Raw genomic sequence first — 57,671 nt, forward strand, 5'->3', positions numbered from 1 at the left:
GAAAGATTTTGTGCAGAAGGTGATTATGGAAGAGGAGGTTTCTTTCTTGAGGACTTTAGAAAAGGGAATAAACAGATTTAATGAATACCTTTTTACTATAGTAGATGACGATATAAAAAGTGAGATTTATAATAAATATAATTTAGGCGACTTTCAGAATAAACCGGTATATCAGACCATATTTGACACAGAAAGTTATAAGATTGAACTTTTTAATAGTGTGTCTGGGAAAACTTTGCCGGGAGAATTTGCTTTTGAGTTATCGGATACATTTGGATTTCCATTAGATTTAACGGAATTGATGGCTCGTGAAAGAGGGATGTCTGTTGATATTTTAGGATATGAAAAATCTCTTGCTGATCAAAAAACTCGCTCCCGCTCCGCTGGCGCCATTGATACCGGCGACTGGGTCACGCTAAAAGACGACGAAACATCCATCTTCACCGGTTACGATGAAACCGAAACCATTGCCCATGTGGTAAAATACCGCAAGGTAACGGCCAAAGGTAAAGAGCAATACCAGATTGTATTGGATAAAACACCTTTCTATGCCGAAAGCGGTGGCCAGGTAGGTGATAAGGGCGAGCTGGTTTTCCCGGATGGTACCATCATTTTGGTAACCGATACCAAAAAAGAAAACGGTTTAACTGTTCACTATGTAGATAACCTGCCCGAGGATATTGAGGATGCTTTAACTGCCATTGTTGACCCTGCTTTGCGCGGGCAAACCAATGCCAACCACTCGGCCACGCACCTGTTGCATGCCGCCATGAAACAGGTATTGGGTAGCCACGTAAACCAAAAAGGATCATTGGTAAACAGCGATTACCTGAGGTTCGATTTTTCGCATTTTGCCAAAGTTACCGATGAGGAACTGGCGCAAATTGAAGCTATCGTAAACCAAAAAGTACGCCAGAACATCCCGCTGAAAGAAGAGCGCAGCGTACTTTATGCCGAAGCCATCACCAGCGGCGTAACCGCCCTGTTTGGCGAAAAATATGGCGAGTATGTACGCGTCATCACTTTCGAAGATGAGTTTAGTAAGGAGCTTTGCGGTGGCACCCACGTACAGGCTACCGGGCAGATTGGCTTCTTTAAAATAATTGCCGAAAGCGCCGTAGCCGCCGGCGTGCGCCGCATTGAAGCCATAACCGGCGTTGCTGCCGAGGTGTACATCACCAACCAAAGCCGTATGGTCGACCAGCTTAAAGATTTGCTTAAAAACCCTAAGGACCTGCCAAAAAGCATAGAAAGTCTGCTGGACGAAAATAGCAAACTGAAAAAAGAAATTGAAAAAGCCATCCTCGAAAAATCGTCAGGCTTAAAAAACGAACTGGCACAAAAAGCCGAGGCTATTAATGGCATCAACTTTATTGCCCAAAAAGTAGCCCTGCCCAATGCCGAAGCCATTAAAAACCTGGCCTACCAGTTAAAAGATATTGTACCCAACCTGTTCCTGGTCCTTGCAGCCGATTTTGACGGCAAACCCAGCCTGACAGTGATGATAGCCGAAAACCTGGTAAAAGAAAAAGGCCTGCACGCCGGCAACATCGTAAAAGAACTTGCCAAAGAAGTAAAAGGCGGCGGCGGCGGCCAGCCATTTTTTGCAACCGCCGGCGGCAGCGATGTGACTGGGCTGGATAATGCGTTGGCCAAGGCGAGGAGTTTTGTGGGGTAATATAAATTTACGCCATGCCAATTATAACCCCCATGTCATTATAAGGCACGAAGCAATCGCCAACTATACATAGTGGACATGTACAGTTCGCGATTGCCGCGCCATCACTCGCGATGACATGGTTGTTTGAATCCTAAAACTCAACGCGTTATTAAACAAAAAAAGACCACGCAATAGGCAGTCTTTTTATTATGTGTATATGCTTAGTGTTTATCGTGTCCTTTATGCTGACCATTATTAGCCGGGTGGTTTACAACACGGGCATGTTGTGCTTTGGCGTGTACAACCCTTGGCCTTGCGTGTACAACACGGGTATGGTTTACAACCCTTGTACGAGTAATTACTCTTGGTTTGGTATGCACAACACGGGTGCGGTTTACCACCCTGGTACGGTTTATTACCCTGGTGCGGTAATGATCGCGTACAATTACGTTGCGCACGCCCCTGTAACGTGCATAGCGGGTACGGTCTACATTGTAATAAGTGTATGCCCTGGGCCTGTTAACAGCTACTTTATAGCCGCTGCGAATATCATAACTGGCATAACGGGGTGGTAAAGCAGGCCTGAATACCCATTGGCCGCCATCAAGGTAAACATATTGGTGCGTTGGTACATAATAATAGCTTTCTACATCGGGCAGGTAGTAATAGTTTACTCCTGTATATTCTGGTGGTGGGTTCCATGCCCCGATTTGTACGCTTAAGTTAACCTGTGCTTTTGTTTCGGTTGTTGATGCTGCAATGGTAATAATACCTGCAAGTAGTCCTAAAATTATTTTTTTCATAGTACCTTCTAAATTATACAACACTATCCAATTATCGTGCCGTGTTACAGGTAGACCCCAGCTGGCACTAAAGGTTTAATGATATAGTAGATAGTCCATAGTCGATGGTCCATAGCGCCTAGTTCATGTTCCATAGTCCATAGTGCATGGTTCATGTTCCATAGTCGATGAGCCATAGTTCATAGTTCATAGTCGATGGTCCATAGCGCATAGTTCATGTTCCATAGTCCATAATTGATGGTCCATAGTGCATGGTTCATGTTCCATAGTCGATGGTCCATCGTCCATGGACTTAAGACTACCAATCACACCTGCTTTATATTTTTTAGCTCCTATTAACCCAAAACGCAACTATACTGTATTAACTTTTATATATTTGACCTTACAATCAGCAAATCACAGCTGAATTTATTTTTATGACAGTTCTCGCAAACGGGATAGGTGAAAAGTACGAATTGGTTGTAGGCCTTGAGGTACATGCCCAGCTATCCACTTTAAGTAAGGTTTTTTCGGCCGATTCTGCCGCTTTTGGTGCCGGGCCTAATCAGCACGTGAGTGCCATATCTTTGGGGCACCCCGGTACTTTGCCTTTTTTAAATAAACGCGCGGTGGAGTATGCCGTTAAAATGGGCCTGGCCTGTAACTGCACTATCAACCTGAATAACAGTTTCGCCCGTAAAAATTATTTCTACGCCGATTTGCCCAAAGGTTACCAGATAACGCAGGATCATGCCCCTATATGCCTGGGTGGTTATGTGCCTGTAAAACTGGCCGATGGCACCGAGAAAAACTTAGCCATCCACCACATCCACATGGAAGAGGATGCCGGCAAAAGTATGCACGACCAGCACCATGCTGATTCGCTTATCGACCTTAACCGTGCCGGTGTGCCCCTGCTGGAAATTGTTACCCAGCCCGATATGCGCAGCGCCGAAGAGGCTGGCCAGTTTTTGACCGAAACCCGTAAAATACTGCGTTACCTTGATATTTGTGATGGTAACATGGAAGAGGGCAGCATGCGTTGCGATGCCAATATATCCGTTCGCCTGCGTGGCGCTACCGAATATGGTAACCGTTGTGAGGTAAAAAACCTCAACTCTATCCGTAATGTGCAGCGTGCCATTGAGCACGAGTTTGCCCGCCAGGTAGCCGTGATTGAAGCCGGCGGCCATATTGACCAAAACACGCTTAACTTTAATGCCGATACCGGCGAAACATCGGTATTGCGCAGCAAGGAGATGGCTAATGATTACCGCTATTTCCCCGAGCCGGATTTAATGCCGTTGGCGCTTACCGAGCAATATGTTGATAGCATACGCAAAAGTTTGCCCGCATTGCCCAACCAGCTTTATCATAAATACCTGGAACTGGGTCTGTCGGCCTATGATGCATCGGTTATTACTGCCGATAAGGATGTGGCCCATTATTTTGAAGAACTGATAAAAGCCACCGACCATTATAAAGCAGCTGCCAACTGGGTAATGGGCGCTGTAAAATCGTACCTGAATGATCATGACGTGGTCATTGGTAACTTTGCTGTTACCCCGGCAAACCTTGCCAGCCTCATTAAACTAATTGACGCGGGCGTGATAAATAATTCTGTAGCTTCGCACAAGTTATTCCCCGCCATGATTAAAGAACCTGGCAAAAATGCCGATGAACTGGCTAAGGAGCTTAACTTGTTAATCAGCGCGGATAATGACGATGTAAACCAGTTTATAAAGGCCGCCATTGCCAAGTTTCCGGATAAGGTAAAAGAGTACCAAAAAGGAAAAAAGGGTGTGTTGGGCTTGTTTATGGGTGAGATTATGAAGCTATCGAAAGGTAAAATAGATCCGCAGAAAACAAACCAGTTATTGATCAAAGAATTAGAAGTAAAATAGTAATGAAATTAAAAAATCTGGCAGTTTACAGTTTACTGTTTTTAACTGCATTTGTTTATTCATGTAAAGATAATTCGCAGTTTACCATTAACGGTACCATTAAAAAACCCGGCAGTTTAAAGCTGGTTTATTTAATTGAAGCCGATAGCAGCCAGCTTAAAGTGGTAGACTCGACCACGTTGAGCGAAGATGGCAAATTTCAATTCAAACACGTAGCGCCTTATGCCAATTTATACAAGCTGCGGATAGGTGGCGCGGGGGGGGGCGATCAATCGGCGGCAGCAAACAACGTTTACGACCTGATTGCGAAAAACGGCGATGATATTGATTTTGAAACCGACAGTAAAGATGCCACGCATACGTATATCATCAAAGGCTCTGATGATTCGGACAAGATAAAAGAGTTTAACAAGATCAGTAATTTTTACGGCGAGAAAAATTCAAAGCTTGTGGCCGAGTACCAGGAGAAATCACAGGCCCTGGGCAAACAATCAGATTCATTGCTGAAAGTTTACATGCCTACCTTCCAAAAAAATGTGGCCGATTATGGCGCTGCCGTTTTAAAGTTTGTTAACGACAACAAATCATCGCTGGCGGCTTTTTATGGCGCAACATCTTTAGATGTGTATAAGTTTGAGCCGCAGCTGGTGGCCTATGCCGATGATATTAAAGATAATTTTAAAGATAATCCCGCGGTGCAATCGTTCGTCAAACAGATGAATAAAATTAAGCCGGTATCTATAGGCCATAAAGCACCCGATTTTACAACCACCGGTATAGATGGTAAACAGGTAAGCCTGGCCGACTATAAAGGTAAATATGTAATGATTGATTTTTGGGCATCATGGTGTGCGCCTTGCCGCCAGGAAAACCCTAACGTGGTTAAACAATATGCCGCGTTTCATTCAAAAGGCTTTAATATTTTAGGTGTATCGTTAGATAAAGACAAAGCTGCATGGCAAAAAGCCATTAACGATGATAAGCTGGAATGGGCTCACGGATCGGATTTAAATAGCTTTGAAGGGCCAACTGAAAGGTTGTACAATATTGAGGCTATCCCGTCAAATTTCATCGTCGACCCGGCCGGAAACATCGTTGCCAAAAATATTACCGGCGCCGATTTGGAAGCTTTTTTAACCAAAACGTTCAAATAGGTTCAATTTATCGTTAAGAAAAGGTAACCATTAACAATTTGTTAATATTTGGGTAACTTTGTGGTGTTGTAAAGTGTATACTTTTATACAAAAAAATTAACGCATCATGAGCAGCTCTCCAAAACAGAAAATTCTTATTGTTGATGATGAACCGGATATTTTAGAGTTGATAGAATACAACCTTAAAAAAGAAGGCTACCAGGTGTTTTTGGCCCGCAATGGCCAGGAAGCCGTAGCCGAGGCCAAGAAATCACTACCTGATCTTATTGTACTTGACATTATGATGCCTAAAATGGATGGCATCGAGGCTTGCCGCATTATGCGTACCATGCCCGAATTTAAAAATACCTTTATGGTGTTTTTAACCGCCCGCAGCGAAGAATACTCAGAAATTGCAGGCTTTAACGTAGGCGCCGATGATTATATAGCTAAACCGATAAAGCCCCGTGCCCTGGTAAGCCGTATAAACGCCATTTTGCGCCGCAACTCGCCAACCGAAGAAACACCCGACAACAAGCTTGAAATTGGCGACCTGGTTATCGACCGCGAAGCTTACCTGGTTTACCAAAAAGGTGTAAAAGTGGTTTTGGCCAAAAAAGAGTTTGAACTGCTATACCTGCTGGCCTCAAAGCCCGGCAAAGTATACACCCGCGAGGTAATCCTGAAAAACATCTGGGAAGACTCGGTAGTGGTAACCAACCGCACCATCGACGTTCACATTCGCAAACTGCGCGAAAAACTTGGTGATGAGGTAGTTGCAACCGTTAAAGGTGTAGGGTATAAGTTTGAATCGTAAGCCCCCTAACCCCCTGAAGGGGGAATTTTTGATTAGCATATTTGAAGCTTTGATTTTCTTAAAGAAAATCGAAGCTTTGTTTTTTTGGGCGTTGCCTGCGGCCGGGCCATCCGTTCATACGCGCACAGGGGCATTAGGCGCGGGCCGGTATCCACTTTTGTCACTAACGCAATTGTCTAAACTCGGATTAAGCAGATTTTTTGGATTATTTGGATTTGATTTGCGTGCGGTCATTTTGGATTAGTAAATGTCTTTATCAATCCATGCAATGAAATCCAAATAATCTGGCTAATCTGCAATCCCGGTTCAGAAATAGAGCGATGAAAGTCAACGTTCAGCTAAAACGGCGTATGCCGCAAAAATTGCCCAGCAATCAATTCATCGCCCTGCAAATCAAATCCAAAAAATCTGATAAATCCGACGAATCCCGGTTCAGAAAAATAGCGTTACAAGCCAACCGCCAAATCAAAATAAAACTAAATCGCCCGAAAGTTGTATATCAGTTAATAAAATTTCTCCCGATGAAAAAAATAGCCTGCATAACCATAGCATTTGTGCTAATACTTAGCGTTTGTTTCGCTGCAATAAACAGCCTTACAGGCAAATGGGCAGGGCCGGTTACATTGCCTGGGAACAAGCCCTTTCAGCTCGGGTACAATTTTAAAGTGGATAGCGGCAAACTTACCGGCACCGCACTAACCCCGGCCGGTGAGGTAAATATTACCGATGGCATGATAAACGGCGACGATTTTTCGTTTAACGTGCCTGTGCCTAATGGCAACGCCCCGCATACCGGAAAACTGTATGCCGATAGCATTGCCCTGCATTTTGTGTACGAGGGGCAGCATTTGGCGGCTACTTTAAAAAGGGTTAACTAAAAAGGCCCGCAAGTTACCCCGCGGACCTTCACCCCCCTCTGATCAAAAAAAAACTATTGTTGTACTACCTGTGCTTTTAAGCTCACAATAATTTTGCCCAGTGAGCCTATTAAGTTTGATGGCAGTTTATTTTTATTAGCGCCTTTAACAACATCGTCAACAAAGGCGTCAAAATCGGCAGCAGTGGCTTTGCCGTTCATACGTGGATTTTTTGCCGGGTCGTGGGCATCAACCATATTGTCGCCTGTGTAAGTGAAGTTTTTTGCGCCTGTGGCAACAGCTACAAAAGTAGTCAGGTTGCCGCTCAATTCGGTAAAGCCCGATAGGTTGCCTTTGGTTACTTCGGATAGCAGCACGGTAAAATGGCCGTTTATCCTGCTATCGCCGGCAATAACAAATATGGTGCTATCTATAACCGAGCGGATACCTAAGCGCCCTTTTTCGATGGTGGTACCTGGTTTTGCCGGATCGGATACCATTACCGATCCGCCTAACGAATCATATAAAGTAGCTTTTACCGGTGTTACCGACGAATTACTGCTGCAAGCCTGCAGAGCGAACATAGCGCTAACGGATAGCGCGATTAACGTTGAAGTGTTTAGTAGTTTTTTCATGTTTTTTAAAGATTAGATTACCTGGGTTATTAGCTTGTAAATTTTATAGGTGTATGATGATTTGGCAACCGGGCAGCCGCTTTTTAAGCTTTGGGCATCGGGCATGTAGCGATCGGCTTTTAGGTCAAGTGCTTTTTTAAGGTTATCAACTACCTGTGTGCCACTGGTTTTAACCGGGAAAAAAGTAAAGATAACGGTGTTCGATTCGGGGTTAACCATTACATGGTCAATTCCCTTTTGCTTGTACATCCAGGCGGCAATGTTATTGGCATCCCTGGTTGTTATGGGCTGCTTAATATCAATGCGGGCCATTACTTTGGTATAGGCATCGGGTGCCGGCCGATAAACAAAATAAATGTGAATGGCCAATACAAAAAACAAGAACACGAAAGTTGATAAACCATAAAGGACGATTTTTTTTACTGTACTTTTTTTCATGAGGATAGGCTTTTGATTTTAATATCTTAATTATGTTTGTTGCGAAATTTTACATTTCTATTATGAAATACGGTGCTTTAATTCTCCCGGTTTTTACATGTCGATAAATAACCTACTTTAAATTAGAGTACTCCTAATGGGTGTAAAAAGATGTTGGGAAAGTGGCTTAAAAAGGGAGAATGGTAGCTGCGTATTTTTACAGGGGCCAATTAGGTAGCTGTGAAGATTAGTTTTTAGCAATAAATTTATTAATCGCTTCTATAATGAAGGTGAAATAAAGTGCAGAAACACCTTAATTCCAAGCTGCTGATCTGCCGCTGATAATTGCCTTTGGCCGGGCCATTTGTTCATAGGTGCTTAAGCGCGGCCAATAACCAATTTGTTCTTAATGCGCTTGTTTGAGGTGGTGTTTGTTTTCTTAAGTTAATAACGGACTTAACGGCCCGCTAATACGATCAATGGATTATTTTTCGTAATCTTATTTTTGCATTATCCGTTACCGTCAACATTTTATTAGTGTTGCTCATATCCAGGTTGTTGCAGCCTAAACAAAAGGTTATGAAACCCGTTATTACATGTTTCTCATTAAATATAACTACGCCAAATTCTGATGCAAAGCAATCTTCAAAGCGGGTCTTTTGATAGGAGTGCTTGCTCAGCAAAATTTCCGTCAGCGTATTTATGTCGGCAACGCTTAGTTTTTTGATCTTATGAAAACAGGAATCAACCTTATTGTTGGCAATAATTGGTGGGCTTTTTGAATCGAGGCAATCATGCGTATTGCGCTGCATTTTATATAAATCAATAAACCTGGCTTGTTTTAAGGTGTTTTCGGCCTTTGTACCCAATTGCTGGCCAGCACAAAAGTTGGCAAAAGAGGAGACGAAGAATATCGCTAATAGATATTTCATTAAACTTTAATGGTTAAGATCGTTGGTTCTTATACGTTAAGGTAGTTTATTTCCTTACGGTCAGCGATGTTAAAATCGCCCTCATTTCTACCGAATCGGCGCTACTGCAGGCTACTTTTGACAGGTGTACATTTACAAACAGATCTTTACCTAACATGGCATAGCCATACATATTTTTTTGTGCAAAGTTGGCACCATCCATCACCACATTATTTTGCCGGTACATGAAATCGTCGGTTGGGGCACCCCAGTCCTCATTATTGCGCTCCATGGGTTTTAGTTTGGAGTAGTTTGAAAAATAAGCAAATGGATAGGCCGGGCTGATATCGGGGCCGCTAATGGCCACTTTTAGCGCATCAACCAGTTGCAATTTTTCATCGTCATTAAGTTTGTAATATAAAACAGAACAAATAAAACCGTCCTGTTCTGCGTAATAGTAGTAATCGGTACCACGCCATTCTTTTTTGAATTTTTTAAACCGGCTGCTTGTCAGTGTAAACGTGGTGCCGTTTCTTTTGGGGTAAGCAAATTCAAACAGGGTACTGTCGGCTATTTTAAAAGCAAGTAACCCGATAATAAGAGCGGTTGCTAAATAAAAAGTATTTTTTTGTTTCATGGTGTTAAGGCTATAAGTACAGTGCTGCAGCCAAATATAGGTTTTATGTTGGATTATGAAATATAGTTTATGCGGGGAACCAAAGGTTAATGCTGTATTTTTTTAACTTTAATCGCCAGGGAATTTATAGCCCCGCAACTATCGCATCACCAGATAATATGAAAGAAAGCAGGATACAAACCTTACACCCCGATAAGGATAAACAAAACAAAATTATCTCGGCCGAAAAGTATGAAGTGATCAAAGCAGCCATCCTGCAAATTTTGCAGGAGCAAAGCCTCACCCATACCCAGCTGATGCAGGCCCTTCATGATAAGGTGCATGTCACCTTCGCCGGCAATGCCCACTGGTACGGCGAAACCGTGAAGCTGGATCTTGAAGCACGCGATATCATAAAACGAAATACGGCCAAGCCCCCGGTTTATAGTATTAATAAACATTGAACCCTGCGCCGCGCTGCAAATTAATATGTTAACTTTAAGCATTTTGCTTTTAGCTTCTCCCTATCGATACTATTTTACCAAAATGTGCTCAGATAATTTCATCGGAGCTTTTTTTTTAGATAGCTGTGTTTTTAACATTTATTTTTAGGGGCATATTATAAACCGAATTCAAAAAGTGCTTATCCAAAATATATGAAAACGTTGCGCCTTTTGCTGTTGCTATCTGTTTGCCCTTTAGTCGTATCAGCACAAACAGCTGGCAGCGACCAGAAATCAAGGGCGCATATTTGTATAGATACCGGTTGGCGGTTTGCCTATGGGCATCCGTTTGATGCCGCTAAGGATTTTAACAACGGCACCGGCTATTTCTCTTATTTTGCCAAAGCTGGCTATGGCGATGGTGCCGCCGCCGCTGATTTTGACGACAGGCCCTGGCGCAAGCTCGATTTGCCGCACGATTGGGCGGCCGAACTTGGCTTTAGCGAAAAGGCAAGTTTTAGCCATGGTTTTAAAGCCCTGGGCCGCAATTTTCCGGAAAGCAGCGTAGGCTGGTACCGCAAAAAGTTTACTATGCCACAGCAGGATTTTGGCCGCCATATCACCATTGCATTTGATGGTGTTTTTCGCAACTCCACCATTTGGGTAAACGGGCATTACCTGGGTACCGAGTTAAGCGGCTACAACGGTTTTGAATATGATATTACCCAGCTTTTAAACTACGGCGGCGATAATACCATCGCCGTAAGGGTAGATGCCACTATGGAAGAGGGCTGGTTTTATGAAGGGGCCGGCATTTACAGGCATGTATGGCTCAATAAAACGTCGCCGCTGCATATTGCCGCCAACGGTACATTTGTGAGCAGCACTGTTGGTAACGGCAAGGCGCAAATAACCGTTAAAACTAATATAAGCAATTACGATACCGGGGCAGACAATTTTGCCATCGTACAAAAAGTTTATGACCGTCAAGGCCGTTTGCTGACTACCAAACAAACTGACGGCAATAGCCTGCAACCTTTTAAAACGGGAGAGTATAGCAGCCAGTTGGAGATAGCACACCCTAAATTATGGTCGGTTGATACGCCGTACCTGCACCGTTTGGTTACCACCATTTTGGTAAATAATGTGCCCGTTGATGAATATGTAACACGCTTTGGCATACGTACCCTGCGTTTTGACGCCAACAGCGGCTTTTACCTGAACGGTAAACGGCTGGAAATAAAAGGCACCAATAACCACCAGGAGCATGCGGGAGTGGGTACAGCCATACCCGACGAACTGCAGTACTATAGAATTGCCCGTTTAAAAGAAATGGGTAGTAACGCTTATCGCTGTTCGCACAACCCGCCTACGCCCCAATTGCTGGATGCCTGCGATAGCTTGGGTATGCTGGTGATTGACGAAAATCGCTTGATGGGTATAGATGAGTACCACCTGGGTAACCTGAAAAAAATGATTGACCGCGATCGCAACCATCCAAGCGTGATCAGTTGGTCGGTGGGTAACGAGGAGTGGGGGATAGAAAACTCGGAGACAGGTGCACGCATTGCAACCACCATGCAGGCCTTTGTAAAAAGCCTGGATACCACCCGTGCGGTTACCGCGGCGTTTAGCGGCGGCTGGGGGCAGGGCTTATCTGGTGTGATGGATTTAATAGGTTTTAACTACATAGCACAGGAAAACCCAGATGCGCAGCACCAGAAATTCCCGCAGCAAAAAGGTTGGGGCACCGAGGAAGGATCGACCTTTGCCACCCGCGGGATTTACTTCACCAATGATTCGCTTCATTATAAATCTGCTTACGATGCCAAGCCAAGGCCGAATGCCTACAGCATTGAAGAGGGCTGGCAATACTATGCCAAACGGCCATTTTTAGCAGGTATGTTTATCTGGACGGGATTTGATTACCGGGGCGAGCCTACACCCTATGGATGGCCATCTATCGGGTCGTACTTTGGGATGCTCGATCAGTGCGGTTTTGCTAAGGATGATGCCTGGTACCTGCAGGCCTGGTGGGACAGCAAGCCGGTGCTGCACCTGTTGCCGCACTGGAACTGGAAAGGCAAAGAAAACCAGTCCATAAACGTTTGGGCCTATAGCAATTGCGACGAAGTGGAACTGTTTTTAAACGGTAAAACCCAGGGCAAAAAAGCCATGGCCAAAAACGGGCACCTGGAATGGGCGGTTCCTTACAGCCCCGGGATACTGAAGGCTATTGGCTATACCGGCGGCAAACAGGTATTAACCGAAACCGTGCAAACTACCGGCTCCCCGCAAGCCATCGCCCTTGAAGCGCATAAAAATACCCTGAAAGCCGATGCGCAGGATGTAGCCGTAATTAAGGTTAGCCTGCTTGACAAAAAAGGACTGGCGGTACCCGATGCCAATAATGAAATAAGTTTTAAAATTGAAGGGCCGGGCAGAATTATAGGAGTAGGCAATGGCAACCCGACCTCGCTTGAGCCCGATAAGTACCTGGAAACGATAGTAAATATGCCCATCGAGGCCTTGAAAGAATTGCCGGTACCCGATACCATCCGCAAAAGCGAAACAGTCGAAACCTTTGATGATAGCGGCTGGAAAAAGGCATTTACCAATATAAGTGATACCAGCGTAAAAGCCTGGGTTTATCGCGGCAGTATTAATTTAACCGATGATTTAACGCGACAGCCGCTCAGCTTTTTTTATAAAAGTATAGGCCGCAAGCAATCGGTATATTTTAATGGCCATTTGCTGGCTGCCAATGTCGATTATCATAAAGACCAGGATGTGTTTAACATCAGCAAAGCCTTTTTAAAGCCAGGGAAAAACAGCATAGTTATTGTTGCCTTACCTATCAAAAAACTGCACCCCTGGGATAACCCTAACCAGGATCCCGGCGTAATTCAGTTTAAGGCACCTGCCGCTGCCTGGAAAAGAAAGCTGTTCAATGGCCTGGCCCAGGTTATTATCCAATCAGACGGAAGCCATGCTGGGCCAATCACTTTAACCGCTAATTCGGCAGGGTTAAAAGAAAAGAAAATAGTTATTAATGCGGATAAGTAGAAAGATAGTCTTGAGTTGGGAGTCTTAAGTTCTGAGGAGCTGTTTGCAAGTTTCTGATTACCGATATCGAATATCCGTCATTGCGAGGTACGAAGCAATCTCGAAGTATGTGGGACTTAGCATGTAGGGGATTGCTTCGTGCCTCGCAATGACGGTAGGTTAGAACATTGGTTTAACTCAAATGCTCTTCATAACGATTTCACCTGATGGGGCACTCGCGATGACGCTCTCGCAGGGCTGTGTTACTTAAATAATGCTTTGCTCGGTCGGGTGCTCCTGGTAAAATTGTTCCAGTTGCTTCAGTACTTCAACCTGGCTTTTACGGGGGTTAATAAAGGTGCGCACTTTTTTTACCATCGCAAGGGCATCGTTAAAAGTTAAACCTGTTTTAAGCAAATAGGCAATAGTCATGGTTGGGCCGCGGCCAAGGCCCTGGCGGCAATGGATGTATACCTTGCCCCCGTTTTTTATTGCAGCATCGGCAAAGTTGGCTCCTTCTTTTAACACATCAAGCGGCGGTGGGGTATTATCGGGCGTGGGCAAATGCAGGTAACGAAAACCCTTATATTGTGCGCCGGTATAGATGGAATGCATCCGCATATTTATAATTGCTGTAACACCTAAAGATTTCAGTTTGCGCAAACCCACCAAATTATATTGGCTGCCTAAGTACAGGTTAGCAGTTATCTGGCATCGCTTAAGCTGGGGCAGCCCGGTTATTATGCGGTAAGCATTATCATAAGCCATTTGGGCCGATAAATAAACTACCTTTAAAATACTTTTAATTTTTGCAAGCATATTGTTTTGCTGTTTTTAACGCGGCACTAATATATTGATAGCTGCCGGAACAACTTTAATGGCTAACTTTTTTGCCTTTTGTTCGCAATCATCACGGATAAATGCCTGTTCGGCATCCATTTGTATAACTATATTTTTGCACCGCCAATGCTTTAAAGCTTCGGTTTGGTTTTGCAGCAAGGTGTTGCCGGCAATTTTTAACACAGATGTTAAATCGTTATCGCCCATCAGTATTACATCCAGCAAGCCATCTGTTATACTGATGCCGGGCAGCATATCTAAACCGGCAAAGCCAATATTGCCCGAATTGGTTATCGTGAGCGAAACGGCCGTTTCTTCTATCTCCTTACTATCTATCTTTAGTTTGTATTTTACCGGCGTGGCATTTACCATGGTTTTAATAGCAGTATAACCGTAAGCCAGCTGGCCAATGGTATCTTTTAGCCCGCGGCCGGCCTGTAAAATCATATCGGCCATAATACCCAGGTTAACCCGTAATAAAAAAGGATGGCCGTTTACCAGTCCCATATCAACGGCTTTTAATTTGTGGTGGCTTTTTATGAGTTCAAGAGCAGAAATGCTATCGAGGGGAATTTGCAGCTGTTTTGCCATAACGTTGGCCGTGCCGCCAGGAATGATGGCCATTGGTGTAGCCGTTCCGTGTAAGGCGCCGGCCGTATCTGTTACAGACCCATCGCCGCCATATACCACAATTAAATCAGTTTTGCCGATAAGTTTTTTTGCAATATCACCGGGGTTTTTGTGGCGCTGAGTAACAGATACATCCCATTTGATGGCGCTGTTGTCAAAAACCTGGTTAATGTAGGTGAGTATAGGCTCTTCCTTACCTGATGCCGGGTTGATAATAAAATGGATATGTTTAAATTTCATTGCTTAACCTTCGGCTTTTCAACACGGAAGATAGGTAATAGTTTGATTTATTTGGGCGGCGATAAAGCTTTTGTGTACAGCCCTAAATCCTAAACAGCTCCGACTTAAGTTTTGTCATTTGGCCTAATAACGTGGTAACCGGCACTTTAGTGCTGCCAGACAGCTGCGCTACTTTGGCTACTGCAAAATTTAATGTTTCAATCTCTGTTTCCCGTTTGTTGAGGATATCCTGGTAGGTAGATATCTTTTGCCCGTCGGACATTTTACTTATCATCAGCACGTTTTCTAATACATCGTGCTCTGTTAACTGGATGTTGTTCTGGTTGGCTATCGCAACGCATTCAGCAATTACCGTTTTGGCTATTTGTAAGGCTGCTTCATTACGGTGAAATACTCCATTATCAATCTCGAGCAACGGGCATATCGAATTAAATACGCAATTGCTGATTGCTTTTTTCCAGATCACCGTTTGGATGTTCGCCTCGGCCCTAAATGAAAATACATCGGTATTCAGTTCATCAACAATACTATCCAGGTTATCAAATGAGCTTTTAATAACCCCTATGGGTGATGATGCAACCGGCCTGAACCTTACTTTATTGGTTGAAACCGATTGACTGGTTACAAATAGTACACACCGGTATAATTCGGTAAAGCCCGCGTCGATAAAACTATCTTCAATATGAAGTCCGTTTTGAAGGAATACGATGGGCGAGTGTTTTGCTTTAAATTTGAGTTTTTCTGCTAGTTCCTGGTTGCCGAATGATTTGTTGGTTAACAAGATAAGCCCATCAAGCTGCGTATAATTATTTAGGGTGCTGATGGTTACTTCGGCCTGCAGTGTATTGTTTTCCGTTTCTATCTCCAGCAACTCGCGGCTGGCGGGCTTATCATCTACGCTGCCGCGCAGTATGATAACCTTTTTGCCTTTTAGGGTTAGGGCTACTGCCAAAGCCTTGGCAACAACGCCATTACCTATAATGTATATGTTTGTATCAACCTTTATAGTTTGCTCAGATACTGATTCCATAACGTTTTAATTTGTATAGTTTTAACAGACCACCCACATTTAGTTATTTAGCTGCAATTCCATCTGGATGTTGCAACGCTCGTAAGGCGTAAACCGGCCAACCACTTTTTTAAATCCTAATTTTTGATACAGGCTGATGGCTTGTTTAAGCATGGTATTGCTTTCAAGATAAAGTGTGTTGCCACCCCGGGCTTTGGCGCGTTCGGCAATGGCCTTGCCCAACAGCCAACCTATGCCTTTGCCATGTGCTTTGGGCGAAACCGCCATTTTTGCCAATTCATAATCATATTCGGGATCGTCCATTTTAAGCAATGCACATACGCCAACAGGTTCGCCTTTGTACAGGGCAACCAATATTTCGCCGCCCTTGTTTAAAATGTATTCCTGCGGATGGTCGAGCGATTGGTAGTCTTTTTCTTCCATTTTAAAGTAGGTGCTTATCCACTCCACGTTAAGTTCGCGGAATGCCTTACTATATTGCTCTTCAAAAGGTACAATCGTAACGTCGCGGCCCTCTCTTAATTTTTTCTCGTCCTGAACCCGCTTTAACAGCGATTTTTGTTCGAGCATAAATTCCCACTCGCCGATGGCCTCCCACAGGTTGTGCCGCGTATTATCCAAAATGCCTTCTACCGCGTTTTTAACATCAACCAACTGGTACTGCAGTTTTTCATTAACTTGTTTCCCCTTGCCAGATAGCGAGAGTACATTCCTGCGGCCGTCATTGGCGTCTTTACCTTCGGTTACCAGTCCCTTCTTCACCATCTCGGATACAATTTTGCTAACAGAAGGGTGGGAGTGCCCAATATGCTGCGCAATTTCAGTTATGGTAAAGTTGCCTTGTGATAAAGTATAAAAAACGGGAAACCACTTAGGCTGCATGTCAATTCCAAACATCCGGTAAATGTTTGCAGCGTCGTCCGTAATCTTTTCCTGGAGCATTCGCAGCCTGCTGCCAATGCCCGCTTTTCCAACTGAATTAAAAAATGAATTTTCCATTTAAACAAATTACGTAATTAGTTACGTAATTTGCAAACGGTATTTGGACGCTTAAATCACTGTTATCAAATAATGGTTTTAAAATAGAGATAGAAGCAGTAAAACCGGGCAATACATCACCTTATTGGAGTTTACCGTTAGCTGGTTATTTCCTTCTCTAACAAGCCAATAATCAGCCTAATTTCTTCCTCAATTTCGTTTACAAGGGTTTGTGTGTTTTCCAGTATAAAAACAGGCATATGCTCCAGTTCCCTGGCCAGTTTGGCCAGGTGGTTTAAGCCGGCAGTTACCGCGGTGCCGTACAGTTTATGTCCATGTAAATTTAATTTCTTCAAATCACCGGCCTTCAAGTCTAATTGTAACATTGAAATTGACTCTGTTAACTCAACTTTTGTCAGGCTAAGTAATTCTTTTAAAATCTCATCGTCATCACCAAAATAGCTCCTTACATGTTGTACGTCAAAGTGTACAGGTGTGCTAACCGGTAAATCCGGACCTGGTTCGGGCGCTTCGGAGGAGCCGAAGGAATGCAACCATTTTTGAAATACAGTCAATATGGTTTCTTCAACTACTGGCTTAACAACAAAATCGTCCATCCCTGCTTCCAGGCATTTTTCCCTTTCGCTTTTTACGTTGCCAGCCGTTAAGGCAATAATAGGTATTTGGCGGCCATGCTGTATTGCACGGATTTGCCGGGTGGCTTCGTACCCATTCATCTCCGGCATCTGGACATCCATTAAAATCAAATCGGGCCGGTGTAACCGGCAACAGGCAAGGGCTTCCAAACCATTCCCGGCTTCCAGTACCAAGGCATTCGGGGCAATCCGGCGGATGATGGTTTTGGCAAGCAACATATTCACAGCGTTATCCTCGGCAACCAGGATGGTTAGGTTGCCGGTTAATTCAGCAACAGTTGCAGCGGGTTCATCAGGCTTAGTTTCGATGGTAGTTTTCTGATGCAAACGGGATAAGGCGTTATATATATCCTCGGTTTTGATGGGTTTCACCATCCGGTGGTTCACCTTCAATTCTTCGCATGACCTGATCATCTTTTCATCGTCAGATGAACTGTGTAATAAAATAATAGGCTGGCCGGTTGGCGAATCGCTAAAGCTTTCGCGAATTTTTTTGATAGTTTCCAGCCCATCCATATAGGGCATATGGTAATCCATCACAATTACATCATAACACTCGCCGGCCGCCAGTAGCTGTAAGGCTTCGAAGCCATTTTTTGCCTCTGTGGTTAAAATTTGCCGCAACAACAGCATTTGTTTGATGATTAGCCGGTTGTTGTCGTTGTCATCAACAACAAGTACTTTTTTAATCAGACCAATGTTTTCCCAGCTAACGGGCTCGCCCTGTTCGGTTTGTACATGGATATCAAAATAAAAAGTGCTGCCTTTACCCGGTAAACTTTCCAGCTGCAGTTTGCTGTTCATTAACCCCAGGAGTTTATTAGAAATTGTGAGGCCTAAACCTGTGCCGCCATATTTTTTGGTGGTCGACCCATCTTCCTGTGAAAAGGCTTCAAATATTTTTTCCTGTTTTTCGGGTTTTATCCCAATACCGGTATCCCTTACACTAAAGCGTAACGTAGTACCGGGTACCGGTGTTGCTGGTGCTACTTCCTCTATCTTTAACTCAATCTCGCCCGTTGCTGTAAACTTCGCGGCATTGCTGAGCAGGTTAATCAGGATTTGTTTCAGCCGCACCGAATCTACCCACATAAATCTGGGGAGGTTATAAGATATGTTCAGGAGCATTTCCAACCCCTTTTTTTGAACCTGGTAGGTAATAATATCTGTTGATTGCGAACCGATATCGTACAAGTCGCATTTTTCGATGTCCAATTCCAGTTTCCCTGCTTCGATTTTTGAAAAATCCAGGATATCATTAATAATGCTTAATAAGGCATTGGCCGATTGGTTGACAATGGAAAGATACTGGTGCTGGGTTTCGTTCAGCTGCGTTTTTAAAACAAGATCGGTAAATCCAATAACACCATTTAACGGCGTCCGGATTTCATGGCTCATATTGGCCAGGAATTCCGATTTGGCAATACTGGCCTCATCTGCCAGTTGTTTGGCTTCCTTCAGTTCATCCCTTTGCTTCACAATGGAGGTGATAATCTCGGACGAGGTCATGATGCCGCCTATTGCCCCATCAAACCGGTACCAGGGCCGCATTTCAATGTTAAGGTATTGTTCTTCCGGCATCCCGGGCAATTTAACCCGCACTTCCTCGCGCCTTATTACCTCGCCGTTTAAAACCCTTTGGTGTGTTGCCCGGTTTGTTTCGCTGGCAGGGCCAAATACTTCATAGGGTGTTAAGCCGATAATGTTACGGTTTCCTAAGCCATAATCCTGCAAATATTGCCTGCTCACGGCTATAAACCGCATATTTGTATCGGCCATAGCAATAGGCGAAGGCGAATGTTCAACAAAGGCCGATAAAATGGCTTTTTCGTTCAGCAATTCCGATTCGGCCTTTTTTTGCTGTTCAATATCCTGTATGGTACCAAATAGGCGTTGGCAAATGCCATTTGCTAATTCGGCCTGGCCCAAACTCCTTACCCACAGTTCTTCGCCGCCGGGAGTAACAATTTGTATCTCCAGGTCCCAGGGGGGGCCATCGGTCATGGCAAGGTTAGCAGCGGCCGAAATTTTATCCCGGCTTTCGCCTGCTTTATAAAAATTGATGATGCCGTTCAAATCAGGTTCATAATCTGCAGGCACACCATATATCTGTTTGGTAACTGTTGTCCATTCAATTTTTTGCCGCTGCACATTATATTCCCAGCCACCTATCCGGGCTACCTTGCCGGTTTCTTCCAGCATTTGCCGGGTGCGTTCCAGGTTTCTTTCCAGGAAGTGTTTTTCGGTAATATCAATGGCATTACCTATTACGTATGGCTGGTTTCCCTGTTGTTCAAGTATGTTGCTAAACATCCAGATCCGGGGGCTGCCATCCTTGTGCCGGGTAACCATCTGGCCCCTGGCGCCCCCTTTTTCCTTTATCTCTTTTAAGTACGCGGTTAACTGTGGATGCCGATTAGCTGGTACAATATCAAACAAACTTAAAGTTAAAATTTCGGCAAGCGTATAACCCAAAAGCGAAGCCCCGGCCATATTTACCGACAGGAAACGGCCAGACAGGTCATGGGTGCACATGAGCCCCTGCGAGTTTTCAAAAAAAACGCGCAGCCTTTCCTCGCTGATGGCCAGTTGCTGCTCTTTAAATTCTTCGTCGGTTACATCGCGCCCTATGCAAAATAGGTTGCCGGTATTGGGGTCGGGCGTGGTTTCCCAGCGGATGGATTTGTATATTCCGGATTTAGTCCTGGTACGGTAGGTTACCTGTCGTACTTTTTTATCCGATATCATCCCGGTCACATCTTCTTCCGCGGCTTTCAGGTCGTCCGGGTGGATCAAATCCAGGTAGGGGGTAGCTAAAATATAGGCATCGTCCCATCCAAAAGTTGATTCAAAAGCGGGGTTAATCCTTTTAAAATATCCATCTGTCCCGGCGATGCAAATCAGGTCGACCGATAAATTAAACAACTTTTCAAAACTTTGAAGCTCTTGTTTTTTCCGGCGTTCTGTTACTAACGTGGTTGCCTCTTGCGCCAACAGGCGTAATGATTCCTGTTGTATCTCCGAAAGCTGTTTCGGTTCGTATGCTAACAGACTTAAGGCACCCAGGATATTGCCCTCGGGACTGATCAAAGGCTGCGCTGCGAAAAACCTGATTGGGTGGCTGCCGTTTGCCAGCGCGTTTGATTTAAAACATTCATCGTGCTGGGTATCCAGAACTTCAAACAGTGACTGCTCCTTTAAGATATGGTTGCAAAAGGCCAAGTAACCCAGGCGCTCAGGTGATTCGGGGAATGTTTTGGCATGTGTCCAATCGTTGTTTTCGTCGAGCAGAGAAACCAGCGCTATTGGCGTTCCGCACGTGATGGAAGCCAGGCGGGCGATAGATTCAAATCCCGGTTCGCTAAAAGAACGGAACAGCTGATCATGGGCCGGGCTGTTCAATTGTTCTTTTTTTAGTTCGGGATTCGGCATGCCGGTTATCAAGTTTAGTAGTTTTCGTCCAATAAATCTATGACAAAAATACTAAATTTAGCAGTAGGTCATTTGTTTAAATTTGAAGCCGAGCCGACTGCGGGTTAATTAAATAAATGAAAATCTGTAGTAATTTCTCTGTTTAGTAATACCCAAGTCGATACCCATCAACCCGGGGGCTATCAGAAAAAAAAGCTCGGGCTACAGATAGAAACCCGACCTGGACCGGATGTTTTTTTATTTACCTGCAATGTTATTAAATACCAGGTTTAATGACACCACAATTTCGTCGGCAATCATTTTATCTTTAACGGCCGAGAAAAAGTCCCATGCTTTGGGTTCGGGTTGAAGGTCGATATTCCACTTTAGCCGGTGTATTTCAAGGTCGGCTTTTGCAATAACAGTATTCCCTTTTTTCCGGATAGCTGCCACAAACTCAATGGGGTTGGTAATGCCTTTTATGGTAAGGCTGCCAGATACTTTATAAATGCCGGCCTTACCGGTAGCGTTAACTTGCCTGACGTTCATGATAGCGCCGGGATGTTTTTCTATATCAAAAAACCCCGGTTTTCTTAACTCCTTATCTACTTTTTGGTTTTCGGCGGCAACTGCATGGTCAACGCTGCGTATGCTGTTCATATCCATATTGAAGGAGCCGTCCGTCGGTTCGCCCGTGGGCGAATAATTGAGGTTGCCGGTATTAAAAAGCAGGTAGCCGTTGTGGCCGCCCATGGTATTACGGGTATTCCATAAAATTTTACTTTTCTTAGCGTCCAACTGGTAAGTTTGCTGCGCGTAAGCAGCAAGGTGAAACATAGTCAGGAACAGAATAATTGCGGGTTTATTGATCATAGCATTATAAATTTGATGCTGCAAACCTATTCACGTACAGTAAGTTTATGATTATAAACATTGTAAATAAAAGCGTAAACTTTGTAAATTCAACCGTTTATGGATATGGCCGGTTATAAAACAAGCTTGAATATGAAAACCAGGTATCTTTTGGGGTTTACGGTACTATTATTTACAACCGCTATTTGTGCGGCTTTTAGTTTAACCGGTAATGACGATTTTGATTTGGCCAGGCAGCAGGTAATGCTCCGCAAGATAGGGCATGAGGTACTTTTGCATTCGGGCGATAGCACGTCACGGGTGTTGCCTGTTAAAAAAATAGCCGAAAACGAATACCAGGTAAGGTTTGAAAACGAGTTTGCCTTTGAGCCCGATTCGCTTGTAAAAATAATAAGCCGCTCGCTGGCAAAAGATAAGCTGGCACATAACTACATTGTGACTGTATTAAAATGTACCGGAAAGGATGTCATATTTGGCTATATGATATCTGGTAACCGGCAGGATAATATTGTGCCCTGCCTGGGCCGCAGGCAACCCAAAAGCTGTTACCTTATTAACCTGAAATTTGAGGGCCGGCGTATTACAGCCGCACAAAAAGCTTATTTATTAGGCGGTCTGCCTTTCCTGGCCTTTATAGGGCTGATATTTTCGCAATCGTTTAAAACCCGGAAAAATAAAGTTACCACAACGTTTGCCGGTGTTGATAGTTTTAAACTTGGCAATTCCATTTTTGACCCCGGTAACCGGCAAATTATAGCTGCCGGAGTTACAACCGCACTCACCGTAAAAGAAAATAAGCTGCTGCTGATCTTCGCCCGATCGCCAAATATAATTATTGAAAGAGGCCGGCTTCAAAAAGAAATTTGGGAAGACGAGGGCGTAATTGTAGGCAGAAGCCTGGATATGTTTATTTCAAAGCTAAGAAAGAAATTGGAAAATGATTCTTCAATCCAGCTGACAAATATCCACGGCAGGGGGTATAAACTGGAAATTGGTGAGTAATTACATACTGCGGCTCCTTTCATTTTTCCCAGGTATTTATATTGAATAAAACTGCAAATTTACGCTGTGGCGGCTATTGTTTTGCCACGGCCGTCAGGAGCGCGGCGTTTTTCCGTTACCTGCCATCTCTCTTGGCGGCGACATTTATAAGCTATTTATCTGCAACCAAATAGTGCCAATGGCAACTAATTAATAAATTTAAATTATATATTTATAACTTAAAAGTCATTTAATCGTAAAAACCTAATAAGCAACTGTCTAAATAAGATAATGGTGCTTGTAATACCGCTTAAAATGGCTTTGCTGCATAACCCTGATTATATTTTTTTTTGATTGAATGAATACCAAAATATGGCTTAGTATTTTGTCGCTTTTTTTGTGCAATTTTTGCCAGGCCTATCGTCATAAAGCAAAACCGGATAGCCTGCGTAACGAATTACTCAAATCTATCGCGGCCAAAAAGCAGGTAAATGATACGGCTCTTATAAACTATTTGAATGAACTGGCTGTCGTTTATACCTCATACTATCCCGATAGTACCATTTATTACGGGCAAAAGGCAACCCAAATTTCGCGTCGTATAAACTATAGCACCGGCATTGCCGATGGGCTGCTGGCTGTTACTGCAGTATACATCAGTCAATCAAAATACAAAACGGTAATAAAAAACCTTGAGGAGAGTATGGCCCTTTATACCAGGGTTAATAACCAGTTGGGCATTAGTAACTGTTACCGGCTTTACGGCGATTTGTATTACCAGTTAAGCGATTATCAAAAGGCGTTAACTTATTACAAAAAGGCACTTCCAATTAAACTTGCTGCCAATGATTTACCCGGCTTATCGCGCTTATATTTAAGCATGGGCAATAATTATGATAACCTTGGGCACCCGTCTACCGCGCTTGATTATTATTTTAAGGCCCTTAATATCGATACAAAGCTTCACAATAAAAAGAAAATATCGGCCGATTATAATAACATCGGTGTTATCCTGCAAAGTATGGAGATATACCCGCAGGCCTTATCCTATTTTACCGAGGCGCTGAAGACGTGGACACAAATGAAATCAGACGGCGGGATTGCCGTAGCCAAACAAAACATTGGCGAAGTATTAATGGCCCAGGGAAAGTATGACAAGGCTATTCAATACCTTACAGATGCCCTTGCTATTAATCAAAAGCAGGATGATAAAGATGGTATAAGTACATGTTATAGTGATTTGGCGGTATGTTATATTTATAAAAAGCAAAACCCAAAGGCTTTAAGTTACCTGCAGCAAGCTTTAAAAGTAGCTACAGATAATCAAATGGATTACGATAAAACTATCGCTTTAATTAATACTGCCCTGTTTTACAATGTAAACCATGATTACTCCAAAGCATACGGTTTTGCGTTGCAGGCCAAAACGCTTGCCGACCGTTTTGGCAGCGTTTTGCTGCGTACAAACGCCGCTGTTCAATTGATTGAAACGCTTGGCGGCTTAAAATTATACAAGGAAGCATTTGTTGCCCAAAAGGATTTCGACAAAATGAAGCGCACCTTCCGGAAGGATGAAAGCGTTCAAAAATTTACCCTGTATATTACCCAATATAACTATGCCGAAAAGCAGCGGCAACAAATGCTGCAGCAAAAAGCAAGCGCCTTACTGTATCAGCAAAAGCTGCACGATAAGGACTTGTTAAACCTCATATTTTTTATCATTATAGCCGCAGTATTGTTAATAGCATACCAGTATTACCGGCAAAAGCAGCAGCAGTTAAAAATAAATACCCAGCTTAAACACAAAAACCAGGAAGTTGTAGAGCAAAAAGTTAGTATAGATGAACAGGCCGAAAAGCTGAATGACCTTAATAAATTAAAAGACAAGCTGATATCCATATTGGCGCATGACCTTCGGTCGCCACTAAGCACGTTGCGCGGCCTGTTCGATCTGCTGTCAGACGAATCTATAAGCCACGAGGAAATGCTCCGGATGATCCCCTCTGTAATACAAAAGCTTGAATATACATCCGATTTTCTGGATACGCTCCTGTTCTGGATCAACAGCCAGCTGGAAAACTTCAACACCTCGGGCCAAAGTTTTTTAATTTACGATATTGTAAAATCAGAATCTGAAAACCATACCGAACAGGCTTCAAGAAAGGGTATTACCATGGTTTGCAGCGGCAATAAAGAACTATTGGCCCTTGCCGATCCTAACTCGGTAAGGATAGTTGTAAGGAATTTAATTACCAATGCTATTAAGTTTTCGGGCGGGGGGGATGTTATCGAAGTATCGGCCGTTAAGGATGGCGACAACGTACTGGTAACCGTAAGCGACACAGGTATGGGCATGCCGCCTGCGCGGGTAAACCAACTTTTTAAAAGCCAGATGACCAGTAAAACCGGTACGCTCAATGAATCGGGCACAGGCATGGGCCTGCTATTTTGTAAAGACCTGGTAGAGAAATGTAACGGCCGCATCTGGGTAGCCAGCGAAGAAGGCGTTGGCACTAAATTCTTTTTTGTTATCCCGCTGCAACCGGCGGCTACCCTTGAAACAACCGAGGCCGGTTAGCAAATTTCACACTTGCCCGGCACTACAAGCTATAGCTCTTACCTGGATCTATTTTCCTCAAAATGTAATTACATTTGTTAAATAGCATCCCTTCGCATTGGTATCATCAAAATGGACAGAATTCCGGTAAGACAAATCAGTACCACACAAAAAAAATCCGGTACTCCCGCTTTATTCAATGTATGGGAGCTTGATAATTTGCTTGCCGGCACAGATATGATACAAGAACTTCACCGGCATGATTTTTTTTACGTTCTTGCTCTAAAAAATGGAAGTGGCCAGCATTATATTGATTTTACCGATTATGAAATCTGCGACAAATCCGTTTTTTTTATGCGGCCGGGGCAGGTGCATAAACTGGTTTTAAAGGCCGGCAGCACGGGGTACCTAATGCAATTCAGCGGCGAGTTTTACTTCGCGAATGGTAAGGCAGCTGACCTTATGTTGCAAAGCGCCGGCAGTATATACCATTATCAACCCGGCGACAAAGGTTTTCAAAAATTGTACAATAGCCTGGGTTGCATTCTGCAGGAGTATACCGATAAACAGCCGCGCTACCAGGAGGCAATCCGCGCCAACATGGATATCTTTTTTATACAATTGGTAAGGCAGCAGCCAGCCGATGCTGCCAGTGGTGCCAGCTTGTACACGCAGCAACAGCTTGAAAAATTATTAGCGCTTTTAGATACCCATGTTTTTACCCACAAACAGGTAGCCTATTATGCTGATTTACTCAATTTATCCGCCTATCAGCTTAACACCATTACCACAATTACATTGGGTAAAACCTGTTCGCAAGTAATTAATGAACACATCGTGCTCGAGGCTAAGCGGTACCTGTTGGCCACTGCCAACCAGGTAAATCAAATAGCCGGCCTGCTTGGATATGATGATGTTTCCTATTTTATCAGGTTTTTTAAAAAACATACCGGGCAATCGCCCGAGGCTTTCAGGTGTAATTTTAGTTAAGTACCGCATAACTGAGTTTTTGTCCTATCTCTTCCGCTATCGCACAAATTATATTTGTACTGCGCAATAAAATAATTGGATAACAAAATAAAAAACGATGGAACCAACCTGGGACGAACAATACAAACAACTATGGGACGACCGCTATAAAAAAGAAGAGTATGCTTACGGAAAAGCACCCGATGCTTTTTTTGAGCAATGGCTTAAAAAATTTGAACCCGGGCTGATACTCATGCCTGCCGATGGCGAAGGCCGAAACGGGGTTTTTGCTGCTACCCTGAACTGGCAGGTAACTGCCTTTGACCTGAGTGCCGAAGGCAAAGCCAAGGCCCTACAATTGGCACAGCAACGCGGTGTAAGCCTGGTCTACCTTGTGGGCGATTTGGAGCAATTAGCCTTTGATGAGCAATGTTTTGATGCCATCGGGTTAATATTTGCGCACTTTGCTGCCGAAAAAAAATCGCAGTTTCACCAAAAACTGGATAGATGCCTAAAACCCGGCGGGGTAGTTATATTTGAGGCTTTTAGCAAAAATCACCTTCAACTTACGTTAAACAATCCCCATATTGGCGGCCCAAAGGACATCAATATGCTGTTTTCAAAAGAAGATCTTATAGCCGATTTTAAAGATTACGAGATACTGTTACTGGAAGAAGAAGAGTATATTTTAAACGAAAGTATTTACCACAACGGCAAAGGATTAGTGATAAGATTTGTCGGCCGGAAGCCTTTAACGTCAAAATAGTAAAGCCAACTTATCAAACAGCAGATTAACCTGTTTGGCCAGGGCGTCTGTTTTGTTAAGGTAAACACCCATGGGCTTTTATCATTCCTTTGTTACAATTAATCAAAAAAGTAAAAAAGATAAATTTCAAAATGTAGCTTAGTAAAAACTAATGTGTACCGATGATACAAATCCCTAAAGACCTGCTTGATCATCATGCGCATATCAAGCTTCGATTGTCTGATATGTACGGAATTATCATTGATAAAAAGCGCCCTTTCAGATGCGATGATACCCTGCAAACTGCGCATTGCCTGGAGGTAATTTTAACGGGTACCATTGATGTTAGGTATGGCAGCTATGTACAGCACTTAATGGCCGGCGATATCCAGTTTAGGCGGCGGGGCAATTACCAGCTGTTCCCATCTGATGATTATACCAGCCTGCTTATTTTTATGGAAAATGAGTTTGTTGATTACTTTTTAGAAAGCCATGTGCCCGAATTTAAACAGGAAAAATTGAGTGCCGATTTGCCGCCGTTTACCTTTAAAACTTCCGATTTTATAAAGGCAAATGTAGCCCAGGTTATGCAGCATATTGTACAACCACAAAACTACTCCAGGTGCATTGTTAAGTTTGCGGCCCACCAGGTGCTGTTGCAAATCCTGTCGGGCGATCAATCAAAAACCTTTGCCTCGTTTTTGAAAGACCTGGTAAGTAATAAAAAGGTTGATCTGGCTTACTTTATGGAAACCAACTTTAACAGGCAACTATCCATAGCCGATATGGCCAAACTCACCGGCAGGAGTGTAAGCGCGTTTAAAAAAGAGTTTACCGATCGTTTTAATACCACGCCCGTAAAATGGCAGTTTAACCGCCGGCTGGAGTATGCCGAGTACCAGTTAAAACACTCTAACGATCCGGTATCGCTGGTAGCTTATAGCAGCGGGTTCGAAAATATCTCGCATTTTTCAAAGGTTTATAAGCAAAAATTCGGCGCTTCGCCTAAAAGTGCGCGTAACGAACTGGTGTAGTGTTATCCATAAATTTAACTGATAGTTTTTAGCCCAAAGTCTTAAGTTCTAAGTCAAAAAAATAACTTCAGACTTACGACTTTGTACTTTAGACTTAACCGGCCTTATAAAAACAAACAAATAAAGCCTCACAGCAAAATTGCAGCCCTTGCAAAGCTGCAATTTTGGGGTATGAAAACACTCAGCAACACCACCCCTGCATTAATACTCGTTGATATACAGCAGGGTTTTGATAATATCCCTTACTGGGGCGGCCAGCGCAATAACCCGGGTGCCGAAGTTAATGCCCGCAAACTGCTTGATTACTGGCGGGCAAATAACCTGCCGCTGTTCCACATTCAGCACTGCTCAGCCAACCCCAACTCGCTGCTGGCCGAGGGTAACCCGGGCAATGCGCACAAAGAGATTGTGAAACCTTTGCCGGGCGAGGCTGTGATCAAAAAATCGGTAAACAGCTCCTTTATTGGCACCAATCTGCAGCAACAGCTGGATGCTGCGGGCATCGATACCGTGGTTATAGTGGGGCTTACCACCGAACATTGCGTATCTACCACGGCCCGTATGGCCGGCAATCTTGGCTACCACACCTTTGTAGTGGCCGATGCTACCGCTGCCTTTGCCAAAACCGGCATAAAAGGCGAACACTACGATGCCGAAACCATCCATTTAACCGCCCTGGCACAAATTAACAACGAGTTTGCCACCGTTTTAAATACCGACGAGGTGCTTCAGGCTTTAAAAAAAAATGATGATTTTCTTTAGCAATTTAATCCATAAGCTGTTTGCCAGCTATTTACCCGTATCGCAGGTGCTGTCGGTGATGAAGTAAATCGTTCGTGTGGCTATAATAGGGGCAGCACTGCCTTTGTCTTGATTCTTGACTCTAATTTCTTGACTCTCCTCCCGGGCGTTCCCGCCGCTGGTAGAAGCGGTGGTCAGGCTTTTCGTTACAAGTCCTCGCCTTGCCTTTGCCGCCCCGGCCTGCCCTCGCTGTGGGCTTTTCACTGCAATCCTTAACGCTAACTGCGGGTATACAAAAACACCCGGATGAGATTAACCATCCGGGTGTTGCATATTTATTACTTAGCATGGCGTTTGCCTATATTTCTTCATTTGATTAACTGACCATAGGATAGTACCTTAGATTCTTAAACCACACCGCATGCAGCTATTTAAAGATTTTGAAACCCTGATTGCCCCTGGTAATGTTGGTTTCTTTTACAGTTGCGAGGTCACTCAATTATTTATCCAGCATAAAAAGAATAAAACAGTTACCAATTTGTTTATTCTCGCCTCGTTTGAAGAAAAGCAGTTTGAAGGCACTGCCCATCGATATTTGACCAAATTGCTCCCGGTTAATAAAGAACTTGCTGTTGGAATACAGCGTTATTGGCTTTCTCCGAATGAGGCGCAGGCTGTTTTTGGAAAATTGGTAAACAAACACAAATGGGACTTCAGCGAAAATGATCAATTAGTTATGGGCAAATTGAGCGGTTTAGCTAAACAATTTATCCCGGCGAGTGAGGGCAACAGACTGAACCACGTCCTTAAAAATAATTTCCATAACGGCTCTTATATATTGGAGTTTTTTGACGAATCAAAACAACACCTTGAATTTTTGCTGGATGTTAAAGCCGTAAAATCACTTAATAAACTCACCGAACAAATCAAAGAGATTGTCCCCATCGACCTGTCGCTGGTCAGGGACCGGTTAGGAAATGTTATTTTTCAATTCCCGGTCACCATCCTAAAAACCACATCGCAATCATTAACCGATCATACCGGGGTTGTGGCACAATTCAAATGGCACCTCGATTTAGTCGAACCAAAAGCATGCACCATAATGGTCGATTCTATTTTAGATGGCAATTACTTAGGCAGTGTAAATGTTCCCTATAATCTTTCACAACTTCAGCTGATTACCACCGGCCATGTTGACCAGGTAACAAATATCAGGATATGGAGTAATGAGCCGAATCTCTTGCTTTCCAATTTTCGCGGAACATATTTTAGGGGTATGAGCCTCAACACCAGTATAGGAAGTCACGAACCTCGTGTTTTTACAATTGGTGGAGTGACGCATAAAGTAGAGATTGTAAGTAAAGGCATGCGCAGCGGAGATTCGGACGTGCAGGATTACGCCACTTTTATACATAACACACTTTATGACGCCGAAAAAGTGAGACTGGAATCCTCTCTTTCTTTTAAACAGTATTTTAGTGGCAGTTCACTGACGGCATTACAAGATCTAAGAAAATTGATCAACCAGCATGACCAAAACGGGGTTTGCTTATGGGATCCTTACTTAAGGTCAGGTGATATCTTGAACACCTTATTCTTTTCTCCAACTGCCGGGGTCGAGATAAAGGCCATAGGTGCGATTGAAAAGAGTTCGAAAAAGATATTGTCAAAAACAGGTTATACCACAGATCAGATTATCCGGCAGGAATCCGCTATTCTCGAAGATCCGGGGAATAACAATTATGGACTGAAGCTTGAATTTCGTTTACAACATAGTAATCATGGCTGGTCATTCCATGATCGATTTCTGATTTTCCCTGGGAGCAAGCGCACGAAACCAAAGGTTTATTCCATCGGTACTTCCATTAATTCCATTGGTCTAAGTCATCATATTTTATTGGAAGTATCTCATCCCCAGAGGGTCATCGACGCTTTTGATGAATTGTGGGAAAAGTTAGACCATAAAGACTGTTTGGTATGGAGATCGAAGTAACGCTAATTAAAAAGGCCTTTAGCCTCGTTGGCATATTCGTTAATAATGATCTGGATAAATTGCTACTGGAGTTGAGTAACTACGATGTAGAACAACTGCTCTTCAATCGGGAGAATAATCCTGCATTGGGGAGACTCGCGCAACAACTGAGTTCTACAACAATGAACGCGATGTCAGGCCATGAATACCATAAGTTGGCTTCTGTAATTGTTACGATCAAGCCTTTTCTCGACCGTTTTATTTTAGGTGGCGACATAAGCGCCCTTGTCATTTTTGTAATGGTCAATAGTTATTTTAAGATCGATCTTAAATATTTTCTACAAGACATGTCCTTTCCAAAAACAACAAAGGATCAACGAATCACACAAGTGCAAAAAATCCTGAGCGCTGTCAATATGAGTGTGAGTGTTCGCGCGAATGGATCTTACTATGAAAAAGAACTTGAAAGGGTAGCCAACCAGGGAACAAAAGAAAATTCAGTAAAAAAAATCTACGATTTCGTCTTGGCAATTGAGCGTGGCGGGCAAGGCTTTCATTTTAATTTTTACTTAGAAAACCTGGTCTTTTTTTTATTTCAACTCAATGTAAAGGCATTCATCTTCCGATTAAACAACCTGAAGCTTATTGAGGAGTATATCTTCTACCTCCAAAGTTTCCCGGAGCGTGCTTTGGTCATCCTGGCTAAAAAATCAGAACAGCTATCAAACCCATGGGTAATATTCGAATTGACCAGGCAGTTACTAAAGAAATACAGAATGGACGATGAGCCAGCAATTAAAGGTCGCCAGGCAATAGCGTTACTGCTGCAGCAACTTTATCTTCGAGATGAAAAAATTTATCATCAAGCTATCCCGTTTTTCCATAGCAACAGCGTTTTCAATGTTGCATTGGGAGAACAGATGCAATTTCTATCTGAAGAAGATTTGATTAAAGTTATGAAACATTCGCTTCCGATAGACAGGTATAATTCTTTGTTGGAGACGCGAACAAAATTACTAACCTCAATTAGCCTGCACACTTCAGATGACCAATATCAATTAGTACTGAACACCGCACGTCTGAGATGGCAAGCGGAATTTGACCGCTTGTTCAAATCCGAAGAATTTCTAAATGATTTATTTATGACAAGTTACGGCAATTTCATAATCCATTACTATTCTGAAGAAAAGGATGTGTCAAAAATCAAGGAGCTATTAAATCTGACATTGAAAAAACTTGTCTGGATCGATAGCGAGTGGGTTAAGAACGAATCGGAGCAGATAACTAGATTCTACCTTTATTTTTCCCTGTTATTTCTGTTAAGCCATGCTTATAAAAATAAGAAGCTGATCGATGAAGAAGCGTTAAAACTATTTGACAAGCTTAAAGGTAACCCGCCGCTATCCGAATATATTACGAATGAAAAGTACTTTAAGTATTTGAATGAGATCGCTGAGAATTTTAACCATCATCTTTAGGTAGTATGTGTCTACTACCTTTCGCTGTCGCAAGGTCCGGCCTCGCGGCAGCGAAAACTCTTGCGGCAGCTGGAGGAAGGCGTAGCACCCAGTACCAGGGTGTTTCACTATTAAACATCCGGGATTTGCACAACCAATACATAGTAACCCTCCCTACTCGCTCCTCAAAGTCTTCACCGGGTTGGCCAGCGCTGCTTTGATAGATTGAAAACTGATAGTAACAAACGCGACGACGATGGCGATAAAAGCTGCCAGTACAAAAACGGTCCAGTGGATGGGGATGCGGTAGGCAAAGCCATTGAGCCAGTTGCTCATGGCATACCAGGCCAGCGGGAAGGCTATTACGATGGCTATAAGTACCAGTTTGATGAAATCTTTAGCCAGCAAACCAATTACGCCGGTAACCGACGCGCCTAATACTTTGCGTACACCAATTTCGCGGGTACGAACCTGGGCGGTGTAGGCGGCAAGGCCCAGCAGACCCAGGCAGGATATCAATATGGCCATGCCGGCAAAGTAGTTAAACAGTGTGCCCTCGCGTTGTTCGCCCTGGTAAAGGTCGTTGAATATATCGTCCAGGAAGTTATAGCTAAAAGGGAACTCGCCGTTGTATTGTTTAAACTGGTCGCCCGCCGCGGCTATAGCTGCAGCGGCGTTTTTGGTGTTGGTTTTTATGTATAGGGTTTGGTAAACGGCGGGTCTGTAAAAAAAGATGGCTGGTGCAATTTTTTCGCGCATGCTGGCAAAATGGAAATCTTTTACTACGCCAATGATGGTGCCGTTGGTCTTTTGAAAACGGAAACGCCTGCCGATGGGGTCTTTAAGGCCTATCTCTTTTACGGCGGCCTCGTTAAGGATAAAATGGGTCGAATCGGCTACAGCACCGCTAAAGGTGTTACCCTGCTGCATTTTTAGCTTAAAAAACGAGATGAAATCCTTATCTATCCCCATGGGGTGCAGGATAAAGGTTTGGCCCGGCGCTTTGCCATCCCAGGAGTTGTCGCCCGAGATATTGCCGCCGCTGTTGATGATGTTGCCGGTTGCACGGGTTACGTCTTCTACACCGGGTTGCTTTAAAAGCTCGGCCCGCACGGCATCATAATGTTTTGATGCATCACGCATCCAAACACCAAAAACATGGCTTTTATCGTACCCCAGGTTTTTTGATTGGATGTATTTTAGTTGCCGGGTAATAACCAGCGTGCTCACAATAAGCACTACCGAAAACGTAAACTGCACCACCACCAGTATTTTGCGGAAAAGGGCATCGCCAATGCTACCGCTTATTTTGCCCTTCAGGGCTTTCAACGGCTCGAAAGACGATAGCAGCATGGCCGGGTAAATACTTGATAGGGCCAGGGTTGCTACCACGGTTATACTTATGATAAGCCAGATATGCGGATCGAACAGATTAAACACCAACTGCTTGCCGGCCAGCTGGTTAAATACCGGCATCAGCAGGTATATTGTAAACAAGGCAAATACCGTTGCTATAAGGAACAGCAACCCCGTCTCGGCCAGGAATTGCATAAACAGCTGTATTTTGCCAGCCCCTATAATTTTGCGCATACTGATCTCTTTGGCACGTAAAAGCGCGCGGGCGGTAGAAAGGTTTACATAATTGATGCAGGCTATCAGTAAAATAACCAAGGCTATAATAATAAAAATGCGTACCGTTTGGATGCCGTGATCGGTTAAGTCGGCGTTGTACAGGTGCATTTTATTGATGGGCAGCAGCAGGTAGTCGGCATCGGTATCTTCGGCGCGGTGCTTAATGTGGATCCTGAACAAATCGGCCGAGAGTTTTTTTAACGATGTGCCGGGCTTTAATTTAAAATAGGTTTGATAAGAATAATTATTAAAATCGGTGTTAGCATCCTGCTTACCATGTTCCAATATATATTTAATGTGGTAACTCATGGGCATAATCATATCATAATTGATGCTGGAGTTAAGCGGAAAATCGTTGATAACCCCGCTCACGGTAAAGTTCTCCTTACCTTCTGCCACAATCACTTTGCCTAAAGCACTCTCGTTGCCAAAATATTTTTGGGCCGTTTTTTTGGTGATGATAACCGAGTTATCATTCAAAAAAGGCTTAGTAGTGTTGCCCTCAATCAGCGGGAAATCGAAGATGCTGAACAGGGAAGGATCGGCGAAGCCTACATTTTGTTCGCCAAAAACTTTTTCCTTATATTTATATAACGAGTAGAACCAGTTGGGGATAAGGCGGACCTGGTCTTGCACGTCGGTGAGTTCCTGTTTAGCCAATGGGCCGATAGGCGCTACAGTGGTTTGCCATATCTGTTTACTGGCGCCGGTACCGCCAAAAAGTTCTACGCGGTAAATGTTTTCGGCGTTTTTATGGAAGCTATCAAAACTTAACTCGTCCTGTACCCAAAGCAATATCAAAATGCCAATCGCCAGCCCGGCAGTAAGGCCGGCAATATTGATTAACGAATAGAACTTGTTGCGAAACAAATTTCGCCAGGCGGTTTTAAAATAGTTTTTCAGCATAGCCACAATGAAATTGAATTTGTAAAGCAGTAAAATCATGCCATTTTTATAACTTGCTGAATAGTAGTTATTTGTGTGTGTTTAATTTCAGCCTAAACGTTCATAAGCGTACAGCTGCGTACGCTTATGAAACAAAGTGTAATTATAAATGCCAGGGTGCAGAATTCCGGATAGGCTTAATGTATCGGCTTAAAAGATGGTTTAGCAAACGGCACCGGAACGCGCATCGTATGACGGCGAAGACTAACCCCGGAAAGAGGTTTTTTAAATTGCTATTGAATAAATAGTTAATTGTCAAATTATTAACTATAAAAACCCTCTTTCCTGGCGCTTTCGTCGTTGAAGGCATTTTTGTACCCACAGGGACCTGCGGGTACAAAAATGCCTTGAAGTTCCGCTTGTTTTTTACCGGTCTGAACCGCGAAATTGTTTAATCTCTATATTCCTGAAATCAACCGGCTGACCCTCACTTTGCAGGGCAATAAAGCCGCTGCTTAATAATTTTCCATCTTGTTTGTACTTTGGATCGTAACCATTGGCTACGCCGCCTCCAATGGAGGGTTTTGAATATTGTAATACAGTATCGCCGTTGATGATATGAGTAACTAATTTGTTGCCATCAACTATGAGTTCGCCTTTTACCCATTGCTCGCCATCAAAAGTTTTTGAGGTCGAACTGATGCAATGGTCGGGCCAAACCCTCCCTTTGTAAACTACATCAGTACCTGGCGAGCACATATTGCCCGTCGGTCTCGGTTTTCCGTCGCCAAGGCCGCCTAATAACTGCATTTCTATTGATATTGGCCAATCCTGGTCTTTTAGCATGGTCCTGGGGTCCTGCGAATGAAACATAACGCCGCTGTTAAGCAGGGTATAGTCGGGTGCCCCTTTTTGCTGTTTACCAACAAAACGGTATTCAAACCGCAGGCGAAAGTGCGAAAATGGGGTTTTGTAATACAAGTGGCCAAATTGATTGTCAAAATCGCCATACTGATCATACCTGATCTTGATTATGCCATCTTCTACCCTAAATGTATTGCCATAGTTTTCGCCAACCAGGTGATGATTGATCTTCACAAACCAATCCTTAATGTCGGTCCCGTTAAACAGCTTTTTCCAGCCTTTATCGTCGTTACCGGCGTCGGCCAGTTTTTTTGCCCCGGTACAGCCAAGTACCAGGAAGCAGGAAAATATTAAAAAATAGCGTGTTTTTTTCATGGCAGGTATGTGTTGTGGTTTGTTAACAGGTTGCTGTAAGGGCACCAAAATAGTATTAAATTTAATAGCTACTTGTCGCCGGTTATGTTTTGATTTGCCTAAAGATAGTATAAAAGGTTTTAATGTTTTGGTTCTCCAGGGCATCTGTTGAAATATCCCGGGCTTGGCTGTTAAAAAGTAAACGCCCGGGTATTATTAAACCGTTGTAAAGAGTTCGTTTTTTTTGTTGATGTTTGACATTTCTTAACACTACAGACCATGAAAACTTTCCAATTTAAAATCCAGCTCACTGGCACCTAAAACCCTGTAGTTTGGCGGCGGCTGCTGGTACCCGAAGACATTAGTTTTGATGAATTTCATATGGCGATACAGGCTGTATTTGGCTGGGATAGCAGTCATATGTACCAGTTTTCGGCAAAAGGATGGGGATCGAAGCCATATTATCAATTGCTTGACCATTACAGCGATAGCGGTGATGAGCGCGACAGTGAAGATTACCTGATTGGCGAGGTGTTTAAGCGGGCCGGGCAAAAGTATACCTACATTTACGATTTCGGCGACGATTGGAAACACGAGATTTTGTTAGAAAAAACTACCGGAGAACAAGTGTTTGCACCGCATTGCATCGGCGGCGAGGGTGCCTGCCCGCCCGAAGACTGCGGTGGGGTGCACGGTTACTATCGCATGGTAGATATTGTGAACGACCCCAGCCACCACGAACATAAAGAAATGCGCGGATGGATGGGCATCCCCAAAGGTGGCAAATGGGATGTAAACACCTTTGACCTTGAAGAAGCTAATAAGCGTTGCGCCCGCCTGGTGGGCGATGATGACGACGAAGAATAATTTTTGGTGTCGAAATTACAATTGATCCTAACACTTAAGTTGTTGTTATTTAAATGGTTAATGGTGTTCGCCTCCGAACACCATTGCATTCCCACAAAAAACCGAACACTCTGGTTGCTTCTTAACCATACAGCGGTTACCTTTGCGGCATTATGCTGCAACGTGTAACAGCCTATTTATTGATCTTTTCGCTGGCTGCGGTCAATTTTTCGCGTTTTTTTGTATACGCAGGATTTGAACTGAACAAGAACTATATTGCCACCACCCTTTGCGAAAACCGGGACAAGCCCGCCGTGCATTGCGATGGCAAATGTTACTTCGCCAAAAAGATTAAACAGGCTGATGATAAGCAGGCCAGCGACGAAAGGCAGTCGCAAAAAAGCCTCTTCCTGGAAGTGTTTGTGATCAGTACCACTGACATGAAATTCCACTCCAGCCTGTTGCAAGTAATTGACACCCCGTATGATGACTGCCTGCCACCAACCCCGGCCGCAGTGATCTTCCAGCCCCCGCAGTTAGGATAAATTCCACTCTTTTTTCCCGGATGTTTTTTTGATTGATATGGCTTTGCTGTGAGCATGTGATAGCGGTATGTATCATTTTATCTAACTGCTGTCATCCTGAGGTACGAAGGATCTATTAGCAAACTGGTCTGGCGGTCATGTTAGGCGTATAATAAGGAAACATGTCAAGTGTAGGAGTAAAGGATCTGTTTGCCATCTTGTATGGTTCAAAATAGCTTGCCGCGCTACGCTCGCGATTACATCATTAAAATTACTCATCCGGATACAATTTATTTATCCACCCGGAGGTAACTCCCCATACTTAATACATGAAGAAATTTTTCATTCTATTTATACTGTTTTTAATACTCAAAACCCTGGCTTACAGCCAGGCTAAAATACAGGTCATGGTAACCGATGCCAATACCCACGAGGCCATTCCCGGCGCTATCATTGCCTACGCCGGCGGCGAAAAGCTGGGTTTAACCGATGCCAAGGGGCGATATAATATTGCAGGCTCAGGCATCAGTCAAATTAAGGTAACAATGGTAGGCTATAGTACACTCGTAGTTAGCGTTACCGGTGGTAAGGCAGATGTCGCTTTGGTACCTTCCACTTTAGATCTGCAACCTGTAGTAGTAACCGCCAGCCGCGAGGGCCAGGCCAGGCAGGATGCGCCAATCGCTATCAGCAAAATAAACTCTACCCAGATAAAAGATACCAAAGCAACTGCCCTATACCAATTGCTCAACAAAGTAGCCGGCGTTTATATGGTCGACCTGGGGAACGAGCAGCATACAATGGCCGTCCGCCAGCCCATTACCTATAATGCACTTTATTTGTACATGGAAGATGGTTTGCCGATACGCCCAACAGGGATTTTTAACCATAATTCGCTTTATGAGATCAACATGTCGGGCGTAAAGGATATCGAGGTGATCAAGGGGCCGGCATCATCGCTTTACGGCAGTAACTCCATTGGTGGCGCGGTAAACTTTATTACCCAGGGGCCGCCATCGGGCTATGCAGGCAACGTTTCTATCCGTGGCGATAACTATCACTACCGTAGGGTTGATGCGGATGGCGGATTTACACAAGGAAAATTCGGCCTGTATGTTGGCGGTTATATCGGGCATCAAAAAGATAGCTGGCAGGATTATTCTGATTTTGATAAGTACTCGGCCAATTTTAAAACCACGTATGATTTTAATGCGGGTACACGGTTAACAACATCTGCGGCATACAATTACCTAAATACCCAAACGCCGGGCAGCCTGGATAGCAACCACTTTTACAACAGGAGCTACAGCGCTAACCAGCGTTTTACCTATCGTAAGGTGGAGTCGTTCAGGGCCAGCACCAGGCTGGATCATCAGTGGAATGAAAAGAATGCGACGTTTGTTACTTTATTCTTTCGCCACAACTCAACCGCGCAGCTGCCAAGCTATTTTATATCCGACGTGAGGGATAATGCAGGCAACTACCTGAGCAGTAACGGGCAGGTGAATGATCAGCGTTTTCAAAGCTATGGATTGCTGGCGCAGCATAGGGTTAATTTTGATTTTCTGCATTCCAGGCTGATAGGAGGGGTTTACGTAGATGATAGCCCAAGTTCGTACTATGCTCAATACCTGGATATTGATAAGGATGTACAGAATAACTACTACACCGGTTTTACAAACACCGGCAAATACATCGATGATTATCGTATCAAACTGTTTAACACAGCTGCTTACATGCAATATGAAATAAAGCCCACCGAGGCGCTGCGCATAGTGGCCGGTTTGCGGTACGATAGGGTGCATTACGATTTTACCAATGGCCTGCCTGCCGGCAGCACAAAATACAAACAGCGGGAAACCAATAACTTTAACATTGTGGCACCTAAACTGGGCCTGACATACGATTTAGGCCGTAACAAAGGGTTTTACGCCAATTACAGTGTAGGCTTCCAGCCCCCAGAGACCGGCGACTTGTATAGTTCAAGGCAGCTAACTCCCTTAAAGCAAGCTACTTTTGATAACTACGAGGTAGGTGGCTGGTTCTCGGCCTTTAACAAAATGCTGTACTTTGAAATGAGTTTGTTTGACCTGGAAGGCCGTAACGAAATCATCAGCCAGCTTTTGCCAGATAACACTACGCAGAACCAGAATGCGGGTGCTACCCACCATCGTGGCATTGAGTACTCGTTAACACTGGCACCAGTTAATGAGCTAACCTTCAGGTTTAGCGGCACCAATGCCAGGCATACGTATGTGCATTATAGCGAGGTGGTTGCAAACTATAGCACAGGCAGCAACACTGTGATTAAATACGATGGCAATCGCATGAGTAACGCGCCTGCCTGGATTGCCAATTCCGAACTTACCTACAAGCCGGCCTATCTGCAGAGCGTCAGGATAGCAGGCGAGTGGCAACACATTAACCAGTACTATACCAACCCGGCAAATACCAAAACTTATAGCGGTTATAATATTTGTAACCTGCGTTTAGGTTACGATGTTAAAAGCAGTGTGCTAAAAGGGGCGGGCATCTGGTTTAATGTATTAAATTTAACCAATAAACTGTACGCCACCACGGTAACCAGCAACCGGTATGGCGATACCTATAATGCCGCGGCACCGCGTACTTATACCCTGGGTATCAGTTATTCATTTTCAAAATATTGACTCATGGCATCATCATCAGTAAAAAGCAACTTTTATAAATGGCACCGGGTGCTGGGTTTAACTTCCCTTATCCCGGTTATCTTCTGGACGTTGAGCGGGCTATCGCATCCGTTCATGTCCAACTGGTTCAGACCGTCGATTGCGCGTGAGATCTTTAAACCTTTGCCACAAAGCAAAATGAAGCCGGTACTTACCATTCAGCAGGTAATGGACCGCAATCATATCACCGCGTTGAGGAACTTTGGCCTCATCAACTTTAAAAAAGGCACCTTTTACCAGGTACTTGGGGTAGATAGTACATATAATTACTATTCGGCAACCGATGGCGTATTATTACCGCATGGCGATGCCGACTATGCCGAATACCTGGCCCGCTATTTTGTGCAGGATAGCATATCTGCCATCCAAATTAGCCTTCAGCGTAGTTTTGATAGCGAGTATCAGCCTATTAACCATTTGTTACCTGTATTCAAAGTGTCTTTCGACAGGCCCGATGGTATGGACGTTTATGTAGAGACCGGGCAAAGCCGCATGGGTACATTTAATAACAACACCCGCAAGGCATTTTTATCCTTGTTTGAGGAGTTTCATACCTGGCAGTTTTTGGCCCGCTGGGGTGGCGATACTTTCCGTAACGTGGTTTTGCTCGTTATCATGAGTATCATGCTGTTTGCACTTATCAGCGGGTTAACGGTTTATGGGTTGATGTGGAAGAAGTTTAAAACCATCGCCCAAAACCGAAAAACCAGGGGAGATGACGACAAGCGATTCCTGCACCGGTTTCACAGGCAGATAGGGCTTATCGTATCCTTTGTGATGTTCACCTTCGTGATTAGCGGTGCGTTTCACCTGGCCGTAAAGCTTCACAACAGTGGGCCGGTTAAGCCTGATTACGGGCAGGTGATTCAACGCGGACAATTGGGCATATCCAACTTAACACTACCCCTGGCCGATAGCCTTATCCGCAAAGTGGGGGTGGTTAGTTTCGGCGGCAATACCTATTACCAGGCGACCGATGACCAAAAGGAGATAGTCTATTTTAACACCATCACTGGTAAAGAGCAGCTTAATGCCGATGAGGATTATGCCCGGTTCCTGAGTACCTACTATCAGCCCCGGTTAGAAGCTGGGAAGTATTATGGTCGGGTTACGGTGCACCAGGTGACGCAATTTGATAACGAATATGGTTTTATCAATAAACGCCTGCCCGTTGAGCGGGTGAGCTATCCTAATGGCGATAACTGGTACATCGAGACCTCCACATCTAAACTAGCCACCAAAGTAACGGGTGTAGATAGGGCAGAGGGACTTTCCTTTATCTTTCTGCATAAATACTTCGGGATGACCTGGGCCGGCAAAAATATCCGCGACATCGTGAGTATGCTTGCCGCTTTAGGGGTGCTGGTGGTATCTTTGTTTGGCTTTGCTTCATTTATAAACAATAAATAACCATGAAAAAATTAATCATCATATTGGCACTGTCCGCATTTGGTTTAAGCAGCATTACGTCGTGCAGCAGCCCGGATACTAAAACCGGAGTAAAAACGAAGAGTAAATATACCTGCACCATGCACCCCGATTTAGCTTTTGATAAACCTGGCACGTGCACCAAATGCGGTATGGAGTTGGTGGAGCGGGATACAACGGCGGGGAAGTAAGTTTATCTTTTTGTATAATAAGATACTGTCATGCTGAGGTACGAAGCATCTACTCTAAGCCAAGCGTAACACCAGAAATGTTCGCGAATAGATGCTTCGTACCTCAGCATGACAGTCTTTTACCTTTTTGTCATTCCCATTCATAGTTTGGCGAAATTTTACAACTCAGCAAGACAAGTTTATTTTAAAGGAGGGTAGGCCTGTCCTCCTGAGCCTGTCGAAGGACGCGTGGAGAGGCCTTTGCCCGCAATGCTTCCGCGGAGCTCAGCATGCCAGCGCTGTTTGTTGCATCGAATATTGATCCTCCCTCCAACGCAAAAAAGCCATCCTTTTCCGGGATGGCTTTTTATTTAAAGTTTGTATTGCTTTGCTGTTTTCAATAATGCCGTGCTGTTACGTATACTTAACAACAGCGGCATTTTAATTATTAAAACACAGCAACAGCATTCAAACAATTAAGCTTGTTTGGCAAACTGAACGTTAATTAACAGTTTGATGTCTTCGCCTACTACAATTGAGCCGGCTTCGGTAACGCCATCCCAGGTAAGGCCAAAATCTTTACGGTTAATTTTACCGCTGATTTCGAAACCAGCTTTGGTGTTACCATAAAAATCAGCAGCCGAACCGCCAAATTCTACATCTAACGATACTGGTTTGGTTACGTCTTTGATGGTTAAATCGCCTTTTAAAGCATATTCATCATCACCGGTTTTGGTAAATGAAGTTGATTTGAAGCTGATTTTTGGATAGGTTGCCGCATCAAAAAACTCAGCCGATTTCAAGTGCTCGTCGCGTTGAGTTTGGTTGGTATCGATGCTGTCGATATCTAACGTAAAGTCTATCTCGGCATTTTCAAAATCGTCGTTATCTGTGATTAACTCACCGGCAAAGCTTTTGAAAAAACCGCTCACGGTTGATATAACTAAATGTTTTACTTTAAATTGTACTTCTGAATGCATTGGGTCGATAACCCATTTTGTTGCTGTTTGTGTTGACATGATATTTGTTTTTTTTGTTGATACAAAGATAATACAAAATTAGATGTTTAAACATCTATTATTACTAATTTACAATTCTCAGACATTGAATTACAATTTGCCGACGTTGAATTACCAGTTTAACCATACAATTGCGCCATTGTTTAAATTAAAATCTACTTTTATATAATATAACACCAGCTTCATACCAATTTAACCGTCCAATGAGAAAGCTCTTTATCGTTTCATTCTTCATCATATTTGCCGCCCTTGCCGGGTGGACTATCATCTGGAAACCCGCGGCCTGGTCGTTTGTGATTATGGTGCCTGTTTATGCCGTTGGTTTTTACGACCTGGTGCAAAAGAAGCACAGCATCGTGCGTAATTTTCCGGTGTTTGGCCACCTTCGGTTTTTAATGGAGGATTTGCGCCCCAAAATATACCAGTACTTTGTGGAAAGTGATACCAACGGTACCCCGTTCAACCGTCAAAACCGTAGTGTAGTTTACCAGCGTGCCAAAATGGTTGATGATACCCGCCCCTTTGGTACCGAGCTTGACGTTTACGAGAACGGCTACGAATGGCTTAACCACAGCATCGGGGCTATTGATCATCATAAACTGGATATGGCCCCGCGCGTAAAAGTTGGCGGGCCCGATTGTAAGCAGCCTTATATGGCGAGTGTATTCAACATATCAGCCATGAGTTTTGGTTCGTTGAGCGAGAACGCTATACTTGCCCTTAACGGGGGCGCCAAACTGGATAACTTTGCCCACAACACCGGCGAAGGCGGCCTGAGCGATCACCACCTGCAGCCCGGCGGCGATATTATCTGGCAGATAGGCACCGGTTATTTTAGCTGCCGCCATAAGGATGGTACTATTGATTATGACGCTTTTGCCCAGCGCGCCGTGCTCCCGCAGGTAAAAATGATCGAGATCAAACTTTCGCAAGGTGCAAAGCCGGGTCATGGCGGTATTTTGCCGGCAGCCAAGGTAACGCCCGAGATTGCCCGGATTCGTTTGGTAGAGATGGGGCAGGATGTAGTATCGCCGCCATATCATACCGCTTTTAGCGATCCTATTGGTTTAACCACTTTTATCAAAAAACTGCGCGACCTGTCCGGCGGCAAGCCCATCGGTTTTAAACTGTGCGTGGGCCATAAAAGCGAATTTCTGGCTATTTGCAAGGCCATGGTTAAAACCGGCATCTACCCCGATTTTATTACCGTTGATGGGGGAGAGGGTGGCACCGGTGCCGCCCCGCTGGAGTTTTCCAACTCGGTAGGTATGCCCCTGCGCGAGGCTTTGGCCTTTGTATATGATGCCCTTACCGGGTTCGATATTAAAAAACATATTAAGCTCATCGCATCGGGCAAGGTAGCTACCGGGTTCGATTTGGTGAAAAACTTTGCCATTGGCGCCGATATGTGTAACAGCGCCCGCGGCATGATGTTCGCCCTGGGATGCATCCAGGCGCTGGAGTGTAACATGAATACCTGCCCAACCGGCGTAGCTACCCAGGATAAAAGCCTGATGCGCGGCCTGGTAGTCGATGATAAAAAGGTACGGGTAGCCAACTTCCACAAGGCAACGGTAGGCAGCGCTATCCAGATGATAGGTGCCGCCGGCCTCACCAAGCCCTGCGATCTGCACCGCATGTTCATTTACCGGCGCATTAACCACAGCCAGATACAAACTTATGCCGAACTGTTCCCCTATATCCCAAAAGGCAGCCTGCTGAACACCCCATATCCCGCCAGTTTTGAACTGGACATGGCCCTGAGCAGTGAAAATACTTTTTTACCGGATTATAGCGTGGTAACTAATATTGATTATAGTAATGTGAGTTCTTATACAGTATCAAGTAATTAATATCAGGAACAAAAACAAGTCGCGGAGAAATATGTCTCTCCTCCCTGTCATAGGCAGGTACGAAGCATCTAATCACGGGGCGCTATGTGTGGATATTGGAGCTTATAAACACTCAACTTAACCGCCTACTCAAATATAATAAATAAAATAACGAGCTGCAAATACAGTGCGGTATTTGCATTTGTATTTAGCTATAGGTTTGTATATAAAAAAAGTACGTGTTGAAAAATAATTCTATTGATAATCAGATTGTTATATAAAAACACTCTCCCTTCAAATGCACCTGCCGCACCCTTGCCAGCCCCTTGTCAACCCTCGCCGGCACCTTCCGGCACCCTGTTAAGCACCTGCCAAACGTGGTTTATTTTTTCAATAAATCAACAAATTTAAAACTGGATTTTTGTTTTGGAACAATAGCTCTAAAATATTCATTAACTCTTTTTGAAGAGGTGATTTTTACGGACAAGGAAACGCTGTTTTGGGAAAAAAACGGCGACCGGCCCAGGTAAAGGAGTCGATAGTTATGGGGGGAGGGCAATCAAATGCATTTTGTTGCATGGGTTGCTTTTTTGTTGAAAAAACGATTTAGCAATTTGTGTCCCTTGTTTGCGAAATTCAACGCGCACCACTTTGAAATTAACGGGAAACAGGAGGCACCTACGGAGCCAATTTGCGGGAGGGTGCAAACGCTATAAACACGTGACTCCGCTATAATCGGTGGCTGCTAAATCGTTCTGAAAAAGTTCCGGGGTTTAGAACAATCTTGCTATGCATTTACAGATTTTTATAATTCCGGCGGAGTACCGTGTTTGTGGTAAAAAAAGCAATGGTTTTTGGGCTCCCGTAGGTGCCTCCTGTTTTAAAGTGAAATCCCTGGCCTAAACCCCAATCACCTAAATTCAATTATTATATTTATTAGCCGATATTTGTTTTAAATGGAGAAGTTAAGAAATTTTTACGCCCTGTTTTGGATCCTGGGTTTAACCCTGCTGATCTACGCTTTCTTTAGGATTAAGCAGGAGATTTTCCGGCATAGAAAACCAGCTACAGAAATAAAAAAGCCCATCTCCTGACCATAATTTGGATGAACAAAGCAGTTCCCTCCCTCGGGAGGGGCGCGATAGAAATGGGCGCAAAGGCAGGGAGGGGTTTAATGAACTATTTACGTTTCAGGGAACGATTTAGCTGAGCGAAAACTATGTCATAGCGAGTATCCATCAGCTTCGGCTGAAAAAACAGTAATGACATGGTTGCAAATGGGGTTATTCTGGGACCATCAGATTTGCGCTTCCTTTTAAAAAGCGGTGGAAAAGTGCGATTCCCCTCTTGAGAGGGGCGGAGGGGTGTGTTATGCATGCGCAATGAAACGCGGAAAAACACACCCCTGCCAACGCACCTCCTACCGCGCCCCCTCTCGAGAGGGGAATAAAAAATACATTTGATAATCAACGTATTATAATCATGTCATTGCGAGGCACGAAGCAATCTCTGAACTATGCCCGATGTTTTGTGGGTTACGAAATTACTTTGTAGAGGCTACAACATCGGCCCGCTCATGGCCGCGGGGGCCTAATCCTTTTTGTCTTGAAACAAAAAGGACAAAAAGACCGAGCGTAGCGAGATAATGAGCACCTATAAAAAACAAACGACAGCGAATAATTCAAGTCAGCAGAAATGCTTCTTTGCGCTCGGGGCCTTTGCCCTGCAAAACGGCCAAAACCTGGGCTGGAATTATTTTGCCCCGGTGCGCTTTATCCCCCGCACCTGCAAAAACTTCCTATGCCCTGCCACCGCACTACCCACCATTGTTTTGGCCGTTTTCGCCCGAAGCTGTTCTGCTGACACATTGGGGAAGACGAGAGCTTCTTATTTATGAAACATACGCAGCTGAAATTCTGCTAATTCTGGTTCAGACAAAAGAGCTTTTCCAAGGGCACAAGTCAGCCGTACTCAATCCATCTGACAGACGCCAAGAGAGCGTGGAAAATATTTATCTTTGAATATGGTGCATGATTGGAATAAGTTGGCCATCGATATTTTAAAGGTTGCCGAAGAAAAATTCGGAAAAAGGAACCCTGCTAAGTTTAATGGTCTGGAATGTTGGTTTACTCAAACTCAACCGGAACTCTGCGGGGATTCTATTGAAGGATATACAATATATCTTTCTGAAAGCACACTTGAAAGTTTTCCCAACCTTCTTTTTGAATGTTCACACGAATTGGTTCACTTATTATTTCCAACCACAAAAGAGCAAGTTAATTTCCTTGAAGAAGGGATTGCAACAAGCTTTCAGTTCGAGATGTTAGACAGGTACAATTTCCAACCCCACGTTATAAATGCCTATAAATTAACTTTGAACGATAATCCAAAATATAAGAAGGCTTACGAACTAATTCAATGGATTAAGCCGGACTATTCAATTGTTATCAAACAAATAAGAGAGGACTATCCTGATATTTTATTATCAGATTTAACTATCGAGCATTTGAAAAAGTATCCATCTATACCAAAGTCAATTATTTCTGACTTGCTGCGAAAATTCAATACTGATGAATCCTCAAGTTAGCCGCACAAGCCTGCGCCAAAGGGAGGAGCACCAAATGAAAATGAGGATTAATCAAGAAGCATAGGGAAAGTGATACTTATGCCGAATTCGTAATAAACGTCTTGGGCGTATAACCTGCCGTCTTCATCCTCAAATTCTATGTTATATTGTTTTTGTTTGCCTTTTGGATTAACTATATCTGGCGGATTACCGCCAACGAGAGTCTGCACTTCATGAAAAATTTCACCAACCTCAACGTAGTCTCGTTTTACGCGTAGTATACAATGCTCATTTTCTTCACCATGAAATTCCTTTAAAAGTACATTCAACGCTCTCGAATTATTAAGCCGAAACCCGTATTCGTCTGGCATCTCTGAAGTTAATGCGAAACGCGGTCGAATAGAACGTCTATCTTTTTCCAAGGAGTATTTATTAATTTTAGTTTGGAGCTTATTTATTTTTTCCTGCTTGTTAAAAGACATTACAACGAATATTATTCCAGTAATAGTAGCAAAAAAACCGAGGATAGAGAAAATCGCCTGAATAGCGTCGGGCTTACCCATTAAAAAATCATTAAATAGTGTACTCCAACTCATATCGCAATATAATATTTATATGTTGTTTGACGGCGTCGTTTTTTTAGCTCAGGTCTTGCGTTTAGTTTTTTGCGGGATGGGTGATCTGTGTTTCCAATAGCCCCCTACTTGGCGCAAGTCTTGTGTAAAGAGCGGAGCGATGGGGACTTGTGATTGTTTTAGTTCTGAAGTATGCAAAATCCTGTAATCTGATAAATCTGCTTAATCCGAGTTCAGACAAATTTCCCCGCGTTAAGGACTGCAATGGATACCGGCCAAAAGGTCATGTGCGGGCCGCTCCTAATGCCTGTGCAGTATGAATGAAAGGCCTGGCCCCGTTTCTACCAACGGGGAAACGCCCAAAGAGCATGATTGGATGGTATTGTCCGCAACTTTCTACACACTTTCCTGCACAAACCAAACTTATTTCGCAAATAATTCTTATCTTGTTTCCCCTTCTTTTTTTGAGGGGTTATAATTATGACTAACCACGAAATTAAAATAGCATTCGACGAATACGATTCTATTGAACAATTGGATAAAACAGATTACAGGCTGTGTCTTGAAGCAGCCGAAGCATTAAAAAACTCCCATTCGCCATACTCGAAGTTCAGGGTAGGGGCGGCGTTGCGGTTGCAAAGCGGCAAAATTATTTATGGCAGCAACCAGGAAAACGTAGCCTATCCTTCGGGATTATGCGCCGAGCGGGTTGCGTTGTTTTATTGGGGGGCCAACCACCCCAACGACCCGGTGGAAGCCATGGCCGTGACTGCCCAGACTGATGAATTTGAGCTCACCCGCCCGGTAACCTCATGCGGATCGTGCCTGCAGGTATTGGCCGAAGTTGAAAAAAAACAGAACAAGCCCATCAAAATTATATTATATGCACAGCAGGGGCCTGTTTGGGTAATACAAGGCATTGAAAACCAACTGCCCTTTTTGTTTTTTGAAGAGCGCCTTACTACATAAACCATGAAATTAAAACTGTTTTTATTGCTGATGGGCTGTGCCTTTACAGCTAATTTGTTTGCGCAGCAAGGGTTTCCGTTTGATAACGAGATCAGAGCCTTTAAACACCAGGATAGCATCAGCTTCCCCAAGAAGGACGGCATTTTATTTATAGGCAGCTCATCCATCCGCCTTTGGGCCGACCTGGAACAACGCTTTGCCGGTAAGCCCATTATTAAACGCGGCGTTGGCGGCAGCACCATTGAGCAATTGGTTGATTATTATACACCCTATATCATGATGCCTTATAGCCCCCGCAAAATATTTATTTATGCCGGTGAAAATGACATCGCAGCCGGGAAATCCGGGCAGTTTGTAGCCGATGAGTTTAGTAAGCTATGGATGCTGGTACATAGGGAGCTGCCCAAAGCCGAGGTTTATTATATGTCGGTAAAGCCAAGCCCGTCGCGCGCCAAATATTACGCCGAAGTGTATAAAGCTAATGGGTTGATAAAAGCCTACCTGAAGAATAAGCCTAAGAGCCATTATGTAGATTTAGTGCCGGCCATCTACAAGCCCGGCACAACCCAGCCCGATAGTAGCCTGTTTAAAAGCGATTACCTGCATTTGAACCCGAAAGGCTATGATAAATGGGAAAAGGTGCTGAGGCCATTGGTGCGGTAAAAAAGTTACCCTAAGGGACAATGAAGTAATCGCATGGCGGCAACTACTCACCCGGTCGAGGCTACGCCCGACCACCCTCTCTCCGGCTGCGCCGCAAAGAGGGTTTTAGAGTTGTTCCTAAAATAAATATTTGATTATCAATTATTTAAAAATAAACCCTCTTTCCACCGCAGGTGAAGAGAGGGTGGTCGGGCGTAGCCTCGACCGGGTGAGTTTTAGCCAGCGTTTAAGCGAATGTTTATGTAAATTCCAATACATGATGCACAGGCAATTCGTGCAATTCGAATAAATCCGTGCCATTCGTGTTTATAAATTCGCCTCATTCGTGTGCAATAAAAAAGGCCCCGCCTGGCGGGGCCTATACTTACTTACATTATAAACACTAAACTAAAACTCTCTTTTTTATTTAAAAACGCTGTATACGTTGGTAATTTTCCAGCCTTTGCCGGTATTGGCAACGGTTACGTAGTTGGTGCGCACAAAGCCGTCAAACTGCATATCTACTTTTACAACGGCCATGTCGGAGTTACTTTCCATAATGGTGGTACTGGTGGTACAATTTTGCTCGATATTTTTGTTTGATTTTATCGACTCAATCATTTCGTTTTTGGTAAAGCTTAATACGTTTTTACCACGTAACATATTAAATTTGGCCGATTGGTCAACCACATCGCCAAGGCCCTGAATTTTGCCGCGGGTCATGGCATCTACATAAGTATTTATTGCGAAATTGCGGGTCAGGTTGTCGCCTTCGGCATTTACGTTTGCTTTGGCTGCGCCACATACTATTACTAAAGCTACTGCTGCGATTATTGATTTTAAGGTTTTCATATTGTTGTTGTTTGGAGGTTATTTGTTTTTTAATTTATATCTATAAGACAGCGGCACTATTCCATTCGTTACAGCTAAATCAATAGATTTGTACGATTTAACAAACATTTAACAATTGGTATTTTTTATTAAATATTTAGCAACAGAAATATAATATATACCACGCTATGGTTGATTTTACTACCATTATTTTGCAATTTGCTGAACAGGGCGAAAAAACCGGCTGGACTTATATTGAAATTCCGGCCGATATTGCACAGGAAATGAAGCCCGGGAATAAAAAATCTTTCCGGGTGAAGGGCAAACTCGATAACCTGGACGTGCGCGGCATGGCCCTGATGCCCATGGGCGAGGGCAACTTTATTATGGCGCTGAAAAAAGATGTTTGCAAAGCCCTGCACAAAAGCCGCGGCGCCATGCTGCGCGCGCAGCTTGAACCCGATGATGATTTTAAATTTGCGATACCTGCCGACCTGCTGGAATGTTTTGAATACGAGCCCGAGGGCGAGGCTTTTTTTAATAGCCTTGCCGAAAGCCACCGCGGCTATTTTATAAAGTGGATAGATAGCGCCAAAACCGACGCCACCCGCGCCAACCGGATAGCCAGCACAATCAACGCCATGGTAAGGCGAATGGATTATGGGATGATGCTGCGGGAACTGAAGAAGATGAGGGAGTAATGACACCTTATTAATGACGAGAATAAATTTAAATTGCCAGTTAAAAAAAGCAATATTTAATGGCATTGCTTTAACAAAATGCATAAACGATAATAGCAATACATAGATTTGTAATTCATCAATAAAAAGAATGGTTAAATTATTTATTGTGGGTATACCCCGCGATATGGAGGAGATCGAATTACTCGAGATATTTACCCTGTATGGCCAGGTTGAACAAGTAAAGATCATTACCGACATTGATACAGGCCAAAGCAAAGGGTATGGCTTTATTAATATGGCAGACGAGCCCGGTGCAATCAGGGCTATTGATGCATTAAACGGCGCAACAATTGACGATCGTGAAATCAGCGTACGCTTAGCCGACGACAAACGGCCCGCTCCGGAACCTCCAAAGCAACCTTTTAAAAAATCCTTTACACCCAAAAATCAATATCAAAAGGTAAACCCGCATACATCAAACGAAAAACAGAAAAGACCGAGGAGGCCGCTTTGATGCTTTAGGCCGTTTTTTTACTGCTGCTGTTTAGGAATAACGTTTTTTGCATCAGGCTAAATTTTAATATATTAGCGTGATATAAATAAACCACACTAATTCCTAAACCGCATGGAAATCCTTGAACAGGAAGAAAAATCACTCTTCGTAGATGTAACTACACAAAAGATATATACGCTCCGGTCTATCCAGGTGGCTACCTTTTTGGGCGGGCCAATAATTGCCGGCTACCTCATATCCGAAAATTACCGGGCTTTTAACGAAGACAAAAAGTCAAAAATAGCCATTGTGCTTGGCGTTCTTGCAACAATAGTATTATTCGGCGTGGTATTCATGCTGCCCGATACTAAGAAGGTACCAACATATATAATTCCCCTGGCTTATAGCTGGGCTGCCTATATATTGGCGCAACAGCTCATAGGAGCACAAATGAAGGCTCATTTTGCCGCCGGCGGTGGCGTATATACCATATGGCGGGCGCTGCTTGCAGCGCTTATAGGTGGTGCAGTTACGGTGACCGGTGTTTTTGTGACGCTTTTGTTAGTAGGGTAGACCACGAAAATTATACATCATGACGAGAACTACACTTACGGCCGAACGCTTAAATACTATTTCATGGCTAAATGATAAGATTGTTGATTGGGCCGCTGGCGGCAATCAATATTCGATGGATGGAAGTACAAAAAGAAACAGCTCATATTTTCCATTTAATTTTGATGGTTCTATTAATACTACCGACGGCCAATATGCTTTTATCTATCAAAAGCTTGGCACCAAAGGGTTGTTATTAAAAAATGGAGAACTTTTAAGGGAAATAAACAGATCTTATTACTTTGCCGAAGCTTATGAATATCCTGCTGCATTTGTGACAGTAGATGAAGTGACCTATCTTGTTCATTGCCCCAAAGAATATTGCAGGCTTGATTTTGAAAATGTGGAAACCGGTGAACTAATAACCGAGGTTCCGGGCAGAGAGGCTGAGGATTTTTTCCATTCAAGATTGGAAGTAAGTCCCGATGGCAAACATTTATTGAGTAAAGGCTGGCTTTGGCATCCTATGGATGAAGTTTATATTTACAAGGTTAATGACTGTCTTAAAAATCCTTTATTGTTAGATCAACTAATATCGTTCACCCATATTAGTGTTGAAATGGAAACAGCAAGTTTTATTAACAATACAGAAATCCTTATTGGATCTGGCGATGAGGTATACGATGATGAAAATATTATTTTTCCATCCAAGCATATCGCAGTTTGGGATATAGCCACCCAGCAATTATCAACCCCCGTAAAAATAAATGTAGAATTTGGCAACCTGTTTGCCATTGATGGCGAGCGTTCCTGGGATACCTATCTGTATCCTAAAATTATTAACATCAATACCGGAGAAGTTATAGATAAAGATGAATCGGTTTACAGTGGCAAACAAAATTCAAGTATTGTAAACAAAGAGAACTTGGTGCAGATTGTGTTTAACAAGGATACGAAACAACTTGCAATAGCAGGTAAAGAAGTGATTGACGTTTTTACACCATAAATTACCTGCAATTAAAGGTATTATTTCCCCATCAACAACTCATCTATCAACTCGTCCGTCAAAACAGTTCGGTCATTATCAGTTCTCCATTTGCCATTACTCGGTGGGAAGGCATTGCGCGAATAGCCAACTTTGTTTTTAAAATCAAATATGGCGTGGCAGTAGTTATTGATTAATAACGAGGCCAATTGCCAGTCGTCGGTCCAGGCTATTTTAATATTGCAGGGGATAGCTTTATCTGTTACATCGGCTACGTTATAAATGTGCACGGCATCCAGGATAGCCTGCCCCGGCATTTTCCCTATCGCGTAAAAATATCCTGTTGTAAGGTCATCCTCAAAAACAACCCCATGCGATGAATCGGGGACAACGCTATCCAGAAATGTATCCTCGCCAACAATAAATTCTTCTTCTACCTCTAAAATCATCGGGCAAAGTTACATTAAGGCAGCGGATTTTATTTCAGATCGAATTAACAGAATTTAACATAATTGGGCCAGTTCCCAGGGGAAATGCAATATATCTTTGTTTTATATGAAAAGGCCGTTGATTTTCTTAATCACCTCATTAAGCTTGATATTGGGAAGTAACGCCGCCTCTGCCCAGGTAAAAATAGGTTATATTGATCTTAAGGCTTTGATAGCGCAAATGCCGGAGACTAAAGATGTTAAAAAGCAGGTAGAAGCTTACCAAAAGCAATTTATAGACCAACTGACAGCCATGATGAATGAATATAGCGATAGGTTTCCTTGTTGCGATGGATATCCTAAATTGACAGATTCTCTTCGTGATGTTATTGGGAAAGAGTTTCAGGCCATTCAAAAAAGGATGCAAGACGTCCAGGATGATGCCATTAAGAAGGTCGAAGCAAAATCGAAGGAACTATATAAGCCTGTGTCGGATAAAGCAATATCAGCACTTACCGAAATAGCCAAAGAAAACGGAATCAGCTATGTGATAGATTCGTCAAAAAACAACAGGCTAATTGTTGCTTTTGTCGCTTCGGACGGAATTAATCTGATGGATGCCGCGAAAGCCAAATTAAGTATCAGGTGAATACCCGGCATATGATCAGTTTTTTTACTTAATTACATCGGCAGTTTCAATATTATCCACCTTCCAATCCTCCGGAAATGGAATTTCCTTCATTGTAACCTCCTTAAAGCCTGGTACCTTAAAATCTACCCCCGATTGGTTGTAATAAAAAAACGGGTTGGTTTTAAATGCATCGTAATCTGCCAGCATTTGTTGTTCTAATTTTATTAACCGGTTACGGTATTTATTATCAAAAGGGGCATCTTCCGGTTTTATGGCCAATAGCCTCATAATATGTTGCAGGAGGTTATAACAGGTGGTAAACTGCCCGCAGGCTATGATACAGGCTTCGCTATGCTCTTGCTCGGTAGATTGTTTGTCAAACCACAACGTAGTACCCATATCGAAAGCCACCTGGGCAACAATCTGGATATCGCGGCTGGGGTTGAGTATAGGAGGCGTTGGCGAGTGGTAGCCATCATTGGCTTCGCGGTTAATGTTGTTTGAAAAAGAAAGGTCATAAATATGGTTACCCTTGCCCCGGTTTTTCCACTGCGGCGAAAAGTAAAATTTATTGTAAAGCAGCTGTCTTATCCGCTTTAAAAATATACTCAGGTTAAGCATCAGCACCGATTGTACCCTTGCGCTTATCATTTGTTTAATGATGCTTAAGGGTGTTTTTGCAAAATAGCCAACCAGCACGGTAATTATCCGTTCGGTAAAATTCTTTTTAAAGTTTAATATCAATGCCGAATTGGCAACGCCTAACAACTGCTGCCTCAAATAAAGCGTTGCTACCAAAAAAATTAAAGGGACGGTAGTGAGTAACGAGCAACCTATTGTTAATAAAGCACAATTGTGTTTTACACCGTACCAGGCGCCCACCGATAATATGGCAATAACCGCCGCGGCTATCAGCATCAATCCCCTTATGGATAGCTCCCAGCCCTTTTTTACTTCGGGCATTACATAAGGCGTAATAAAATGACTGCCCACGTCATTAACCATCAGGAAATCGAAAGGCCGCAGGTCGGTTTCGTGCCGGGTGCGGCGGCCATCGGCATACATCATGCTTTGCAGGCCCTGGTTATCGGCAATGCCGCCATCCATCAGCCCAAAGTTTTTCTTGCTTATAAATTCCTTTTCCTGTTTATCGCCGGTTTGCGGCAGCATGGTAAGTGCCTTTTTTAGGTCTGCCGGGTACAGGCCGGGATACGTAAAATCATCTGGAAAAACTATAGGCTCAAAACCTGCCGGAAAGCACGACGATGCGGCCAGTATATCGCCCAGTTTTAGTTTACCTGCTGTTTTTTCATCCAGGTATATAACCATATTGCCGTAGGTGAAATAGGGGTCTTTACCGGCATCAGGCACCAGTTTGATATCCTGCCTGAAAGATTGGCCTGTAAAAAACTCGGTGGCATTAAAGCAAACTTCCTGTAAGTGTTTACCGGGCGCCCCGTCATGGCAAAGCGATTCAAGGTTGGCATGATCAAATAAATATTTATCGTAAGCCAGTGCAAACGCGTTAATAATATTACGGCTTTTAAGCTCCCTGGTTTTCCAGTACTTTTTATCGGCCAGCATTTCCATCGCGTGTTTTAACAGTTCATCGCCGGTTAGTGCCGTTAAAAGTTTGCTATAATAATCGCCGAAACTTTTGCCCTTACTGTTGTACAGGGCATACAGCGTGGTTGCTATGGTGCCGCCCGATGCCGACGACATGTAGCTAACTTTTTGCAACAGGCTTTGTCCAAAAAGCTCATCGGCGGAATCATCAAATTTTACTTTGTCGAGGTATGATAATACACCCAACGCGAAGGATGCCGCCCGAAAGCCACCGCCTGAAAATGCGAGCGCGATGCTATCAAACGGTTTAATTAAGGCAACCTCCAGCTTGTTTTCTGATAGAGGTTCAGGAGCGGCTATCTTATCCATAATAACATAGGTTTTTGGTTATATAAAATTAGTTAAATATTATGCGGAGTAAAAATGAATTGACAGGAAAGTTTTTTGACAAATGGCCTATAGCCAGCATTTTGAGCCTTCACAATCAGTTGTTTTTTTTAAACTAACATCGCCATGGGCATTAACAGTAGATTTTAAAACAGATTTGGTAATGTGCCGGAATAGAAGGAAATTGCCTTGAAGGTTGCATATACCAAAATACTTAACCGGCGTTAACTGGTTTTAATGTATAGACTGATAGTGCAATACCTGATTTTATTCCATTTTGTACCGGCATAATCTTATAACACATTTAAATATGAAAAAAGTAACAGGCATAGGCGGCGTATTTTTTAAATGCGAGAATCCGCAAAGTATGAATGAATGGTATACCAAAAACCTTGGGTTGCCTTCCGGTGAATACGGAACAACCTTTGAGTGGCGCGAGGCCGATGATCCGTCGAAAACAGGATCAACATCCTGGTGTACGTTTCCGCAGGATACCAAGTATTTCAATCCCTCGGCAAAGCCGTTTATGATTAATTACCGGGTAGAAAACCTGGTTGCGCTGGTTGAGGAGCTAAAAAAGGACAAGGTGACTATTGTAGATGAGATTGCCGAATATGACTATGGCAAATTCGTCCATGTACTGGATCCGGAAGGCAACATTATTGAGCTTTGGCAACCGGCAGATGAATAGGGGCAGGATAACGCAGCGGGGTAAACCATAGTTTAGATATGAAATATAGTGATGGTTTTGAATCCTAAATGTTCTGCATTTTTTAAATTCAATGAATGTACTGGTCCAATATTCTTAAACATTGCGTAAATTCGATGTGATTTGTAATTAGCAGATCAAATGGCACTCCATGGAAAGACCTGTTTTTTTAGAAAAATTGTTATCAAATATTGATAACATTCACGAACTGGGAAGGCAGCGCGCCTTTGAACTTGGAAACCCATTTTATGCAAAATACTAAGGCGATGGCGAGTACTACACCAAGGAATTACCCACTGGTGAACGGTATTTGGTTAGCGTTGAAATTATTTTCGATAGCAATGATATGCCGGTTGAAGTAAAAGATACATTCATCAAGCAGCTTGTTTCTTTACTAAAATGAGGGCCTAACTCATATAATCTTATTTACATCAACATCATATCCTGCAGCTTTCAACTCCTTGGCAATATTAATTTTCCAATATTCATTAGGGTCAATTTCAACATATAAAAGTCCGTATAAATCGCTTGGTAATTCTACTCCTTTAGTATATAGAGGACATACACGATTTCGGCCAAGTTTACCAATGAAATAACCAAGCTCTAAAACGACATTTTGCCTGGCTCGGTAATTTAAGTCTTCGTCCCTTTTTGCCTTTCCAAGGTCGTCATCTGTTAGAAGCACTATGGCGAATCCCACTTTAGAATGTTCTTCAAACTTTTCTATTATTGTTTTCCCGGAATTTGCCTGTTCATGCAATATTATTGGATTTAGACCAAGTTTTTCAAGAGTTCTTGCGACGTTGATTTTTATTTCGTTGTTATGACCGTGTACAATAAAAACATCATTATTCGTAACAGTGCTATCGTAAACTCTTTCCTCCTTTACTACTACTTGATTTGGGACTTGAGATTTCATTAGGTCCACTTTTTCAACGAGTTGACTTAGGTTATCGATTTTGTTCTTTAGCTTGTTTACAAATTCCTCAACTTGGTTCTCGTCATTTCCACCTAAAAAGCCATATAAGGTGTTAACCGTATCATATCTCTGTTTATAC

50 protein-coding genes (2 of these 50 running past the window's edge) are annotated in these 57,671 nt (G+C 43.4%); 31 read left to right on the forward strand and 19 right to left on the reverse strand.

Going from position 1 to position 57,671, the window contains the following annotated elements; genetic code table 11:
* Positions 1-1,678, forward strand: the 3' portion of a protein-coding gene (gene alaS, locus BMX56_RS09665) for an alanine--tRNA ligase (protein ID WP_090645205.1). 1,085 nt of this gene lie to the left of the window's left edge; only the last 1,678 of its 2,763 coding nucleotides appear in the window; its start codon lies off the left edge, out of view; it ends in the stop codon at positions 1,676-1,678.
* Positions 1,679-1,881: 203 nt separating this feature from the next.
* Here alaS and BMX56_RS09670 read toward each other — a convergent pair whose 3' ends face one another.
* Positions 1,882-2,463: a hypothetical protein gene (locus BMX56_RS09670; protein WP_090645208.1), complete on the reverse strand. Its 582-nt coding sequence runs from the start codon at positions 2,461-2,463 to the stop codon at positions 1,882-1,884.
* 416 nt (positions 2,464-2,879) lie between these two features.
* On the opposite strand from BMX56_RS09670, the gene gatB reads away from it, so the two are divergent.
* The 4 genes from gatB to BMX56_RS09695 all read left to right on the forward strand — a co-directional run bounded on the left by gatB (position 2,880) and on the right by BMX56_RS09695 (position 7,174).
* Complete coding sequence (gene gatB / locus BMX56_RS09675; protein WP_090645211.1) at positions 2,880-4,346, forward strand: Asp-tRNA(Asn)/Glu-tRNA(Gln) amidotransferase subunit GatB; 1,467 nt, start codon at positions 2,880-2,882, stop codon at positions 4,344-4,346.
* A gap of 2 nt (positions 4,347-4,348) precedes the next feature.
* Entirely contained in the window at positions 4,349-5,500 is a 1,152-nt protein-coding gene (locus BMX56_RS09680; RefSeq protein WP_090645214.1) for a redoxin domain-containing protein, read from the forward strand.
* Between the two features lie 106 nt (positions 5,501-5,606).
* Entirely contained in the window at positions 5,607-6,296 is a 690-nt protein-coding gene (locus BMX56_RS09685) for a response regulator transcription factor (protein ID WP_090645217.1), read from the forward strand.
* A gap of 521 nt (positions 6,297-6,817) precedes the next feature.
* Positions 6,818-7,174, forward strand: a complete 357-nt coding sequence (locus BMX56_RS09695; protein ID WP_143065415.1) for a glycoside hydrolase — start codon at positions 6,818-6,820, stop codon at positions 7,172-7,174.
* Positions 7,175-7,227: 53 nt separating this feature from the next.
* On the opposite strand, the gene BMX56_RS09700 is transcribed toward BMX56_RS09695, so the two are convergent.
* From BMX56_RS09700 to BMX56_RS09720, 4 genes are all read right to left on the reverse strand, one after another.
* Entirely contained in the window at positions 7,228-7,788 is a 561-nt protein-coding gene (locus tag BMX56_RS09700; RefSeq protein ID WP_143065416.1) for a globin family protein, read from the reverse strand.
* Between the two features lie 12 nt (positions 7,789-7,800).
* Positions 7,801-8,226, reverse strand: a complete 426-nt coding sequence (locus BMX56_RS09710; protein WP_090645230.1) for a hypothetical protein — start codon at positions 8,224-8,226, stop codon at positions 7,801-7,803.
* A gap of 455 nt (positions 8,227-8,681) precedes the next feature.
* Positions 8,682-9,137: a hypothetical protein gene (locus BMX56_RS09715; RefSeq protein WP_143065417.1), complete on the reverse strand. Its 456-nt coding sequence runs from the start codon at positions 9,135-9,137 to the stop codon at positions 8,682-8,684.
* Between the two features lie 46 nt (positions 9,138-9,183).
* Positions 9,184-9,753 (reverse strand): hypothetical protein, encoded by a 570-nt coding sequence (locus tag BMX56_RS09720; RefSeq protein WP_090645236.1) that lies wholly within the window; start codon positions 9,751-9,753, stop codon positions 9,184-9,186.
* 89 nt (positions 9,754-9,842) lie between these two features.
* Here BMX56_RS09720 and BMX56_RS09725 point away from each other — a divergent pair, with 89 nt between their 5' ends.
* Positions 9,843-10,196, forward strand: coding sequence for a DUF6958 family protein (locus BMX56_RS09725; RefSeq protein WP_090645239.1), 354 nt, complete (start codon positions 9,843-9,845; stop codon positions 10,194-10,196).
* Positions 10,197-10,388: 192 nt separating this feature from the next.
* Positions 10,389-13,241, forward strand: coding sequence for a beta-galactosidase GalA (gene galA / locus BMX56_RS09730; RefSeq protein WP_090645242.1), 2,853 nt, complete (start codon positions 10,389-10,391; stop codon positions 13,239-13,241).
* Between the two features lie 246 nt (positions 13,242-13,487).
* On the opposite strand, the gene BMX56_RS09735 is transcribed toward galA, so the two are convergent.
* The 6 genes from BMX56_RS09735 to BMX56_RS09760 all read right to left on the reverse strand — a co-directional run bounded on the left by BMX56_RS09735 (position 13,488) and on the right by BMX56_RS09760 (position 21,878).
* A complete protein-coding gene (locus BMX56_RS09735; RefSeq protein WP_090645245.1) occupies positions 13,488-14,039 on the reverse strand; it encodes a dual specificity protein phosphatase family protein in 552 nt (183 codons plus the stop codon).
* A 15-nt stretch (positions 14,040-14,054) separates the two neighbouring features.
* Positions 14,055-14,930 (reverse strand): diacylglycerol/lipid kinase family protein, encoded by an 876-nt coding sequence (locus BMX56_RS09740; protein WP_090645248.1) that lies wholly within the window; start codon positions 14,928-14,930, stop codon positions 14,055-14,057.
* An 82-nt stretch (positions 14,931-15,012) separates the two neighbouring features.
* Complete coding sequence (locus tag BMX56_RS09745) at positions 15,013-15,960, reverse strand: ketopantoate reductase family protein (RefSeq protein ID WP_090645251.1); 948 nt, start codon at positions 15,958-15,960, stop codon at positions 15,013-15,015.
* A 39-nt stretch (positions 15,961-15,999) separates the two neighbouring features.
* On the reverse strand, positions 16,000-16,959 hold the full coding sequence (locus tag BMX56_RS09750; protein ID WP_090645254.1) for a bifunctional helix-turn-helix transcriptional regulator/GNAT family N-acetyltransferase: 960 nt from the start codon (positions 16,957-16,959) through the stop codon (positions 16,000-16,002).
* Between the two features lie 137 nt (positions 16,960-17,096).
* Complete coding sequence (locus tag BMX56_RS09755) at positions 17,097-21,026, reverse strand: response regulator (protein WP_090646189.1); 3,930 nt, start codon at positions 21,024-21,026, stop codon at positions 17,097-17,099.
* Between the two features lie 237 nt (positions 21,027-21,263).
* Positions 21,264-21,878, reverse strand: a complete 615-nt coding sequence (locus BMX56_RS09760; protein ID WP_090645259.1) for a YceI family protein — start codon at positions 21,876-21,878, stop codon at positions 21,264-21,266.
* 132 nt (positions 21,879-22,010) lie between these two features.
* Here BMX56_RS09760 and BMX56_RS09765 point away from each other — a divergent pair, with 132 nt between their 5' ends.
* From BMX56_RS09765 to BMX56_RS09805, 8 genes are all read left to right on the forward strand, one after another.
* The gene (locus BMX56_RS09765) at positions 22,011-22,880 is read left to right on the forward strand and encodes a winged helix-turn-helix domain-containing protein (protein WP_255369812.1); all 870 of its coding nucleotides are present in this window, start codon (positions 22,011-22,013) and stop codon (positions 22,878-22,880) included.
* Between the two features lie 337 nt (positions 22,881-23,217).
* Positions 23,218-25,437 carry a tetratricopeptide repeat-containing sensor histidine kinase gene (locus tag BMX56_RS09770; protein WP_090645265.1) on the forward strand — a complete coding sequence of 740 codons (2,220 nt, stop codon included), beginning with the start codon at positions 23,218-23,220 and terminating at the stop codon, positions 25,435-25,437.
* A gap of 111 nt (positions 25,438-25,548) precedes the next feature.
* The gene (locus BMX56_RS09775; RefSeq protein WP_090645268.1) at positions 25,549-26,406 is read left to right on the forward strand and encodes a helix-turn-helix domain-containing protein; all 858 of its coding nucleotides are present in this window, start codon (positions 25,549-25,551) and stop codon (positions 26,404-26,406) included.
* A 97-nt stretch (positions 26,407-26,503) separates the two neighbouring features.
* Positions 26,504-27,151, forward strand: a complete 648-nt coding sequence (locus BMX56_RS09780; RefSeq protein WP_090645271.1) for a class I SAM-dependent methyltransferase — start codon at positions 26,504-26,506, stop codon at positions 27,149-27,151.
* A gap of 161 nt (positions 27,152-27,312) precedes the next feature.
* Positions 27,313-28,164, forward strand: coding sequence for a helix-turn-helix transcriptional regulator (locus BMX56_RS09785; RefSeq protein ID WP_090645274.1), 852 nt, complete (start codon positions 27,313-27,315; stop codon positions 28,162-28,164).
* A 171-nt stretch (positions 28,165-28,335) separates the two neighbouring features.
* Entirely contained in the window at positions 28,336-28,926 is a 591-nt protein-coding gene (locus tag BMX56_RS09790) for a cysteine hydrolase family protein (protein ID WP_090646193.1), read from the forward strand.
* A 400-nt stretch (positions 28,927-29,326) separates the two neighbouring features.
* Positions 29,327-30,898, forward strand: a complete 1,572-nt coding sequence (locus BMX56_RS09800) for a VPA1262 family N-terminal domain-containing protein (RefSeq protein ID WP_090645280.1) — start codon at positions 29,327-29,329, stop codon at positions 30,896-30,898.
* Positions 30,883-32,355, forward strand: a complete 1,473-nt coding sequence (locus BMX56_RS09805) for a hypothetical protein (RefSeq protein WP_090645282.1) — start codon at positions 30,883-30,885, stop codon at positions 32,353-32,355. Before BMX56_RS09800 ends, BMX56_RS09805 begins: the two co-directional genes overlap by 16 nt.
* A 153-nt stretch (positions 32,356-32,508) precedes the next feature.
* On the opposite strand, the gene BMX56_RS09810 is transcribed toward BMX56_RS09805, so the two are convergent.
* Positions 32,509-34,911 carry an ABC transporter permease gene (locus tag BMX56_RS09810; RefSeq protein ID WP_218152396.1) on the reverse strand — a complete coding sequence of 801 codons (2,403 nt, stop codon included), beginning with the start codon at positions 34,909-34,911 and terminating at the stop codon, positions 32,509-32,511.
* Positions 34,912-35,277: 366 nt separating this feature from the next.
* Entirely contained in the window at positions 35,278-36,090 is an 813-nt protein-coding gene (locus BMX56_RS09815; protein WP_090646202.1) for a 3-keto-disaccharide hydrolase, read from the reverse strand.
* Between the two features lie 360 nt (positions 36,091-36,450).
* Between BMX56_RS09815 and BMX56_RS09820 the strand changes: the two genes are divergently transcribed.
* The 5 genes from BMX56_RS09820 to BMX56_RS09840 all read left to right on the forward strand — a co-directional run bounded on the left by BMX56_RS09820 (position 36,451) and on the right by BMX56_RS09840 (position 41,766).
* Positions 36,451-36,936 carry a plasmid pRiA4b ORF-3 family protein gene (locus BMX56_RS09820; RefSeq protein ID WP_255369813.1) on the forward strand — a complete coding sequence of 162 codons (486 nt, stop codon included), beginning with the start codon at positions 36,451-36,453 and terminating at the stop codon, positions 36,934-36,936.
* A 152-nt stretch (positions 36,937-37,088) separates the two neighbouring features.
* Entirely contained in the window at positions 37,089-37,460 is a 372-nt protein-coding gene (locus BMX56_RS09825) for a hypothetical protein (protein ID WP_090645288.1), read from the forward strand.
* Between the two features lie 308 nt (positions 37,461-37,768).
* Positions 37,769-40,108, forward strand: a complete 2,340-nt coding sequence (locus BMX56_RS09830) for a TonB-dependent receptor (RefSeq protein ID WP_090645291.1) — start codon at positions 37,769-37,771, stop codon at positions 40,106-40,108.
* Between the two features lie 3 nt (positions 40,109-40,111).
* Positions 40,112-41,557 (forward strand): PepSY-associated TM helix domain-containing protein, encoded by a 1,446-nt coding sequence (locus BMX56_RS09835; RefSeq protein WP_090645293.1) that lies wholly within the window; start codon positions 40,112-40,114, stop codon positions 41,555-41,557.
* A 2-nt stretch (positions 41,558-41,559) separates the two neighbouring features.
* Positions 41,560-41,766, forward strand: a complete 207-nt coding sequence (locus tag BMX56_RS09840; RefSeq protein ID WP_090645296.1) for a heavy metal-binding domain-containing protein — start codon at positions 41,560-41,562, stop codon at positions 41,764-41,766.
* A 455-nt stretch (positions 41,767-42,221) separates the two neighbouring features.
* Here BMX56_RS09840 and BMX56_RS09845 read toward each other — a convergent pair whose 3' ends face one another.
* On the reverse strand, positions 42,222-42,764 hold the full coding sequence (locus BMX56_RS09845; RefSeq protein ID WP_090645299.1) for a YceI family protein: 543 nt from the start codon (positions 42,762-42,764) through the stop codon (positions 42,222-42,224).
* 203 nt (positions 42,765-42,967) lie between these two features.
* Between BMX56_RS09845 and BMX56_RS09850 the strand changes: the two genes are divergently transcribed.
* The 3 genes from BMX56_RS09850 to BMX56_RS09865 all read left to right on the forward strand — a co-directional run bounded on the left by BMX56_RS09850 (position 42,968) and on the right by BMX56_RS09865 (position 47,183).
* Positions 42,968-44,617 carry an FMN-binding glutamate synthase family protein gene (locus BMX56_RS09850; RefSeq protein ID WP_090645302.1) on the forward strand — a complete coding sequence of 550 codons (1,650 nt, stop codon included), beginning with the start codon at positions 42,968-42,970 and terminating at the stop codon, positions 44,615-44,617.
* A gap of 1,624 nt (positions 44,618-46,241) precedes the next feature.
* Positions 46,242-46,493: a hypothetical protein gene (locus BMX56_RS29850; RefSeq protein WP_143065418.1), complete on the forward strand. Its 252-nt coding sequence runs from the start codon at positions 46,242-46,244 to the stop codon at positions 46,491-46,493.
* A 126-nt stretch (positions 46,494-46,619) separates the two neighbouring features.
* On the forward strand, positions 46,620-47,183 hold the full coding sequence (locus tag BMX56_RS09865; protein ID WP_090645312.1) for a hypothetical protein: 564 nt from the start codon (positions 46,620-46,622) through the stop codon (positions 47,181-47,183).
* A gap of 47 nt (positions 47,184-47,230) precedes the next feature.
* Here BMX56_RS09865 and BMX56_RS09870 read toward each other — a convergent pair whose 3' ends face one another.
* Positions 47,231-47,758, reverse strand: a complete 528-nt coding sequence (locus BMX56_RS09870; RefSeq protein WP_090645315.1) for a hypothetical protein — start codon at positions 47,756-47,758, stop codon at positions 47,231-47,233.
* Between the two features lie 459 nt (positions 47,759-48,217).
* Here BMX56_RS09870 and BMX56_RS09875 point away from each other — a divergent pair, with 459 nt between their 5' ends.
* Both BMX56_RS09875 and BMX56_RS09880 read left to right on the forward strand, forming a co-directional pair.
* Positions 48,218-48,706: a cytidine deaminase gene (locus BMX56_RS09875; RefSeq protein ID WP_090645318.1), complete on the forward strand. Its 489-nt coding sequence runs from the start codon at positions 48,218-48,220 to the stop codon at positions 48,704-48,706.
* A 3-nt stretch (positions 48,707-48,709) separates the two neighbouring features.
* Entirely contained in the window at positions 48,710-49,369 is a 660-nt protein-coding gene (locus BMX56_RS09880) for a GDSL-type esterase/lipase family protein (RefSeq protein WP_090645321.1), read from the forward strand.
* Between the two features lie 402 nt (positions 49,370-49,771).
* On the opposite strand, the gene BMX56_RS09885 is transcribed toward BMX56_RS09880, so the two are convergent.
* Positions 49,772-50,200 carry a nuclear transport factor 2 family protein gene (locus tag BMX56_RS09885; protein ID WP_090645324.1) on the reverse strand — a complete coding sequence of 143 codons (429 nt, stop codon included), beginning with the start codon at positions 50,198-50,200 and terminating at the stop codon, positions 49,772-49,774.
* A gap of 167 nt (positions 50,201-50,367) precedes the next feature.
* On the opposite strand from BMX56_RS09885, the gene BMX56_RS09890 reads away from it, so the two are divergent.
* The 4 genes from BMX56_RS09890 to BMX56_RS09905 all read left to right on the forward strand — a co-directional run bounded on the left by BMX56_RS09890 (position 50,368) and on the right by BMX56_RS09905 (position 52,913).
* On the forward strand, positions 50,368-50,880 hold the full coding sequence (locus BMX56_RS09890; RefSeq protein ID WP_090645326.1) for a YdeI/OmpD-associated family protein: 513 nt from the start codon (positions 50,368-50,370) through the stop codon (positions 50,878-50,880).
* Positions 50,881-51,010: 130 nt separating this feature from the next.
* Complete coding sequence (locus BMX56_RS09895; RefSeq protein WP_090645329.1) at positions 51,011-51,376, forward strand: RNA recognition motif domain-containing protein; 366 nt, start codon at positions 51,011-51,013, stop codon at positions 51,374-51,376.
* 111 nt (positions 51,377-51,487) lie between these two features.
* Complete coding sequence (locus BMX56_RS09900; protein ID WP_090645332.1) at positions 51,488-51,928, forward strand: hypothetical protein; 441 nt, start codon at positions 51,488-51,490, stop codon at positions 51,926-51,928.
* Between the two features lie 19 nt (positions 51,929-51,947).
* Positions 51,948-52,913, forward strand: a complete 966-nt coding sequence (locus tag BMX56_RS09905; protein ID WP_090645335.1) for a hypothetical protein — start codon at positions 51,948-51,950, stop codon at positions 52,911-52,913.
* Positions 52,914-52,933: 20 nt separating this feature from the next.
* On the opposite strand, the gene BMX56_RS09910 is transcribed toward BMX56_RS09905, so the two are convergent.
* Positions 52,934-53,341: a DUF2251 domain-containing protein gene (locus BMX56_RS09910; protein WP_090645338.1), complete on the reverse strand. Its 408-nt coding sequence runs from the start codon at positions 53,339-53,341 to the stop codon at positions 52,934-52,936.
* A gap of 106 nt (positions 53,342-53,447) precedes the next feature.
* On the opposite strand from BMX56_RS09910, the gene BMX56_RS09915 reads away from it, so the two are divergent.
* Complete coding sequence (locus tag BMX56_RS09915) at positions 53,448-53,969, forward strand: OmpH/Skp family outer membrane protein (RefSeq protein WP_090645342.1); 522 nt, start codon at positions 53,448-53,450, stop codon at positions 53,967-53,969.
* Positions 53,970-53,993: 24 nt separating this feature from the next.
* Here the strand turns inward: BMX56_RS09915 and BMX56_RS09920 are convergent, their stop codons facing one another.
* Entirely contained in the window at positions 53,994-55,886 is a 1,893-nt protein-coding gene (locus BMX56_RS09920) for a patatin-like phospholipase family protein (RefSeq protein ID WP_090645345.1), read from the reverse strand.
* A 328-nt stretch (positions 55,887-56,214) separates the two neighbouring features.
* Between BMX56_RS09920 and BMX56_RS09925 the strand changes: the two genes are divergently transcribed.
* The gene (locus BMX56_RS09925; RefSeq protein WP_090645347.1) at positions 56,215-56,595 is read left to right on the forward strand and encodes a VOC family protein; all 381 of its coding nucleotides are present in this window, start codon (positions 56,215-56,217) and stop codon (positions 56,593-56,595) included.
* Positions 56,596-57,025: 430 nt separating this feature from the next.
* Here the strand turns inward: BMX56_RS09925 and BMX56_RS30370 are convergent, their stop codons facing one another.
* Positions 57,026-57,671: the 3' portion of a TIR domain-containing protein gene (locus tag BMX56_RS30370; protein ID WP_218152397.1), read on the reverse strand. It continues 230 nt past the right edge of the window; the window shows 646 of its 876 coding nt (coding positions 231-876); its start codon lies off the right edge, out of view; its stop codon occupies positions 57,026-57,028.

It is taken from the genome of Mucilaginibacter sp. OK283, from assembly GCF_900110415.1.
Lineage (GTDB): Bacteria > Bacteroidota > Bacteroidia > Sphingobacteriales > Sphingobacteriaceae > Mucilaginibacter.

Bases quoted from the DNA above. Each gene is read 5' to 3' on its own strand.
- BMX56_RS09810 (WP_218152396.1), bottom strand. From the start codon at position 34,911: ATGATTTTACTGCTTTACAAATTCAATTTCATTGTGGCTATGCTGAAA.
- BMX56_RS09865 (WP_090645312.1), top strand. From the start codon at position 46,620: ATGGTGCATGATTGGAATAAGTTGGCCATCGATATTTTAAAGGTTGCC.
- BMX56_RS09670 (WP_090645208.1), bottom strand. From the start codon at position 2,463: ATGAAAAAAATAATTTTAGGACTACTTGCAGGTATTATTACCATTGCA.
- BMX56_RS09845 (WP_090645299.1), bottom strand. From the start codon at position 42,764: ATGTCAACACAAACAGCAACAAAATGGGTTATCGACCCAATGCATTCA.
- BMX56_RS09780 (WP_090645271.1), top strand. From the start codon at position 26,504: ATGGAACCAACCTGGGACGAACAATACAAACAACTATGGGACGACCGC.
- BMX56_RS09700 (WP_143065416.1), bottom strand. From the start codon at position 7,788: ATGAAAAAACTACTAAACACTTCAACGTTAATCGCGCTATCCGTTAGC.
- BMX56_RS09925 (WP_090645347.1), top strand. From the start codon at position 56,215: ATGAAAAAAGTAACAGGCATAGGCGGCGTATTTTTTAAATGCGAGAAT.
- BMX56_RS09910 (WP_090645338.1), bottom strand. From the start codon at position 53,341: ATGATTTTAGAGGTAGAAGAAGAATTTATTGTTGGCGAGGATACATTT.
- BMX56_RS09685 (WP_090645217.1), top strand. From the start codon at position 5,607: ATGAGCAGCTCTCCAAAACAGAAAATTCTTATTGTTGATGATGAACCG.
- BMX56_RS09895 (WP_090645329.1), top strand. From the start codon at position 51,011: ATGGTTAAATTATTTATTGTGGGTATACCCCGCGATATGGAGGAGATC.
- BMX56_RS09920 (WP_090645345.1), bottom strand. From the start codon at position 55,886: ATGGATAAGATAGCCGCTCCTGAACCTCTATCAGAAAACAAGCTGGAG.
- galA (WP_090645242.1), top strand. From the start codon at position 10,389: ATGAAAACGTTGCGCCTTTTGCTGTTGCTATCTGTTTGCCCTTTAGTC.
- gatB (WP_090645211.1), top strand. From the start codon at position 2,880: ATGACAGTTCTCGCAAACGGGATAGGTGAAAAGTACGAATTGGTTGTA.
- BMX56_RS09850 (WP_090645302.1), top strand. From the start codon at position 42,968: ATGAGAAAGCTCTTTATCGTTTCATTCTTCATCATATTTGCCGCCCTT.
- BMX56_RS09875 (WP_090645318.1), top strand. From the start codon at position 48,218: ATGACTAACCACGAAATTAAAATAGCATTCGACGAATACGATTCTATT.
- BMX56_RS09770 (WP_090645265.1), top strand. From the start codon at position 23,218: ATGAATACCAAAATATGGCTTAGTATTTTGTCGCTTTTTTTGTGCAAT.
- BMX56_RS09805 (WP_090645282.1), top strand. From the start codon at position 30,883: ATGGAGATCGAAGTAACGCTAATTAAAAAGGCCTTTAGCCTCGTTGGC.
- BMX56_RS09825 (WP_090645288.1), top strand. From the start codon at position 37,089: ATGCTGCAACGTGTAACAGCCTATTTATTGATCTTTTCGCTGGCTGCG.
- BMX56_RS09885 (WP_090645324.1), bottom strand. From the start codon at position 50,200: ATGAAAACCTTAAAATCAATAATCGCAGCAGTAGCTTTAGTAATAGTA.
- BMX56_RS09745 (WP_090645251.1), bottom strand. From the start codon at position 15,960: ATGGAATCAGTATCTGAGCAAACTATAAAGGTTGATACAAACATATAC.
- BMX56_RS09905 (WP_090645335.1), top strand. From the start codon at position 51,948: ATGACGAGAACTACACTTACGGCCGAACGCTTAAATACTATTTCATGG.
- BMX56_RS09840 (WP_090645296.1), top strand. From the start codon at position 41,560: ATGAAAAAATTAATCATCATATTGGCACTGTCCGCATTTGGTTTAAGC.
- BMX56_RS09775 (WP_090645268.1), top strand. From the start codon at position 25,549: ATGGACAGAATTCCGGTAAGACAAATCAGTACCACACAAAAAAAATCC.
- BMX56_RS09870 (WP_090645315.1), bottom strand. From the start codon at position 47,758: ATGAGTTGGAGTACACTATTTAATGATTTTTTAATGGGTAAGCCCGAC.
- BMX56_RS09880 (WP_090645321.1), top strand. From the start codon at position 48,710: ATGAAATTAAAACTGTTTTTATTGCTGATGGGCTGTGCCTTTACAGCT.
- BMX56_RS09680 (WP_090645214.1), top strand. From the start codon at position 4,349: ATGAAATTAAAAAATCTGGCAGTTTACAGTTTACTGTTTTTAACTGCA.
- BMX56_RS09735 (WP_090645245.1), bottom strand. From the start codon at position 14,039: ATGCTTGCAAAAATTAAAAGTATTTTAAAGGTAGTTTATTTATCGGCC.
- BMX56_RS09720 (WP_090645236.1), bottom strand. From the start codon at position 9,753: ATGAAACAAAAAAATACTTTTTATTTAGCAACCGCTCTTATTATCGGG.
- BMX56_RS09710 (WP_090645230.1), bottom strand. From the start codon at position 8,226: ATGAAAAAAAGTACAGTAAAAAAAATCGTCCTTTATGGTTTATCAACT.
- BMX56_RS09750 (WP_090645254.1), bottom strand. From the start codon at position 16,959: ATGGAAAATTCATTTTTTAATTCAGTTGGAAAAGCGGGCATTGGCAGC.
- BMX56_RS09915 (WP_090645342.1), top strand. From the start codon at position 53,448: ATGAAAAGGCCGTTGATTTTCTTAATCACCTCATTAAGCTTGATATTG.
- BMX56_RS09900 (WP_090645332.1), top strand. From the start codon at position 51,488: ATGGAAATCCTTGAACAGGAAGAAAAATCACTCTTCGTAGATGTAACT.
- BMX56_RS09755 (WP_090646189.1), bottom strand. From the start codon at position 21,026: ATGCCGAATCCCGAACTAAAAAAAGAACAATTGAACAGCCCGGCCCAT.
- BMX56_RS09815 (WP_090646202.1), bottom strand. From the start codon at position 36,090: ATGAAAAAAACACGCTATTTTTTAATATTTTCCTGCTTCCTGGTACTT.
- BMX56_RS09820 (WP_255369813.1), top strand. From the start codon at position 36,451: ATGGCGATACAGGCTGTATTTGGCTGGGATAGCAGTCATATGTACCAG.
- BMX56_RS29850 (WP_143065418.1), top strand. From the start codon at position 46,242: ATGAGCACCTATAAAAAACAAACGACAGCGAATAATTCAAGTCAGCAG.
- BMX56_RS09790 (WP_090646193.1), top strand. From the start codon at position 28,336: ATGAAAACACTCAGCAACACCACCCCTGCATTAATACTCGTTGATATA.
- BMX56_RS09715 (WP_143065417.1), bottom strand. From the start codon at position 9,137: ATGAAATATCTATTAGCGATATTCTTCGTCTCCTCTTTTGCCAACTTT.
- BMX56_RS09695 (WP_143065415.1), top strand. From the start codon at position 6,818: ATGAAAAAAATAGCCTGCATAACCATAGCATTTGTGCTAATACTTAGC.
- BMX56_RS09835 (WP_090645293.1), top strand. From the start codon at position 40,112: ATGGCATCATCATCAGTAAAAAGCAACTTTTATAAATGGCACCGGGTG.
- BMX56_RS09800 (WP_090645280.1), top strand. From the start codon at position 29,327: ATGCAGCTATTTAAAGATTTTGAAACCCTGATTGCCCCTGGTAATGTT.
- BMX56_RS09785 (WP_090645274.1), top strand. From the start codon at position 27,313: ATGATACAAATCCCTAAAGACCTGCTTGATCATCATGCGCATATCAAG.
- BMX56_RS09765 (WP_255369812.1), top strand. From the start codon at position 22,011: ATGAAAACCAGGTATCTTTTGGGGTTTACGGTACTATTATTTACAACC.
- BMX56_RS09830 (WP_090645291.1), top strand. From the start codon at position 37,769: ATGAAGAAATTTTTCATTCTATTTATACTGTTTTTAATACTCAAAACC.
- BMX56_RS09740 (WP_090645248.1), bottom strand. From the start codon at position 14,930: ATGAAATTTAAACATATCCATTTTATTATCAACCCGGCATCAGGTAAG.
- BMX56_RS09760 (WP_090645259.1), bottom strand. From the start codon at position 21,878: ATGATCAATAAACCCGCAATTATTCTGTTCCTGACTATGTTTCACCTT.
- BMX56_RS09890 (WP_090645326.1), top strand. From the start codon at position 50,368: ATGGTTGATTTTACTACCATTATTTTGCAATTTGCTGAACAGGGCGAA.
- BMX56_RS09725 (WP_090645239.1), top strand. From the start codon at position 9,843: ATGCTGTATTTTTTTAACTTTAATCGCCAGGGAATTTATAGCCCCGCA.